This window comes from Marinobacter bohaiensis (assembly GCF_003258515.1).
Taxonomy (GTDB): Bacteria; Pseudomonadota; Gammaproteobacteria; order Pseudomonadales; family Oleiphilaceae; genus Marinobacter_A; species Marinobacter_A bohaiensis.
In genome coordinates, this window is the sequence record NZ_QGEH01000001.1 from 1,764,050 (window position 1) to 1,821,171 (window position 57,122).

Annotated in this window: 51 protein-coding genes and 4 tRNA genes (2 of these 55 running past the window's edge); 39 read left to right on the forward strand and 16 right to left on the reverse strand. The window is 62.4% G+C overall.

Features of this window, described 5'->3' with window-relative positions:
• The 5 genes from DKK67_RS07885 to dusA form a co-directional block, all read right to left on the reverse strand.
• A protein-coding gene (locus DKK67_RS07885; RefSeq protein WP_111495835.1) for a glycerophosphodiester phosphodiesterase crosses the window boundary here: on the reverse strand, nt 1-588 show its 5' portion. 204 nt of this gene lie to the left of the window's left edge; the window shows 588 of its 792 coding nt (coding positions 1-588); it begins with the start codon at nt 586-588; its stop codon lies beyond the left edge, outside the window.
• Nucleotides 589-664: 76 nt separating this feature from the next.
• The gene (locus DKK67_RS07890) at nt 665-1,771 is read right to left on the reverse strand and encodes a 3-deoxy-7-phosphoheptulonate synthase (RefSeq protein WP_111495836.1); all 1,107 of its coding nucleotides are present in this window, start codon (nt 1,769-1,771) and stop codon (nt 665-667) included.
• A gap of 50 nt (nt 1,772-1,821) precedes the next feature.
• Complete coding sequence (locus DKK67_RS07895; protein ID WP_111495837.1) at nt 1,822-2,277, reverse strand: tellurite resistance TerB family protein; 456 nt, start codon at nt 2,275-2,277, stop codon at nt 1,822-1,824.
• A gap of 3 nt (nt 2,278-2,280) precedes the next feature.
• Nucleotides 2,281-3,243, reverse strand: a complete 963-nt coding sequence (gene tal, locus DKK67_RS07900) for a transaldolase (protein ID WP_111495838.1) — start codon at nt 3,241-3,243, stop codon at nt 2,281-2,283.
• Nucleotides 3,244-3,397: 154 nt separating this feature from the next.
• Nucleotides 3,398-4,441, reverse strand: a complete 1,044-nt coding sequence (gene dusA, locus DKK67_RS07905) for a tRNA dihydrouridine(20/20a) synthase DusA (protein ID WP_111495839.1) — start codon at nt 4,439-4,441, stop codon at nt 3,398-3,400.
• Nucleotides 4,442-4,633: 192 nt separating this feature from the next.
• Between dusA and DKK67_RS07910 the strand changes: the two genes are divergently transcribed.
• Nucleotides 4,634-5,548, forward strand: coding sequence for an AEC family transporter (locus tag DKK67_RS07910; RefSeq protein WP_111495840.1), 915 nt, complete (start codon nt 4,634-4,636; stop codon nt 5,546-5,548).
• A gap of 16 nt (nt 5,549-5,564) precedes the next feature.
• Here the strand turns inward: DKK67_RS07910 and DKK67_RS07915 are convergent, their stop codons facing one another.
• Entirely contained in the window at nt 5,565-6,539 is a 975-nt protein-coding gene (locus tag DKK67_RS07915) for a zinc ABC transporter substrate-binding protein (RefSeq protein WP_111495841.1), read from the reverse strand.
• Between the two features lie 189 nt (nt 6,540-6,728).
• On the opposite strand from DKK67_RS07915, the gene gltX reads away from it, so the two are divergent.
• The 5 genes from gltX to DKK67_RS07940 all read left to right on the forward strand — a co-directional run bounded on the left by gltX (nt 6,729) and on the right by DKK67_RS07940 (nt 8,775).
• The gene (gene gltX / locus DKK67_RS07920) at nt 6,729-8,225 is read left to right on the forward strand and encodes a glutamate--tRNA ligase (protein WP_111495842.1); all 1,497 of its coding nucleotides are present in this window, start codon (nt 6,729-6,731) and stop codon (nt 8,223-8,225) included.
• A gap of 92 nt (nt 8,226-8,317) precedes the next feature.
• Nucleotides 8,318-8,393: transfer RNA gene (locus DKK67_RS07925), tRNA-Ala, on the forward strand.
• Nucleotides 8,394-8,400: 7 nt separating this feature from the next.
• Nucleotides 8,401-8,476, forward strand: a tRNA-Glu gene (locus tag DKK67_RS07930).
• Nucleotides 8,477-8,614: 138 nt separating this feature from the next.
• A tRNA-Ala gene (locus DKK67_RS07935) sits at nt 8,615-8,690 on the forward strand.
• A gap of 9 nt (nt 8,691-8,699) precedes the next feature.
• Nucleotides 8,700-8,775, forward strand: a tRNA-Glu gene (locus DKK67_RS07940).
• Between the two features lie 180 nt (nt 8,776-8,955).
• On the opposite strand, the gene DKK67_RS07945 is transcribed toward DKK67_RS07940, so the two are convergent.
• Complete coding sequence (locus tag DKK67_RS07945) at nt 8,956-9,807, reverse strand: 6-pyruvoyl trahydropterin synthase family protein (protein ID WP_111495843.1); 852 nt, start codon at nt 9,805-9,807, stop codon at nt 8,956-8,958.
• A gap of 103 nt (nt 9,808-9,910) precedes the next feature.
• On the opposite strand from DKK67_RS07945, the gene DKK67_RS07950 reads away from it, so the two are divergent.
• Nucleotides 9,911-10,528 (forward strand): nucleotidyltransferase family protein, encoded by a 618-nt coding sequence (locus DKK67_RS07950; RefSeq protein WP_111495844.1) that lies wholly within the window; start codon nt 9,911-9,913, stop codon nt 10,526-10,528.
• Here DKK67_RS07950 and DKK67_RS07955 read toward each other — a convergent pair.
• The gene (locus DKK67_RS07955; protein ID WP_111495845.1) at nt 10,488-11,543 is read right to left on the reverse strand and encodes a response regulator; all 1,056 of its coding nucleotides are present in this window, start codon (nt 11,541-11,543) and stop codon (nt 10,488-10,490) included. The two genes, DKK67_RS07950 and DKK67_RS07955, sit on opposite strands and share 41 nt — an antisense overlap.
• A 211-nt stretch (nt 11,544-11,754) precedes the next feature.
• A complete protein-coding gene (locus tag DKK67_RS07960) occupies nt 11,755-12,336 on the reverse strand; it encodes a hypothetical protein (protein WP_228160539.1) in 582 nt (193 codons plus the stop codon).
• Between the two features lie 284 nt (nt 12,337-12,620).
• Here DKK67_RS07960 and DKK67_RS07965 point away from each other — a divergent pair, with 284 nt between their 5' ends.
• Both DKK67_RS07965 and DKK67_RS07970 read left to right on the forward strand, forming a co-directional pair.
• Nucleotides 12,621-13,070: a methylglyoxal synthase gene (locus DKK67_RS07965; protein ID WP_111495846.1), complete on the forward strand. Its 450-nt coding sequence runs from the start codon at nt 12,621-12,623 to the stop codon at nt 13,068-13,070.
• Between the two features lie 47 nt (nt 13,071-13,117).
• Nucleotides 13,118-16,042: an insulinase family protein gene (locus DKK67_RS07970; RefSeq protein ID WP_111495847.1), complete on the forward strand. Its 2,925-nt coding sequence runs from the start codon at nt 13,118-13,120 to the stop codon at nt 16,040-16,042.
• Between the two features lie 47 nt (nt 16,043-16,089).
• On the opposite strand, the gene ppsR is transcribed toward DKK67_RS07970, so the two are convergent.
• A complete protein-coding gene (gene ppsR, locus DKK67_RS07975) occupies nt 16,090-16,905 on the reverse strand; it encodes a posphoenolpyruvate synthetase regulatory kinase/phosphorylase PpsR (RefSeq protein WP_111495848.1) in 816 nt (271 codons plus the stop codon).
• Between the two features lie 188 nt (nt 16,906-17,093).
• Between ppsR and ppsA the strand changes: the two genes are divergently transcribed.
• The gene (ppsA, locus tag DKK67_RS07980; protein ID WP_407657812.1) at nt 17,094-19,496 is read left to right on the forward strand and encodes a phosphoenolpyruvate synthase; all 2,403 of its coding nucleotides are present in this window, start codon (nt 17,094-17,096) and stop codon (nt 19,494-19,496) included.
• A 135-nt stretch (nt 19,497-19,631) separates the two neighbouring features.
• Nucleotides 19,632-20,117, forward strand: coding sequence for a ribonuclease E activity regulator RraA (rraA, locus tag DKK67_RS07985; protein WP_228160540.1), 486 nt, complete (start codon nt 19,632-19,634; stop codon nt 20,115-20,117).
• Between the two features lie 73 nt (nt 20,118-20,190).
• Here rraA and DKK67_RS07990 read toward each other — a convergent pair whose 3' ends face one another.
• From DKK67_RS07990 to DKK67_RS08000, 3 genes are all read right to left on the reverse strand, one after another.
• On the reverse strand, nt 20,191-20,499 hold the full coding sequence (locus DKK67_RS07990; protein ID WP_228160541.1) for a PilZ domain-containing protein: 309 nt from the start codon (nt 20,497-20,499) through the stop codon (nt 20,191-20,193).
• Nucleotides 20,500-20,705: 206 nt separating this feature from the next.
• Nucleotides 20,706-21,386 (reverse strand): TIGR04211 family SH3 domain-containing protein, encoded by a 681-nt coding sequence (locus DKK67_RS07995; RefSeq protein WP_228160542.1) that lies wholly within the window; start codon nt 21,384-21,386, stop codon nt 20,706-20,708.
• A 214-nt stretch (nt 21,387-21,600) separates the two neighbouring features.
• Nucleotides 21,601-21,900 (reverse strand): YciI family protein, encoded by a 300-nt coding sequence (locus DKK67_RS08000; RefSeq protein WP_111496814.1) that lies wholly within the window; start codon nt 21,898-21,900, stop codon nt 21,601-21,603.
• Between the two features lie 88 nt (nt 21,901-21,988).
• Between DKK67_RS08000 and DKK67_RS08005 the strand changes: the two genes are divergently transcribed.
• Complete coding sequence (locus DKK67_RS08005) at nt 21,989-22,873, forward strand: PHP domain-containing protein (protein WP_111495851.1); 885 nt, start codon at nt 21,989-21,991, stop codon at nt 22,871-22,873.
• Here DKK67_RS08005 and DKK67_RS08010 read toward each other — a convergent pair.
• Complete coding sequence (locus tag DKK67_RS08010; RefSeq protein WP_111495852.1) at nt 22,843-23,385, reverse strand: YecA/YgfB family protein; 543 nt, start codon at nt 23,383-23,385, stop codon at nt 22,843-22,845. The two genes, DKK67_RS08005 and DKK67_RS08010, sit on opposite strands and share 31 nt — an antisense overlap.
• Nucleotides 23,386-23,562: 177 nt before the next feature.
• Nucleotides 23,563-26,835: a ribonuclease E gene (gene rne, locus DKK67_RS08015; protein WP_111495853.1), complete on the reverse strand. Its 3,273-nt coding sequence runs from the start codon at nt 26,833-26,835 to the stop codon at nt 23,563-23,565.
• Between the two features lie 753 nt (nt 26,836-27,588).
• Here rne and rluC point away from each other — a divergent pair.
• The 3 genes from rluC (at nt 27,589) to DKK67_RS08030 (ending at nt 30,324) form a co-directional block, all read left to right on the forward strand.
• Nucleotides 27,589-28,539: a 23S rRNA pseudouridine(955/2504/2580) synthase RluC gene (rluC, locus tag DKK67_RS08020; RefSeq protein ID WP_228160543.1), complete on the forward strand. Its 951-nt coding sequence runs from the start codon at nt 27,589-27,591 to the stop codon at nt 28,537-28,539.
• Nucleotides 28,540-28,585: 46 nt separating this feature from the next.
• Entirely contained in the window at nt 28,586-29,245 is a 660-nt protein-coding gene (locus DKK67_RS08025) for an HAD family hydrolase (RefSeq protein WP_111495855.1), read from the forward strand.
• Between the two features lie 65 nt (nt 29,246-29,310).
• Complete coding sequence (locus tag DKK67_RS08030) at nt 29,311-30,324, forward strand: S49 family peptidase (RefSeq protein WP_111495856.1); 1,014 nt, start codon at nt 29,311-29,313, stop codon at nt 30,322-30,324.
• On the opposite strand, the gene DKK67_RS08035 is transcribed toward DKK67_RS08030, so the two are convergent.
• A complete protein-coding gene (locus DKK67_RS08035) occupies nt 30,300-30,917 on the reverse strand; it encodes a Maf family protein (protein ID WP_111495857.1) in 618 nt (205 codons plus the stop codon). The genes DKK67_RS08030 and DKK67_RS08035 overlap by 25 nt on opposite strands.
• Nucleotides 30,918-31,093: 176 nt before the next feature.
• On the opposite strand from DKK67_RS08035, the gene DKK67_RS08040 reads away from it, so the two are divergent.
• From DKK67_RS08040 to nuoH, 24 genes are all read left to right on the forward strand, one after another.
• A complete protein-coding gene (locus tag DKK67_RS08040; RefSeq protein WP_111495858.1) occupies nt 31,094-31,639 on the forward strand; it encodes a YceD family protein in 546 nt (181 codons plus the stop codon).
• A 100-nt stretch (nt 31,640-31,739) separates the two neighbouring features.
• Entirely contained in the window at nt 31,740-31,919 is a 180-nt protein-coding gene (gene rpmF / locus DKK67_RS08045; RefSeq protein WP_111495859.1) for a 50S ribosomal protein L32, read from the forward strand.
• A gap of 65 nt (nt 31,920-31,984) precedes the next feature.
• Nucleotides 31,985-32,986, forward strand: a complete 1,002-nt coding sequence (plsX, locus tag DKK67_RS08050; RefSeq protein WP_111495860.1) for a phosphate acyltransferase PlsX — start codon at nt 31,985-31,987, stop codon at nt 32,984-32,986.
• Nucleotides 32,987-33,064: 78 nt separating this feature from the next.
• The gene (gene fabD / locus DKK67_RS08055) at nt 33,065-34,000 is read left to right on the forward strand and encodes an ACP S-malonyltransferase (RefSeq protein WP_111495861.1); all 936 of its coding nucleotides are present in this window, start codon (nt 33,065-33,067) and stop codon (nt 33,998-34,000) included.
• Between the two features lie 21 nt (nt 34,001-34,021).
• The gene (gene fabG / locus DKK67_RS08060) at nt 34,022-34,759 is read left to right on the forward strand and encodes a 3-oxoacyl-ACP reductase FabG (protein ID WP_111495862.1); all 738 of its coding nucleotides are present in this window, start codon (nt 34,022-34,024) and stop codon (nt 34,757-34,759) included.
• Between the two features lie 123 nt (nt 34,760-34,882).
• Entirely contained in the window at nt 34,883-35,116 is a 234-nt protein-coding gene (gene acpP, locus DKK67_RS08065) for an acyl carrier protein (RefSeq protein WP_095609555.1), read from the forward strand.
• A gap of 313 nt (nt 35,117-35,429) precedes the next feature.
• Nucleotides 35,430-36,671, forward strand: a complete 1,242-nt coding sequence (fabF, locus tag DKK67_RS08070; RefSeq protein ID WP_111496815.1) for a beta-ketoacyl-ACP synthase II — start codon at nt 35,430-35,432, stop codon at nt 36,669-36,671.
• A gap of 7 nt (nt 36,672-36,678) precedes the next feature.
• Nucleotides 36,679-37,491, forward strand: coding sequence for an aminotransferase class IV (locus tag DKK67_RS08075; protein ID WP_111495863.1), 813 nt, complete (start codon nt 36,679-36,681; stop codon nt 37,489-37,491).
• A gap of 2 nt (nt 37,492-37,493) precedes the next feature.
• Complete coding sequence (gene mltG, locus DKK67_RS08080; protein WP_111495864.1) at nt 37,494-38,546, forward strand: endolytic transglycosylase MltG; 1,053 nt, start codon at nt 37,494-37,496, stop codon at nt 38,544-38,546.
• Complete coding sequence (gene tmk / locus DKK67_RS08085; RefSeq protein WP_111495865.1) at nt 38,543-39,178, forward strand: dTMP kinase; 636 nt, start codon at nt 38,543-38,545, stop codon at nt 39,176-39,178. Before mltG ends, tmk begins: the two co-directional genes overlap by 4 nt.
• Nucleotides 39,179-39,395: 217 nt before the next feature.
• Entirely contained in the window at nt 39,396-40,724 is a 1,329-nt protein-coding gene (locus DKK67_RS08090) for a phospholipase effector Tle1 domain-containing protein (protein ID WP_111495866.1), read from the forward strand.
• 76 nt (nt 40,725-40,800) lie between these two features.
• Nucleotides 40,801-41,562 carry a helix-turn-helix transcriptional regulator gene (locus DKK67_RS08095; protein WP_111496816.1) on the forward strand — a complete coding sequence of 254 codons (762 nt, stop codon included), beginning with the start codon at nt 40,801-40,803 and terminating at the stop codon, nt 41,560-41,562.
• A gap of 583 nt (nt 41,563-42,145) precedes the next feature.
• On the forward strand, nt 42,146-43,618 hold the full coding sequence (putP, locus tag DKK67_RS08100) for a sodium/proline symporter PutP (protein ID WP_407657834.1): 1,473 nt from the start codon (nt 42,146-42,148) through the stop codon (nt 43,616-43,618).
• 243 nt (nt 43,619-43,861) lie between these two features.
• Entirely contained in the window at nt 43,862-44,869 is a 1,008-nt protein-coding gene (locus DKK67_RS08105) for a TAXI family TRAP transporter solute-binding subunit (RefSeq protein WP_111495868.1), read from the forward strand.
• 75 nt (nt 44,870-44,944) lie between these two features.
• Nucleotides 44,945-47,116, forward strand: coding sequence for a TRAP transporter permease (locus DKK67_RS08110; RefSeq protein WP_111495869.1), 2,172 nt, complete (start codon nt 44,945-44,947; stop codon nt 47,114-47,116).
• Nucleotides 47,117-47,146: 30 nt separating this feature from the next.
• The gene (locus DKK67_RS08115) at nt 47,147-47,893 is read left to right on the forward strand and encodes a sulfite exporter TauE/SafE family protein (RefSeq protein ID WP_111495870.1); all 747 of its coding nucleotides are present in this window, start codon (nt 47,147-47,149) and stop codon (nt 47,891-47,893) included.
• 49 nt (nt 47,894-47,942) lie between these two features.
• Nucleotides 47,943-48,941: a zinc-dependent alcohol dehydrogenase family protein gene (locus DKK67_RS08120; RefSeq protein WP_228160544.1), complete on the forward strand. Its 999-nt coding sequence runs from the start codon at nt 47,943-47,945 to the stop codon at nt 48,939-48,941.
• A 149-nt stretch (nt 48,942-49,090) separates the two neighbouring features.
• The gene (locus tag DKK67_RS08125; RefSeq protein ID WP_111495871.1) at nt 49,091-49,489 is read left to right on the forward strand and encodes an NADH-quinone oxidoreductase subunit A; all 399 of its coding nucleotides are present in this window, start codon (nt 49,091-49,093) and stop codon (nt 49,487-49,489) included.
• A 57-nt stretch (nt 49,490-49,546) separates the two neighbouring features.
• Nucleotides 49,547-50,224: a NuoB/complex I 20 kDa subunit family protein gene (locus DKK67_RS08130; RefSeq protein WP_111495872.1), complete on the forward strand. Its 678-nt coding sequence runs from the start codon at nt 49,547-49,549 to the stop codon at nt 50,222-50,224.
• A gap of 44 nt (nt 50,225-50,268) precedes the next feature.
• Nucleotides 50,269-52,053 (forward strand): NADH-quinone oxidoreductase subunit C/D, encoded by a 1,785-nt coding sequence (gene nuoC, locus DKK67_RS08135; RefSeq protein ID WP_111495873.1) that lies wholly within the window; start codon nt 50,269-50,271, stop codon nt 52,051-52,053.
• An 8-nt stretch (nt 52,054-52,061) separates the two neighbouring features.
• Nucleotides 52,062-52,562, forward strand: coding sequence for an NADH-quinone oxidoreductase subunit NuoE (gene nuoE / locus DKK67_RS08140; protein ID WP_111495874.1), 501 nt, complete (start codon nt 52,062-52,064; stop codon nt 52,560-52,562).
• The gene (gene nuoF, locus DKK67_RS08145) at nt 52,559-53,929 is read left to right on the forward strand and encodes an NADH-quinone oxidoreductase subunit NuoF (RefSeq protein WP_111495875.1); all 1,371 of its coding nucleotides are present in this window, start codon (nt 52,559-52,561) and stop codon (nt 53,927-53,929) included. The genes nuoE and nuoF overlap by 4 nt, the downstream gene beginning before the upstream one ends.
• 3 nt (nt 53,930-53,932) lie before the next feature.
• Nucleotides 53,933-56,680 (forward strand): NADH-quinone oxidoreductase subunit NuoG, encoded by a 2,748-nt coding sequence (nuoG, locus tag DKK67_RS08150; protein ID WP_111495876.1) that lies wholly within the window; start codon nt 53,933-53,935, stop codon nt 56,678-56,680.
• On the forward strand, nt 56,677-57,122 hold the beginning of the coding sequence (gene nuoH, locus DKK67_RS08155) for an NADH-quinone oxidoreductase subunit NuoH (protein ID WP_111495877.1). The gene runs 535 nt beyond the window's last position; 446 of the gene's 981 nt are visible here — the first part of the coding sequence; the start codon lies at nt 56,677-56,679; its stop codon lies off the right edge, out of view. The genes nuoG and nuoH overlap by 4 nt, the downstream gene beginning before the upstream one ends.

Genomic DNA, 57,122 nt, shown 5'->3' on the forward strand with positions numbered 1-57,122 from the left:
GGCCGATTCCACCAGCGCTTTCGAGCAGAGGCGGGCGTTCAGGCACAGGTAATCGCAGTTAAGCCGCTTGGCGTTCTTGACCGGATTGGGAAAGCGCTTGTCGAACACCAGCCCGGTACGCAGCTTGCGATCGCGGCGCTTGGCTTCGCGCAGGAACCAGGTGTCCGACGAGGTGAGGGCGGCACGGTCATACCAGTGATTTTTCTGGATCAGCTCGGCCAGCCGGTTGCAGAGGATGTTCATCCGCTGTCGATCGTCGCTCTTTACCTCGAGCTGCAGGTGCATGAATTCGGGGCAGGCCGTCAGCACCTGATTCAGGCTGGGGATGCCGCAGTGGCTGGGCCAGGGCACGGTGTTGTGGCGGGTGTCCATCTTGGCCAGCGCTTCGGCCGTCATGTCGCCAACCCGGCCGGCAACCCCGGTGGTGCGGTCGGTGGTGGTGTCGTGGATGATGACCGGTTCGCCACTGGCGGAAAGCAGCACGTCCATCTCGAAGTGGCGGACACCATGGCTGTAGGCGTGCTTGAAACCGGGAACGGTGTTTTCCGGGGCCTCTCCCTTGGCGCCCCGATGGCCGTAAATAATCATGTGCGAAGATCCCCTGACACAAAAGACGCACAATATAATCGAGTGCGGGCCCTTGGGTATATGGCGTGGTGCAACCTCAGCCCGCGTAGAGGGCGCACCGTTTCTTCCAGAGTTCGTGGCAGAGCGTCATGTCCTCGATGAACCCGGGTAATTCGTCCATCAGCAGGGCCTGCGGGCCATCCACGAGGGCTTTTTCCGGCTTCGGGTGAAAATCCACCAGCACCATGTTGGCGCCGGCCACGACGCCCTGGGCAGCGGCGTGCATGACTTCCGGAATCCCGTCCGGCGCGGAGTCCCGGCTGCCCACCGAATGCGATGGGTCCACGCAGACCGGCATGCGCGTCAGCCGCTTGACCGTCGGTACGTGGGCGAAGTCCACCATGTTCCGGTGGGGCTGGCCGGCTTCGGTCTTCATGCCGCGCAGGCAGAAAATGACGTTGGCGTTACCTTCGCTGGCGAGGTACTCCGCCGCATTGAGCGATTCGTTCAGCGTGATGCCGAACCCCCGCTTGAGCAGTACCGGGTAGCGTTTTTGCCGGCCGATGGCTTTCAACAGCTCGAAGTTCTGCGTGTTGCGGGTGCCTACCTGAAGCATGACGCCGGTGGGCCGGCCCAGCTTTTCCAGGCAGGTATCAATCTCCTCGATGTGGCTTTCGTGGGTGATCTCCATCGCGATCACCCGGATGCCGTACTGGCCGGCCAGTTCGAATACGTAGGGCAGACAGGCCTGGCCGTGCCCCTGGAAGGAGTAGGGGTTGGTCCTTGGCTTGTAGGCGCCCATGCGGGTGCAGACCTGGCCGTTGGCCTGCAGGGCCTGCATCATCTGTTCCACGTGATCCGGATTGTCCACGGCGCAGAGGCCGGCGAAGATGTTGAGGTTGTCCTGATCGAAGTGAACGCCGTTGTAGGTGAAGCCGGTCTGACGCCGGTCATCCCGGTGCCGCCCGAGGATGCGGTAATCGTCGGATATACGGATGACCCGTTCGACCGCCGGCAGCGCCTCGATCTCGTCTTTATCCAGGGACTTGGTGTCGCCCAGCAGATAGACCTCGGTGAGCTTTTGGTGGGCGCCCTGGATTTCGTGGACGCGAACGCTGACGCCGGGCAGGTTTTCCAGAAATTCCAGGGTCTGGCGATAGTCCTCGCCATCCAGTGGCGTATCGGGGTGGAGAATGGCCAGCATGGCAGCTCCCTTCTTCCTTCCAGTCTTGTTTCCTTATGCTGACAGCCGGCTCAGGACGACATGGCCTGTTCAGCCCGGTGCCGGCATTCCATGTACTCGCGGTGGTTCAGGTGCAGTAGCTCGGCAATGCGCCGTATCAGCTGCTCCTCGTACTTGTCGATGCGCCCGTCGGCAAAGGCGACCCGCCAGATGTTCTCGAGGATTTCCGCCTTGCCCGCCTGGTCCAGGGTGTCGTTGAGCTTCTCGGTGAACTCGTAAAGCGAGGTGGCGTCTTCGGCGTGGGCCCTGGCATCAGCCAGGATCGTCGTGGCTTCCTCGCGGGTAATGGCCTGGGAACGAAGGGCGCAGTCGATGATCGTGATCATCTCCACGTCGTCCTCGGACTGGTCGACCCGCGCCAGTTGCACCATCAGGGCGGTGGCCGCAATGGCCAGTTGCTTGGGATCATTGGGCTCCGGGACGCCGCTGGCGTCGCCGGAGAACAGCTTCTTCAATACATCGATCATCAATCAGGCTGCCTGGGCTATCTGCCGGACCCGTTGTTCCAGTTCAACCTGGTCGGCAGCGAATTTGCGAATGCCTTCGGCCAGCTTTTCCGTGGCCATGGCGTCTTCGTTCATCAGCCAGCGGAAGTCGTTCTCGTCGAGGCTGACACGGTCGTCCACTTTATCCACGGATTGGGGCGACAGGATACGCGGCAATTCGCCCGGGTCATCTTGCAGGGACTCCAGCAGCGCCGGGCTGATGGTGAGCCGGTCGCACCCGGCCAGCTGCTCGATCTCGCCCGTGTTGCGGAAGCTTGCTCCCATCACCACCGTGTCGTAATTGTGGGCCTTGAAGTAATTATAGATCCGCGTGACCGACAGTACGCCCGGATCTTCGGGAGCCTCGAAGGCGCTCTTGCCGCTGGCCTTGAGATGCCAGTCAAGGATGCGACCGACGAAGGGCGAGATCAGGAAGGCGCCGGCTTCGGCGCAGGCGGCGGCCTGGGCGAACGAGAACAGCAGGGTCAGGTTGCAGTGGATGCCTTCTTTTTCCAGAACTTCGGCGGCCCGGATGCCTTCCCAGGTGGAGGCGATCTTGATCAGGACGCGCTCGGTGGGTACGCCGATGCTGTCGTAGAGTGCGACCAGCCGGCGTGCCTTGTCGATGGTCGCCTGGGTGTCGAAGGACAGTCGGGCGTCGACCTCCGTGGACACCACGCCCGGAATCAGGTCCAGGATCTTCTGGCCGGCCAGCACTGCCAGGTAATCGGTGGCTTGCCCCAACTGCTCGCGATCGCTGCCGCCCTGGCGCTGCGCGTAGTCGATGGCCATGTCGAGCATCGGGCGATAGGCCGGCAGGTCGGCGGCCTTGAGCAGCAGTGAGGGGTTGGTGGTGGCGTCCACCGGGCGCCACTGGGCGATGGCATCCAGGTCACCGGTATCGGCGACGACGGTGGTCATGGTCTTGAGTTGTTCGAGTTTACTCATGGCGGCAAATCGTCCTGATGCGTGGATGGCGCGGTCACAGCGGGCGCTGCGTCCTTCGCGTTGACCGGAGGCTGGCCAACAAATCTACAATAGCGATCTGCCTGGGCGGGAACAAGGGGACGGAAGCCGTGTTACGGCTCCGTCACGGTCGGGGTCAGGCCGGCTGCAGGATGTCTTCGCCCGTCTCTTCGGGGACCTTCGCCATCGCCCGCTCCAAAACCTCGATGCCGGAGCCGGGTTTATGGGCGTTCTCGCTGATGTGGCGGCGGAACTGCCGGCCACCTTTGCAGCCGTGAAACAGGTTCATCACGTGACGACTGATGTGCGTCAGGTAGACACCGCGATCGAGTTCGCTCTGGATGTACGGCAGCATCGCCCGCAGCACGTCGTGGCGATTGCTGTAGGGCGCAGCACGGCCGAACAGGACCGGATCCACCTGCGACAGCATCCAGGGGTTCTGGTAGGCCTCACGACCGATCATCACACCGTCGACGTTTTCCAGGTGTTCCTGACACTGGGGCAGCGTCTTGATGCCGCCGTTGATGATGATCTCCAGGTGCGGGTAGCGCTGTTTGAGTGCGTATACCCAGTCGTATTTCAGCGGCGGGATTTCCCGGTTTTCCTTGGGGCTGAGGCCATCAAGGATGGCGATGCGGGCGTGCACGATAAACGTACGGCAGCCGGCGCTGGCGACCACGTCAATGAAGTGGCACAGATCGTCGAACGATTCGCGGCCGTCGATGCCGATGCGATGTTTGACCGTCACCGGCAGGTGGGTGGCGGCCTGCATGGCGGATACGCCCTCGGCGACCGTTTCCGGATGGGCCATCAGGCAGGCGCCGATCATGTTGTTCTGGACCCGGTCGCTGGGGCAACCCACGTTCAGGTTGACTTCGTCGAAGCCGTGATCCCCCGCCAGGCGCGCGCAGGTGGCCAGTTCCGAGGCGTTGCTGCCACCCAGTTGCAGGGCCAGCGGGTATTCGGCTTCCTCATGGCGCAGGAAACGGACGGTGTCACCGTGGATCAGCGCGCCGGTGGTCACCATTTCCGTGTACAGCAGGGTGTCCCGCGACAGCAGGCGGGCGAAATAACGGTATGCGGAGGTGGTCCAATCCATCATCGGTGCCACGGAAAAGCGCCGGTTGAGGGCTGGCGCGGCGTTGCTGGACGGTGTCTTGGTGATTCCGGCTGACGGCATGGGCATCCTGATGTTGCTGGGTTCGTTCTCGGGCGCGCGATTATAACGCGTCGGGCACTGAATAAAAAATGAACCGTTTTGCTGGTAGCGATGCGGCGCAAGTTGTTGCAGCAACTGGTAAGCTTCTGATTTTGGGCGCGGCGTCCTTTTTCCGGCGCCCACTGCGTGTCGGCGGGAAAGGAGTAGGTAGCCGTGGAAGTGCTTATACAGGCCCTGGTACCGGTGTTTGGGTTGATCCTGCTGGGTCAGTTCCTGCGTCGGGTGCATTTTCCGGGCGACGGTTTCTGGCCGTTGGCGGAGCGCTTCACCTACTATGTGCTGTTCCCGCCCATGCTGCTCTACAAACTGGGCAACGCGCAGATACCGACCTCCGCCTATGGCGATATCGCCCTGGTGGTGATAGCCATGGCGGCGACCATCACGCTATTGATGGTCGTGCTGCAGCTCTGGCAGCGCTGGTCCGGCGCGGTTTTCAGCTCGGTGTACCAGGGCGCGATCCGTTTCAATTCGTTCGTGGGGCTGGCGGCGGCCGGGCTGATGCTGGGAGACGACGGGCTGTCCCTGTTTGCCGTCGGCGTGGCGATCAATGTGCCGTTGCTCAACCTGCTGTGTATCCTGATGTTTTCGGTGATGGTGGGGCAGGGGCCGGTGCGGCTGGTTCCGATGCTCAAGGCCATCGTCACCAACCCGCTGATCGTGGGCTCGGTGGCGGGCGCCATCTGGGGTTACCTGGGCATCGGCTTCCATCCCATCATTGCCCGGTTCCTGGAGCCGCTAAGTAGTATGGCGTTGCCGTTGGGGCTGCTCACGGTGGGGGCCGGGCTCCAGTTCAAGGCATTGCGTCATGCCTCCATGCCGTTCGTGCTGTCGTCGGCGCTGAAGCTGGTGCTGTTACCGGTTGTCACCGCGGGCCTGGCGGCCTGGCTGGGCATTGACGGCCTGATGTTGCAGGTCCTGATTCTGCTGGCGGCGCTGCCGACAGCGTCGTCGGCCTACATACTGGCACGCCAGCTCGGGGGCGACGCCCCCTTGATGGCCGGCATCATCAGCGGCCAGACTCTGCTGGCTATCCTGATCATGCCGGTGATGCTGGGGTTGCTGACGTAGGGATGCGGGCCTGAAACTACTCGCCCAGGCAGGAAAGTGCCGCGTCGGCCAGCGACTGCTGGAATTGCAGGTAACCGTCCCTCTCCAGCGGGATGTCCGAGCCCAGCGGATCCCAGGTGGTGATGGTCAGGTTGAGATCTTCGGTCAGTCCCTGCCACCAGTCACGGCTGAACTGGGGCTCGGTCATCAGGCAGGGGTGCGCGGCACCGCCCAGTTCTTCGCGGACTTTGGCCAGATGCCGGGCGCCCGGTGAGCGTTCCGGTGTCAGCGTGAGCGCCTGGCTGACGTGCAGACCATAGTGCTCGGCGAAGCGTCGGAAGGCGTCGTGGTAGGTGAAAATGTCCACGTCGTGGAGCGATGTCAGCCGGTTGCGGATGTCGCCCTCGGTCATCTCCAGCGCTGTCTCGAAGTCCGCCAGGCGCCCGGCCATGGCGTCGGCCTGGTCAGTGCGTACCTGCGCCAGGCGTGCCTCAATGGCGCGGGTCATGGTCAGCGCGATTTGCGGGTCCAGCCAGACGTGGGGGTCGACACCGTGATGGTGATGTTCGTGCTCCTCTTCGGCGGCGTGGTCGTGTCCGGCTTCGTCATGGTGCTCGTGTTCGGCTTCCTCGTGATGCTCGGCGTGCTCTTCGTGCGCGCCCTCGTGGGCCTTGATGTCGTCCGGCATCAGGGCGAGGGTGCGATCCTTCATCTCCGGGCTTTCCAGCAGGTGTTCCAGGAAGGTTTCCAGCTCCGGCCCCACCCACAGGATCAGGTCGGCGTCAGCCAGCGCCCGGCGGTCGGATGGGCGCAACTGATAGGTGTGGGGGCTGGCACCGGCCGGAATCAGGGTGTGGATCTCTGTGTCGGCGGGGGCGACCGCCTGGGTCAAAAGGGCCAACGGCTTGATTGAGGTGACGATTTTCAGGGGCTGCTCGGGTTGTGCCGCGGCGGCGGTTGCTGTCAACAGGAGCAGGGCGATGAGTTTTACAGCGTGTCTGGCGTAGGTCATGTCGAGTTCCAGTGCGGATTTTTGGCAATGTTATAATGTAACAGGTTGCGCGTAAAGTCCGAAACAAGCGACGAAGATGCGGTCTCGTGGGTTCATGCGTGCGAGCGTATAGGACGCTATAATGCGCGATCTGAATCCATTCCGCGGATGCCCGCTCAGGAGCGTCCGTTCTGCTCACAGGAATCATCAATGACTGTTCGTACCCGAATTGCACCGTCTCCCACCGGTGATCCCCACGTTGGCACGGCCTACGTGGCGCTGTTCAACATGTGCTTTGCCCGCCAGCACGGTGGTCAGTTCATTCTGCGCATTGAAGATACGGATCAGACCCGGAGCACGGCGGAATCCGAGCAGGATATCCTGTCAGCCCTGCGCTGGCTGGGACTGGAGTGGGACGAGGGGCCGGACGTGGGTGGCCCGCACGGTCCTTACCGCCAGTCCGAGCGCAAGGCCGATTACCGTGGTTACGCTGAGGAGCTGGTGGAAAAGGGCCACGCCTTCTACTGTTTCCGCACGCCCGAAGAGCTCGATCGGATTCGCGAAGAGCGCAAGGCCGCAGGCCAGAATCCGGGGATCAAGGGCGACCTGGAATTGCCGGCGGATGAAGTCCGGGCGCGTCTGGAAGCGGGCGAGCCGCATGTGATCCGCATGAAGGTGCCGGACGAGGGCGTCTGCGTCATCGATGACATGCTGCGCGGCCAGGTCGAGATCGATTGGGGGCAGGTGGATTGCCAGATCCTGCTCAAGTCCGACGGCATGCCGACCTATCATCTGGCGAATGTGGTGGATGACCACCTGATGGGCATCACCCACGTGATGCGCGGTGAGGAATGGATCAACTCCGCGCCCAAGCATCAGTTGCTCTACAGGTACTTTGGCTGGGACATGCCGGTGCTGTGCCACCTGCCGCTGCTGCGCAATCCGGACAAGAGCAAGCTATCCAAGCGCAAGAACCCCACCAGTATCAACTTCTACGAGCGTATGGGGTTCCTGCCCGAGGCGGTGATCAATTACCTGGGGCGTATGGGCTGGTCGATGCCGGATGAGCGCGAGAAGTTCTCGGTCCAGGACATGATCGACCACTTCGACATCCAGCGGGTGTCCCTGGGCGGCCCTGTGTTCGACGTGGAAAAGCTGCGCTGGCTCAACGGCCTCTGGCTGCGTGAGGATCTCGACGATGAGGCGTTCGTCGAGCGCCTGCAGCGCTGGTGGTTCAATCGTGAGGCGCTGGAGGCCCTTGTCCCTCACGTTCGCGGGCGTGCCGAGGTGTTCAGCGACGTGGCGCCCATGGCCAGTTTCATGTTCTCCGGCATGATGGATCTCAAGCCCGAGGACTTTGCGCACAAGAAGCTGGAAGAGGGGGAGGTGAAGCGGGTGCTGCAGTTTGCCCTGTGGCGCCTGGAGGCCCAGCGGCACTGGAGTAAGGACAATATCTTCGTCGACGTGAAAGGATTGGCCAAGGCCATGGACCTGAAGATGGGCGAGTTCATGTTCCCCATTTTCGTGGCCATTGCCGGAACGCCCAACTCCTGGTCGGTGATGGATTCCATGGCGCTGCTGGGCCCGGATATGACCCGGGCGCGACTGCGTCATGCACTGCAGGTGCTGGGTGGTTTCTCCAAGAAAGAAACCAAGCGGGTGGAGAAAGAATACGCGGCGTTGCCCGCTGAAGGGGGCGACGCGTAAGACGCTGTCCTGCGGCCTGTTACCCCCTGAAAAAAGTTCAGTTCAGGGGTTGACGGGCAGGGGGCGCATCTCTACTATACGCATCCGTTGTCGGGGCCATAGCTCAGCTGGGAGAGCGCAACACTGGCAGTGTTGAGGTCAGCGGTTCGATCCCGCTTGGCTCCACCAAGTTTTAGTCCCCTTCGTCTAGTGGCCTAGGACTCCGCCCTTTCACGGCGGCAACAGGGGTTCGAACCCCCTAGGGGACGCCAATTTGGAAAGCCGTTCACAAGATGGTTTTCCTACTTCGTAAGCCCTGCTCATGTAGGGAGTCGGAGGCGAAAAACCGCCCCACACCGGGCGGTTTTTTGTTTGTAAGCGAATAGATGTGCAGTGAAAATAGAAATTGAGGGGCCATAGCTCAGCTGGGAGAGCGCAACACTGGCAGTGTTGAGGTCAGCGGTTCGATCCCGCTTGGCTCCACCAATTTTTCTAGTCCCCTTCGTCTAGTGGCCTAGGACTCCGCCCTTTCACGGCGGCAACAGGGGTTCGAACCCCCTAGGGGACGCCAATACAGAAAGCCGTTCACAAGATGGCTTTCGCCCTCCGAAGCGGTCTATCAGGGCCGGGTCGGGATAAAAAAAACCGCCCAATTGGGCGGTTTTTTTATGTCTGGAATTTGTCTCTGAGCCCGTCTGGCGTGTTCGCAACGACGGGCGTTGCGACTGCCGTGAGGGCGGCGCCAGGTGCGTTAGCGGATGGCAATGGCGCCCTTGCCAACGCCTTCAAAGGCCTTCACCTGGATACGATCGTTCGGATGCGGCTGCTTGCAGGTATCGGCCAGGTGCGCCGCGATCAGTTCCACCGTGGAGTCCGTGTTCATCAGGTAAACGCGACGACGGGGCAGGGTCAGGGTGAATTCCCCCTGATTCGCCTCATAGGCAAAGGTGACATAGGCCGTGTCGTTTTCCACGAACTGCTCGACGATGTCTTCCTCGGTGCCCACATAGATGTCGCGCCACCGGTCGGCCCATTCGCGCTCCAGATCATTGTCGCGGGCATCGTTGCGCCGGATCTCGATGCGCGAACGGTGCCCGTGCGCGATTCGCTGGCAATTGCCCAGATGCTTTTTCAGGCCGTGGACGTAATGATAGTAGGGGCCGTCGATTTCTTCTTCCCGCAGGATGACTTCGATACCTGTAACGTTGCCCGGCAGCACGGCGCGCAGTTCGGCTTCAAGCAGCGCCGACACCGCCGACGGCACCACGCGTTCGCCCTCAAGCAGGAGAACGGCTTCGGCCGGGGACTGGTGGCGAATCAGGCCGCCATCTTCCAGCTGCCAGGCCAGGCTGACCCGATCACCCTCTTCGGTGACCTCCAGCGCAGGCTGATCCATGGGCGTGACCAACCGGTGGTCGACGCGTTCGTCGATCACCTGCTTGATGGTGCGCTTGACCGATCCGAAATCGAACACCATTCCCTGTTCGTCCAGCTCGCCGGCCAGGACGATATCGACAATCCAGCTTTCCCCCACCAATCCGCGACGGGTGTCCAGGTAAGCGAAATCGATGACGGTCAGGTTGTCGACAAAGAGGTGGTTCATGGATCAATCTAATTCCGGATAGGCGTGTGATTGGCGCAATTCTAACAAAATTTCGTCTTCCCCCGTGAGTATTTAGCTTCCGACATTGAGCGGGAATGTGTTCATGACCAACAAACTTGATGTGTCTGCGGCAGCGCTGGTACTGGCTGCCGGAGGTTCCCGGCGTATGGGGCGCCCCAAGGCCGCCTTATCGTGGTGTGGAAATTCCTTACTGGCGCTGGCGATTCGGCGCGCACGTGAGCTGTCCGACCGGGTGCACGTCGTGGTGGGCGGCCACTACCCGCTGATCCGCTTTCGCTGTGCCGCACAGCCGGATCGCTGGGTGGTCAACCCGGACTGGGCCGATGGGCAGGCAGGCTCGTTGCAGAGGGGGTTATCAAGCCTGCCGGTGGGCATCACGGGCGCCTACGTGCTGTTGGTGGATCAGCCGGCAATTCATCCGGAATTCTGGCCGTCATTGCGCCAGGCGGTTGACGAGGAGGAGGGGCGGCGACCGGTGGCTGCGGACCTGGGCGGTATGGCAGGCGCGCCGGCTTACCTGCCGCGCTCCATGTGGCCGGCGATTGCCCGGCTGCACGGGGATCAGGGGGCCGGTCGACTGCTTCGGCGGTTGGACGCCCGCCTGGTGGCGGCCCCGGGAGCGCAGCAGGACATCGACCGCTGGGCCGACTGGCAGCGCCTCAGAGCGCTCCGGAAAGCCACACCATGCCCGCCCCGATGAGCCCCAGGCTCACCGCCAGGCCACTTACGAAGGCTCGTAAGCTGAGGCCGCGATGTTGGTTGGCATAGGCTTCGACGGCGTTTCGGGCGATCTCCTCGGCGGTGTCACGGGAAATGGCGTGGGCCTGTTGGATGGCTTCCGACTGCAGCGTCTGCCAGAACTCGGTGTCGATGGTCTGCACGCTGGTCATGTGGTCCTTGAGCTCGGCCAGGGTTTCCGCCGTCAGTCCGGTTGATGCCGGCGGTGCCGATTGCCGGGAGAGGACCTCTTCCAGGTCGGCGCGAATATCGTTCCTGAGCCGCTGCAGGCGCTCTGCCAGCAGATCGGCCTGGACGCTCCGCTCACGCTCCAGTAGCCGGCCCAGATGGTCGTATTGCTCGTCGAACAGGCCGCTGAGCAGCTCGTGCAGGCGGTTATTGACGTGTGTCCGCACGGCCGAACGGGCGACTTCTTCGATGGCGGCTTCCGAGCTTGCCGGTTGTGGGCCGCTTTGCTGTTGGCTGGTCCCGGAGTATGCCGCTGTGCTTGCGGGTTCCGGCCCGGTCAGGTCGAGTGGCTCGTCATCGAGGGCCAGCATGGGGTCGAGTGTGTCTTCAGGGGCCGGCGGAGCGGGCAGGGTATCTTTTTCGATGTCAGCGGTGAGCTGGTCAAGCACCGAGTAGAGGTGGTCCTGCTGCAACGGCTTGCTGAGGATGTCGTAGATGCCAAAGCGTCGGGCCTGGTCCGAGAAGGTGTCGGCCTTCTTGGAGGTGCACATGATGATTGGGATGGTTGCCGTAGCGGGATTGCCCTTGATGGCCCGGGTGGCTTCGATCCCGTTCATGCCGGGCATCAGGTGATCCATGAAGATCACGTCGGGCCGGATTCCGTCCTTGCCGACGCTGTTGAGGGCATCCAGGGCTTCTTCGGCAGAGCCGGCCATGCCGACCGTCATTGAACCGTTTTCCAGCAGTTTGCTCAGCGCGAAACGGGCCACCTTGGAATCGTCCACCAGCAATGCGTTCTTCAGTGCCATGCTACAACCTCAAAGTCCTTGTGGGTCCGGGCCAGGTTTGTCAGGCGGGTGTGGACGCCCCGCATCAGGGGCGATCCACCCTGGAACGGGATGGCGTGTGGTTATCCCCGCCTTTCCCAGAATAGTAATCGGTTTTCAGAGGTTTGCCGTGATTTCGCACGTGGCAAGCGGAGCTTCGACGGTCCGCGCTATCGCGGGCCGATCCGGATCGCTATGGATTGTCCGGCTGCGGCTCGCCGTCGCCGATCCGGGATGCGGACTGGCGATCCTCCCACACGCGCATGTGAACGTCCGCTTCGTAATCGTAGGGGGAGCGGAATGGCGTCAGGATGAAATCGAAAATCAGGAAGAAAAAGCCGACGGAAAGCCAGGCGACGACCAATGTCTGGGTGGTATGGGCCTGCACTTCCGGATTGGCGGCAATAAACGCCTCCAGTTGCGGAAGCAGGTTGGTGACCAGGATGACGGGGTTGAAGCTGGCCATGACCAGAGGCACCCAGAAGGCGATGATCACCGGGAAGAAGCAGAACGACCACAGCAGCCGGCGCAGGCTGTAAACCAGCAGCGATCGGCGGAAGCGCTGGCGTAGTTCCGGTACTTTACGCAGTTGTTTCAGGTAGCGCTTGCGCTCCACCCAGTAGGGCGCCAGTTCGGCGCTACCCGGCTCCGGCTCGGAGCGCGGTGAATCGGGAGCTTCACGGGGAGCCAGCGGCGTTGCCGTGGCGGCCGGTGCGGGCTGCTCCGGCTCCGCTTGCTCGGGCGATGGGGATATCTGGGACAAAGGGGCACTCATGCGCGTGACGTTTTCCTGCAAGCAATCCTGACACGGTAACCGGCAACCCCTCGGGCCACCTGTTAAAAAGCGACTGACAATAGAGAGTAACTAATTCAGCCATTGACTTCACCCCGGTTCCTTTACGGTGGCGTCATGTTGGATAGTGCGTGTTACCCTACCGGTAAATGTGACGATAACCGCTGTGACCCCGGTTGAGGCTCGTGAGACAGAACTGCGTCGCCCCCGGACTCGTCGACCAGTGGCCCATTAACCAGCGATTAGGATGCAGGGTAGGTATCTCGATGACGGACGCAATTCATCGTGTGGCGCTGGTCGCCCATGACAACAAGAAAGCGGATCTGGTGGCCTGGGTGGCGCGTAATCGCGACACGCTTGAGAACTGTGCGCTGCTGACGACCGGCACCACGGGGCGCTTGCTGTCGGATCAGACCGGACTGCCGGTGGAGCGTCTGCAAAGTGGTCCGCTGGGAGGGGATCAGCAGATCGGTGCACGGATTGCCGAAGGACAGGTGGATCTCCTGATCTTTTTCTGGGATCCCCTTGAGCCGATGTCCCACGATCCCGATATCAAGGCGCTGTTGCGGGTCGCCACGCTCTGGAATATCCCCATCGCCTGTAACGAGAGCTCGGCGGACTTCATGGTGTCGTCTCCCTGCTTCAGCCAGTATCAGCGGAAGAAACCGGACTTTTCCGTCTACCAAAGTCGCCCTGTCGCCGGTTCCGAAGCGTGAAAGGCGCCCGGAGCCGACCAGAACGAATGACCATTCAGGATTCTGTTATGACCAAGAACGCCGACCAAGCCGTTCACCCTGCCTTCGAAAGGGTGAGAAAACACCGGATCGAGACCCTGCACATCGACGTGGAGGAATACCGTCACCGCAAGACCGGGGCAACGCACCTGCACCTGGCTTCCGACAACGACGAGAACGTGTTTTTCGTGGCCCTGCGGACGTTCCCCATGGACTCAACCGGTGTGGCGCACATTCTTGAGCACACCGCCCTGTGCGGCAGCGAGCGCTACCCGGTCCGCGATCCCTTCTTCATGATGATTCGCCGGTCGCTCAATACCTTCATGAACGCCTTTACCAGCAGCGACTGGACCGCGTATCCGTTCGCCACCAAGAACCGCAAGGATTTCGACAACCTGTTGTCCGTTTACCTGGATTCCGTCTTCTTCTCCAAACTGGACGAGATGGATTTCTCCCAGGAAGGGCACCGTCTGGAATTCGAGGATCCGGACGATCCGTCCACGCCGCTGGTTCACCGAGGTGTGGTCTACAACGAGATGAAAGGCGCCATGAGCGCGCCGACGTCCCAGCTCTGGCAGAAGCTGAGCAGTCACCTGTTCCAGACCACCACCTACCACTACAACAGCGGCGGTGAGCCGACCCACATTACCGACCTGCGTTACGACGACCTGCTGGCGTTCTACCGCCATCATTACCATCCGTCGAACGCAATCTTCGCCACTTTCGGGAATATTCCGGCCATCGAGCATCACGACCGCTTCGAGAACCTGGTGCTGTCCCGTTTCGAGCGTCAGGACGTGGAGTTGCCGGTACGCGACGAGAAGCGCATTTATGCCCCGCTGCGGGTGGAAGACGCCTACAGCATCAGCGAAGGCGAGGAAACCGACCACAAGACCCACATCGTTATGGGCTGGTTGCTGGGGCACAGTTTTGAACTGGAAGAAAACCTGGAAGCCCACCTGCTGGCCAACGTGCTGCTTGAGAACAGCGCATCGCCGCTGATGCGGGCCCTGGAAACCACCGATATCGGCCATGCGCCGTCGCCCATGCTGGGGCTGGAGGATTCCAACCGGGAGATGACCTTCGTGTGCGGCATTGAAGGCAGCGAGCCCGGCCGCGCCGGAGACCTCGAGAAACTGGTTGAAGAGACGCTGGAGAAAGTCGCCCGGGACGGCGTCAGCGAAGAACGCCTGGAAGCGATCCTGCACCAACTGGAACTGCACCAGCGCGAGATCGCCGGCGACCAGTTCCCCTACGGCCTGCAGCTGATCATGGCGTCGATCTCGCCGATGGTGCACGGCGGCGATCCGGTCGACCTGCTGGACCTGGAGCCGGTGCTGGCGAGCCTGCGCGAGAAGATCAAGGATCCGGACTTCGTGCCGCGACTGGTACGCCGGATGTTGCTGGACAACCCGCATCGCGTCACCCTGACCCTGCGTCCCGATGACCAGATGGAGAAGCGCGAGCAGGCCGCGGTGGCCGAGGCGTTGGCCAAGCGCAAGGCCGGGCTGGAAGAAGACGAGGTCCAGACCATCGTCAAGCGGGCGGCGGACCTGGAAGCGCGCCAGAATCGCAAAGACGACGATTCGATCCTGCCCAAGGTGGACCTCAGCGACGTACCGCTGCAGACACCGGAGCCGGAAGCGCGGATGACCGAGGATTTTCCCGCAACACTCTATGACCAGGGCACCAACGGCTTGGTCTACGAGCAGGTGGTCCTGCCCATGCCCGCGTTCAGCGATGAAGAGCTGTTGCTGCTGCCGCTCTATACCACCTGCCTGACCGAAGTCGGCTGCGGCGAACTGGACTATCTGCAGATGCAGGACCGGTTGTCGGCGGAAACCGGTGGCGTCAGCGCCTTTACTGTGGCCAAGGGCCGTATCGATGATGTGCAGGATCTGTCCGGCTATCTGGTGATCGGCGGCAAGGCGTTGGCGCGCAATCGCGAGAAGCTGACGCGCCTGCTGCGCGACATTTTCGAGAACGCCCGTTTCGACGAGCATGCCCGGATTCGCGAGACCGTCGCCCAGATTCGCGCCCGCCGCGAGCAGGCGGTAACCGGTAGCGGCCACGCCCTGGCGATGGGCGCTGCGGCCCAGGGACTCAGCCCCGGCGCGCGCCTGGCCTTCCGTCTGGGTGGCCTCGCGGCCATCAAGGGCATCAAGGCGCTGGACGATGCGCTGGATGACGGCGCCGAGCTGGAAGCCCTGTGCAACAAGCTGGCGAACATTCACCGGCGTATCCAGAGTCAGGCGCGCCAGTTCCTGGTGGTGGGTGAGCAGGAACAGCTAGAACCGACGCTGACAGCACTGCGGGAAGCCTGGCCCAAGGCTTCGACGATTGAAGCGGAGCGCTGGGAAGTGGCACCGGTCAACGAAACCGTGCGCCAGGCCTGGGTGACCTCCACTCAGGTGAACTTCTGCGCCAAGGCCTACAGCACCGTGCCGATCGATCACCCCGATGCCGCGGCACTGACCGTGTTGGGCGGATTCCTGCGCAACGGCTACCTGCACCGGGCTATCCGGGAACAGGGCGGGGCCTATGGCGGCGGTGCGGCCCAGGACAGCGTCAACGGCACCTTCCGTTTTTTCTCGTACCGGGACCCGCGCCTGACCGAAACCCTCGACGACTTCGACCAGGCCGTGGATTGGTTGCAGCAAACCGACCACGATCCGCAGGCGCTGGAAGAGGCGATCCTGGGGGTTGTCGGCCAGCTGGACAAGCCGCGCTCCCCGGCCGGTGAGGCCAAGCACGCTTTCCAGAACCGTCTGTTCGGGCGCACGCCGGAGCAGCAGAACCGTTTCCGCGAGCGCGTCTTGGCGGTCACTCTGGACGATCTGAAGCGCGTGGCAGGCGAGTGGCTGGTGCCGGAGAAGGCGAGTACCGCCGTGATCACCAGCGCCCAGCATCGCGATGCCCTGCGCGATGCCGGTCTGGAGATTTGCGAACTTTGATCTGAGCGCTCCGGAACGAGCGCCAGGGAGGTTTGAGCGGAGCCGGGTTACCGGTTCCGCTCAATGCCAGTGGTGACCATGATGCGGGTGGAAATTTCCTCGATCGAATAGGCGGTCGTGTTGAGGTAGGGCACCCGTTCCCGCCGGTACATCAGTTCAATTTCCTCGATTTCAAACCGACACTGCTTCTCCGAAGAATACCTGGAATTCGGGCGCCGCTCGTTGCGGATGGTTGCGAGCCGCTCCGGATCGATGGTTAATCCAAAGAGCTTTTCCCGATGGGGGCGCAGTACCGATGGCAGGCGCTGGTCATGGATGTCGTCTTCGGTGATCGGGTAATTGGCCGCCTTGATGCCATAGTGCAGGGCCAGATAAAGGCAGGTCGGCGTTTTGCCGCTGCGGGAGGCACCGATGAGGATCAGGTCGGCTTCGTCGTAATGTCGGGTGCGAGCGCCATCGTCGTTGTCGAGGGCAAAGTTCACCGCGTTGATGCGTCGCTCATAGTTGGTCTCGTTGGAAATCGAGTGCGAACGGCCCACCGAGTAGGACGACGAGGCATCCAGCTCCAGTTCCAGCGGCTGCAGGAAGGTGCCGAAAATATCCACCATGAAGCCGTTAGCTCTGGACACCTCCGCCCGGATGACGCTGTCAACGATGGTATCGAAGATCAGCGGTTTGGCATCATCCAGTTGCGCCATCCTGTCGATGCGCTTGACCACGGCGGCGGCCTTTTCCAGATCGTCGATGTAAGGCACGGTGATGCGTTCGAAATGGATTTTCTCGAACTGGGCCAGCAGGCTGTTGCCCAGGGCCTCAGCGGTGATGCCGGTGCCGTCGGAAATGAAGAATGCCGTCCGTTTCATGGTCTGTGGTGTGCTCCGTTACGGGCTGTCGATTCGGATTTCTCAGGATTAAGGATTCCTTAACCTGCCCAAAAGCCGCACCAGTGGCGGGCTGAAGGCTAGTAATGAGGGAGCTATACGTGAAGATCCCTAGGTAATCCACGAAGGTTACAGTATGATACCGCCCATATTCGATGGCTACCCGCCGAATGGGCTCAAGAATTGAAGGGAGATGCGCTTTGGAAGATTACATCATCTGGTTTGAAAACCTGGGTATGTCGGATGTAGACCGCGTTGGTGGCAAGAATGCGTCGCTGGGAGAAATGATCAGCAACCTGGCCAATGCAGGCGTGACCGTACCCGGTGGATTCGCGACCACAGCCCATGCGTACCGCGAATTCCTCGCCAAGGACGGTCTCAAGGACCGGATCGACGAAGCGCTGGAAGCACTCGATATCAACGACGTCAACGAACTGGCACGGGTTGGCGCCCAGATTCGTCAGTGGGTCACCGATACGCCTTTCCCGCCGGCGCTGGAAAAAGCGCTGGAAGAGGCTTACTCCCAGCTGCAGGGGAGCAATCCCAATATGGCCGTTGCGGTGCGCTCCTCGGCGACGGCTGAAGACCTGCCGGATGCCTCTTTTGCGGGCCAGCAGGAAACCTTCCTGAACATCGTCGGCTACGAGCACGTCAAGCACGCGGTTCGTGAAGTGTTCGCCTCCCTGTTCAACGACCGCGCCATTTCCTACCGCGTCCACCATGGTTTCGATCACAAGCTGGTCGCACTGTCCGCCGGTATCCAGAAAATGGTGCGCAGTGAGACGGCCGCCAGCGGCGTGATGTTCAGCCTGGATACCGAATCCGGTTTCCAGGATGTGGTGTTCGTCACTGCCTCCTACGGTCTGGGCGAGACCGTCGTCCAGGGCGCGGTCAACCCGGATGAGTTCTACGTTCACAAGCCGACGCTGGAGGCGGAGCGTCCCGCCGTGCTGCGCCGTAATCTCGGCAGCAAGGCCATCAAGATGGTTTATGGAAACAGCGCTGAGGCGGGCAAGTCGGTGGAGACCGTCAAGGTTGAAGACGCCGACCGCAACCGTTTCTGCATCACCGACGAAGAGGTCGAGAACCTGGCCCGTCAGGCGGTGATCATCGAGAAGCATTACGGCCGCCCGATGGACATCGAGTGGGCCAAGGACGGTGATGACGGCCGTATCTTCATCGTTCAGGCGCGTCCCGAAACCGTCAAGAGTCGCGCCCAGGCGAACGTCATGGAGCGTTATCTGCTGAAAGAGCAGGGCACGATTCTGGCGGAAGGCCGCAGTATCGGCCACCGTATCGGTAAAGGTCCGGTGCGGGTGGTGACCAGCATCCAGGAAATGGATCGCGTCCAGCCAGGCGACGTGCTGGTGACCGACATGACCGACCCGGACTGGGAGCCGGTGATGAAGCGTTCGTCCGCAATCGTCACTGACCGCGGTGGCCGCACCTGTCACGCCGCCATCATCGCCCGCGAACTGGGCATCCCGGCGGTTGTGGGCTGTGGTGATGCCACCGATGTCCTCAAGGAAGGCCAGGAGGTCACGGTCTCCTGCGCCGAAGGTGACACCGGTATGGTGTACGAGGGCAGCCTCGATTTCGAACTGCGCGAAAACACCGTCGAGTCCATGCCGGACATTCCGTTCAAGATCATGATGAACGTTGGCAATCCGGACCGGGCTTTCGACTTCCAGTCCCTGCCAAATGAAGGGGTGGGTCTGGCGCGCCTGGAGTTCATCATCAACCGCATGATTGGTGTACATCCGAAGGCGCTGCTGAACTTTGACGGCCTGCCGCGCGACATCAAGCAGACGGTCGAGAAGCGGATTGCCGGTTACACGTCGCCGGTGGATTTCTACGTCGACAAGTTGGTCGAAGGTATTTCCACGCTGGCGGCGGCGTTTGCCGACAAGAAAGTGATCGTGCGCCTGTCCGACTTCAAGTCGAACGAATACGCCAACCTGATCGGCGGCACCCTTTACGAGCCGGACGAGGAAAACCCGATGCTCGGGTTCCGCGGCGCGTCCCGCTACATTTCCGAGACCTTCCGCGACTGTTTCGAGCTGGAGTGCCGTGCCCTCAAGAAGGTGCGTGAGGAAATGGGCTTCGAGAACGTGGAGATCATGGTGCCGTTCGTGCGCACCCTGGGCGAAGCCCGTCAGGTGGTTGATCTGCTCGCCGCCAACGGCCTCAAGCGCGGCGACAAAGGCCTGCGCGTGATCATGATGTGCGAGCTGCCAGCCAACGCGCTGCTGGCGGACGAGTTCCTCGAATATTTCGACGGCTTCTCCATCGGCTCGAACGACCTGACCCAGCTGACCCTGGGGCTGGACCGGGACTCCGGCATCATTGCCCACCTGTTCGACGAGCGTAACGAGGCGGTCAAGAAACTGCTGTCCAATGCGATCCAGGCCTGTAAGCGGGCCGACAAGTACGTCGGTATCTGTGGTCAGGGACCCTCGGACCACCCGGACCTGGCCAAGTGGCTGATGGATCAGGGCATCGACAGCGTGTCCCTGAACCCGGACTCGGTGCTCGACACCTGGTTCTTCCTGGCCGACGAAGAGCTGGACTGAGCCTGAAAGGAAAGCCGGTGCCACGCACCGGCTTTCCTGTATCTGGCTCCTGGAAAAACAAAAACAGGCTGCCAAGCCTTTCAGACGCAACGCTTTCAGACATCCAGACGTTCCAGAAAGATGGAGGAGAACGACGTGACTATCGTAACGCCCGATCTGTGTGACGAATATCCGGACGTGACCGTAGTGGAGCCCGGCTTCAACAACTACGGTGGCATCAAGGCCTTCGGCGGCGAAATCGTGACGGTGAAGTGCTTCGAAGACAATTCCGTGGTGAAGGAACAGGTGGCGACGCCGGGAGAAGGGCGAGTGATGGTCGTCGACGGCGGTGGTTCCAGGCGGGCTGCCCTGCTGGGTGACATGCTGGCCGAGAAGGCGGCGAGTAATGGTTGGGCCGGCATCATCATCTACGGCTGCATTCGCGACGTGGACGTGATCGGTGAAACCCAGCTGGGCGTGCAGGCCCTGGCGACGATTCCGCGCAAGACGGAAAAGCGCGGCATTGGTGACCTCAACGTGCCGGTGACGTTCCACGGTACCACCTTCGTACCGGGACAATATGTCTATGCCGACAACAACGGCATCATCGTGTCCGAGAAGGCCCTGTCTTTACCGCAGTAACGTCGAGATCAGGCGCCTGTCTGACGCAGCGGCAGCGACCGGCGCCGCTGCGCCTTTCCTTGTCTTTTAATTCTTAGCGTTTGATTTCCTGGATGGCCGCGCCGACGAGGTAACCGTCGCCGGACTCATCCAGTTCACAGCGCAGCACTTCGACCGTGGCTTCCAGTGGCGGGAAGCGGTCGTTGCTCGACGGCAGTCGCGTCTGTAGCTGGGTGCCGACGGGCATGGCGTCCTGAACCGCGAGCTGCATGCCGGTTCCGCTGAGATCCTTGCAGATACCCTCCAGTTGACGCCCCTGCGAGTCACTGATCTCGACCGGCGTGTTGACCCGCATCCGGTGAAAGTCCCGTTTCTCCGAATAGTCACGCATCGTATTGGCCATGCTGTTACCTCTCGGCTTGTGTTTTTACTGTTATAAGTTGCCTAAGCCGGGACGTCAAAGAACGATCGGCAATAAGAAAGGCTTCAAGTCAAATATTTAGTGGGTTGCCGTATCTTTTTCCACAAGATATGGGGCGCTTGGTATCTAAGGAAGGGTAAGAGAGGAGAGGGGCGGCGCTGCGGACGCCACCCCACCGACATCGGGTATCAGGCCCAGTTGTCGGTTTTGCGGGTCGGCTTGAGCCAGGGCACGACAATGGCGATCAGTACGCCGGCGCCGACCAGCAGGGCGCCCAGCATCATGAAATCCGTTTCCTTTTTGGCCTCAAGGCGCTCGTTTTCGGCGGTCAACACCTCGACTTCCTTCTTGAGCTGTTGATTGCTTTCCTGCAGTTCGCGATTGCGGCGGTCCAGGGTGAGGGCGTTGGAAGAGACTTCCTTGATGCGATCCAGTTCGGCGCTGAGTTTGCCGGCGCGGGATTGCAATGATTCTTCCGAGGTCGCCAGCTCATTGCGCTCCGACTGCAGGGACTGCAGCTGGCTCCGGGCCTCCTTGAGATCCGATTCCGTCTGTTCCAGCTTCCTCTGGGCCGCTGCAAGGCGGTCGCGGGCGATGGGCTGGGGCGACAGATAGCGCGTCAGCACCCAGCCTTCCTGGCCATCCTGGGTGCGGACGTGACTGTATCCCGAGTCACCTTCCTCAATGACATTCAGGCGCGTGCCGGAGGGCAGGCTGTCGACAATGCGGAACTGGTTGCCTTCGCCGCTGCGCAGCATGATCAAGAGTTCGTCGTCGACGTAACGGGTCTGGGCAAGGGCGGTAACGGATACCAGCGTCAGTACGACGGCTGCGACGAGTTTCGTCAATGTGAATGGCTTATGAATCACAATGAATCATTCCTGCTTGTTTTCTGAATCCTGGGGCGTCCCGGGGCATTGGTAAGGCCTGGAGTGCGACCTTTATTATTCTGCCGGTGGGGCGGGCAAGGGTAAGTCCCACAACGCCGTGTAAGGCGACTTTTAAGAGGCCGTTCAAACCGGGAATTCTGTCATAGATCCCAACGCGATCAAGCGTCTGGTTATTACGATCTGTCAATGGATCCTACGGCAGCACCGGTTTGAAAGGCTTGACCATGACACTGGCGTAGACGCCGGCTTCAACATAAGGGTCGGCATCGGCCCAGGCTTGCGCCTGTTCCAGCGACTCGAACTCGGCGACCACGAGGCTGCCGGTAAACCCCGCATCGCCCGGTTCGGGAGAGTCAATGGCCGGGTAGGGACCGGCCAGCAGCAGGCGGCCTTCCTCCTTCAGGGCCTGCAGGCGCTCGATATGGGCGGGGCGGGCCTGTTTGCGCAGCGGGCCGCTGTTGTCGACATCCTGGCTGATAATGGCGTAGTACATGCTTTCATCCTCGTGGTTGGCGCTGTTGGCTGGCTCCGTTTGGAGCATGCGCGTATCCTGTGCCGTACATTAAACATTTCGGCCTCATATGACCATATCTGCAACACACTCCGGCCGTATCGATCTGCATTGCCACAGTACCGCGTCCGATGGCGTCCTGTCGCCGACCGAGTTGGTGGCACGGGCTGCGGAACGGGGGGTTACCCACCTGGCCTTGACCGACCACGATACCACCGCGGGCCTGCCGGAAGCGGCAAAGGCGGCCAACGACGCGGGCATTTGCCTGGTACCCGGCATTGAGCTGTCGTGCCAGTGGCGGTCACAAACGATTCATGTGGTGGGCCTGGGGTTCGACGACAATCACCCGCGCTGGCGCGAAGCCCTGGCTGGTCAGGCGGAAAACCGCTGGCGTCGAGCCCGGATGATTGCTGAGCGGCTGACCAGGCTGCGGGTCGACGATCTGCTCGACAAGGCGACTGCGCAGGCCGGTGGTGACGTACCCGGGCGCCCGCATTTTGCCCGGGTGCTGGTGGAGGAGGATGTCGTCCGGGACAGCGGACAGGCGTTCAAGCGCTATCTGGGCGCGGGTAAACCCGGCGACGTTAAAGCCTGCTGGCCGTCACTGGAGACGGTGGTTCAGTGGATCATCGATGCCGGCGGCGTTGCCGTGGTGGCGCATCCGCGCAAGTACAAGATGACGGCCACGCGTTTGCGGGCCCTGATGAGCGATTTTCGCGCCGCTGGCGGTCATGGAATGGAAGTGCTGACGTCGGGGCAGTCCAGCGGGGATCTGGGCTTTCTCGTGGAGCTGTGCCGGCGGGAGGGTTACCTGGCGTCGCAGGGCAGCGACTTTCATTTTCCCGGCGCGGCCTGGTGCGAACTGGGTCGATTGCCGGGTGTGCTGCCAGACGACCTTGAGCCAGTCTGGCAGCGCCTTCCGGATTACTTCTCCGGCGCGTGGAACAGCAGGTAAAGATCGGTCAGTGAGTCGGGGATGGCATCGGCCATTTCCTGGCTGAGCTTGTCGCTGTTGCGCACCTTTTCGAAGTCCTCGTCTTCGAACAGGCCGGACAGCGCCAGCATCGGTACCAGCAGATCCGCCGCTTCCTTTTCGTTAATACTCAGCCACTCGTCTTCGTGTTGCAGAAAGGTGTCGACGAACCCGGCGCACCAGTTTTCCAGCGCGTTCATGGGGTCTCCGTCCTCGGGCTCCGGCAGCTCCAGCGTCTCTCCCATATCCAGCGATGCCGCCATGGTGTCGCCCAGCTTGCCCACAGCCTGGCGGAAGGCATCCGGTACACCGGCGGCGGGCAGTTCGTCGAGTCCCGTGGCGATCAGGAACATGGCTTTCGCGTCCAGCTCGTTGGGGCCGACGACACTGGCGCTGACGACGCCGTGCAGGCCGAAGAAGTCCAGGGCGTCGTCGGCCCAGGGTTCGGCAAACAGGATGTCTTCGACCGCTTCGATTTCTTGGGGAGACAGCATGGGGGTTCACTCCTGATCGGACGCTACAGAGTATAGCGGCTTAATATGCGGCACACAGTATGTCGTCGCATCGTGGTAATCAAGTGACAATAAAAACGGGCCCCGAAGATTCGGGGCCCGTTCGAGAGCGGGCGGGGCCGGAGGCGTGTTGGCCTCCGGTGGCCTTCAGGGCGTCCTTCAGCTGTCGGACGAGCCCTTTTCCTCAGAGGTTGAGGTTTCGCGGGCCGGTGATTTGTCGGTAGCCGTACCCTGCTTGGCCGCCGCCTCGGCTGCCCGCTGACGCTTGCGGACTTCACGCGGATCGTTGTAGGCGCGACCGGAAGCCGTTACCGCCGGAGCGGCCTCTTTGTTTTCCGATCCCTTCGCCTGATCCTTGTCGGCATCCTGTCCAGTGGCTGCTTGCGTCGGCTTCTCCGGCTTGGGAGCCGGTTGGGCCGCTTCGGTCGCCGCTGGCTTGGCGCTGTCGCCGGTGTCGGCTTTATCGGGTGTATCGCCTGGTTTGGTGGCAACCGGTTTTTCCTCAGCCGCCTTCTCCGGTTTCGGCTCCCCGGCTACTTTCTCAGAACGATTGCCCGCGTCGGCATCGCCCTTGGCCGTTTCCGCGGCCTGCGGTGGCTTGGGCTCAGTTTTCGGGGCAGGGCGTTCCTGCGCCGGTTTTTCGGCCTTTGTCTCGGCCTTGTCCGCCACCTGATCGGCCGGCTTGGGTTCCGGTTTGGTTGGCGTTGCCTGTGGCTCGGAAGGCTGCTGGTTTGCCGGCTTGCCGGTTTCCTCGGCCGCGGGCTTGGCAGCGACTTCCGGTTTGTCGCCTGATGAGCCTTCCGGCTTGCCGTTTGCGGCGGCCTTCTCCGGTGCCGGCTTATTCGGCTGGCTGGCGGATGTTTCTGCCTGCTCCGGGGCCGGTTGTTTGTCGTCTGCCTTGTTGGCTGCCGCCGGCTCCTGAGCCTTGGCATCTTTGGTCTGGTTGCCCTCGGTCGCCACCGGCTCGCGGGGCTGATCCTTGGCCGGTTCCGGCTTGGGCTTCGCCTCGGCCTGCGGCTTATCGTCGGTTTTGGCCGCTTCTGCCGGAGCGGGCGCCGGTTTCTCAGCCGGTTTGCTGTCGCCCGGCTGTGGCTTGTTGGCCTTGCGCTCCTCGCTCTGACGCGTGGGCTGCTCTACCGGCGAGCCGTCGCGATTACGCGGGCGGCGTGGCCGGCGACGCTTGTTGTCATCGCTGCGAGGCTTGCTGTCGTCACCGCGCGGTTTGCTCTCTTCGCGGTTTGACTGGGCCTGCTTCTCACTCTGTTGGCTGCTGCGGCCCTGTTCCTTGCTCTGCGGGTCGGGCTTAGCCTGATCCGTCTTGTTCTGATCGGACTTGGCCTGATCCGGTTTGGGCTTGTTGTCCTTCTGGCCCCGCTTGTCGGACTGGCGGTTATCCTTGCGCTTGCGATCGCCGCCCTTGTTGCCGTCCTGGGACTTCTGCTGTTGCTGGCCCTTGTTCTGCCCCTGCTGGTCGGACTGATCCGGCTGGTCGCCGCTGCGACGGCCGCGACTGCGGCGCTTGCCGCCGCCTTCGTCCGGTGACTGCCGACGATTGTTTTCACCCTGACGGCGATTCTGGTTGCCGCTGCCGCTACGGTTGTCGTCACGGGCAACGCGGGACTTGCGACGATCCTGACGACCACCGCCGGTGTCGCGACGCTGGGACTGGTTGCGACGGTCCTGATGGTTCTTGTCGCTGCCGGATTCACTCTGTGCCGGCTCTTCGCTGAAGAATGCCGAGAGCTTGCGGGACAGGCGCTTGAACAGGCCCTCTTCCTGCTGCTCCTGGGGCTGCGGCTGTTCAGCGGCGCGAGGGGCCGGAGCGACCGGGCGAATGCCTTTGACGGCGGCCTCTTCACGGGGCGGCTGTTCGCGGGCGACGCGCGTCTCGACGGTTTCCTCTTCCTTGAAGTCCTGGGCCAGCTCGTAGCTTGAGCCGCGTTCGACGGCGCTGACTTCGTCCTCGCGGACACGCAGGATTTCAAAGTGCGGCGTGTCGATGTGGGGGTTCGGAACCACCAGCACCGTCACTTCCTGGCGGGCCTCGATGTCAGCGAGCTGCTTGCGCTTCTCGTTGAGCAGGAAGGTCGCCACGGACACCGGCACAATGGCGCGGACCTCGCCGGTCTTGTCCTTGGAGGACTCCTCGTAGATCAGGCGCATGATGCTCAGCGCCAGCGACTCGATCCCGCGGATGGTGCCCTGGCCGTCACAGCGCGGGCAGACTTCACTGCGAGTCTCGCCCAGGGAAGGACGCAGGCGTTGACGGGACATTTCCAGCAGGCCGAAGCGGGAGATCTTGCCCACCTGGACGCGGGCGCGGTCCAGTTCCAGCGCTTCGCGGACTTTCTGTTCGACTTCGCGCTGGTGTTTGGCCGGAGTCATGTCGATGAAATCGATCACGATCAGGCCACCGATATCACGCAGGCGCAGCTGGCGGGCGACTTCCTCGGCCGCTTCCAGGTTGGTTTGCAGCGCGGTTTCTTCGATGTCGTGACCTTTGGTGGCCCGCGACGAGTTGATGTCGATAGACACCAGGGCCTCGGTCGGGTCGATCACGATGGAGCCACCGGACGGCAGCTTCACTTCGCGCTGGAACGCGGTCTCGATCTGGCCTTCGATCTGGTATCGGCTGAACAGCGGGATTTCGTCCTTGTACAGCTTGATCTTGTTCTCGAAGGAGGGCATGACCGCCTGGACAAAGCTCAGGACATCTTCGTGCACCACTTCGGAGTCGATCAGTACTTCGCCAATGTCCTGGCGCAAGTAGTCGCGTACGGCGCGAATAATAACGTTGCTTTCCTGATGGATCAGGAACGGGGCCTGACGGCTGGCGGACGCGTCGGTAATGGCCTGCCAGATCTGGGTCAGGTAGTTGAGGTCCCACTGCAGCTCTTCGGAGCTGCGGCCGATGCCCGCGGTGCGCACGATCACACCCATGTTGCGGGGCACTTCAACGCCGTTCATGGCTTCCTTGAGCTGGGCGCGCTCCTCGCCCTCGATGCGGCGGGAAATGCCGCCGGCGCGAGCGTTGTTGGGCATCAGCACCAGGTAACGGCCGGCCAGGGAAATGAACGTGGTCAGGGCCGCGCCCTTGTTGCCGCGCTCTTCCTTGTCGACCTGAACAATGACTTCCTGGCCTTCTTTCAGGACGTCCTTGATGTTGATCTTGCCGTCAATGTCCTTGGGGGACTTGCTGAAGTATTCCTTGGAGATTTCCTTGAGAGGGAGGAAGCCGTGACGCTCGGCGCCAAAGTCGACGAAGGCGGCTTCAAGGCTGGGCTCGATACGGGTGATCTTGCCCTTGTAGATGTTGGATTTCTTCTGTTCCCGGTTGCTCGCTTCGATGTCGAGATCGAAGAGACGTTGTCCGTCTACCAAAGCAACACGCAACTCCTCGGGGTGAGTTGCATTGATCAGCATTCTTTTCATGAAGAACGAGTTTCCTGTCGGTTACGACGGAAACCGGCCGAATCGGCGCTCATCGGCGAGGCAGGATAGCGGTGGCTGAATGACAACAGCCGGACACAGTCAGACGTGGGCGGCAAGCCGCTCCAGGGGTCTGAGAACACTCACGGCTTGTTGCTCCTGCGTTTGCGGGGAAAAACCGTAACGATTCAGTGTCGGTTGAAACATACTATCCAGTTCAAGTTCACACCGGCTCCAAGGTCTCACGTCATATTCATAAGCTGGACGGCCCGGGCCGGCGTGATTCAAATGATTCTTCGCGATGTCACCCGCCGGTTTTCCGTGCGGATTGAACATGTCCACCTTCAAACCCCGGATCCCCATGGATCAACAGGCGTCGAGGCGGTGCCTTCTGCTCTCTGCGCGACGGCCTAGTCTGTCTCGGGCCGCCAGCATTCAAAGTCTTGACTCGTGTCGGTATACTTCCGGCTCGCTTGGATCGATTACCTTACTGTATGAGGTCGATTAGAGCATAAAAGCAGGCCGGAACATAACAGCAATGTTTCGGGCCGTCAATCCTGCACAGAACCTCCGGAATGCCACCTCACTATGCCCAGGCAGAAACCCGCAAGAAACCGTCCCGGCCGCTCGCGTCCCGTCAACCGCAAAGCCAGTCCGTCCGCCGGGACGGATAGGCGTGCCCGGCGCGAAGCGGCCAAGCCCGCCGCCCGGCCACAGTCCGCGTCGCCGAAGGCGGCCGAGCCCGTCAAGACCAGCGTGCGTTGGGTGTCCATCGATGAGGATGGTGCCGGGCAGCGGCTGGACAACTTCCTGCTGACCCAGCTTAAGGGGGTGCCCAAGAGCGTCGTCTATCGGATCGTGCGTAAGGGCGAAGTGCGCATCAACAAAAAGCGCGCCAAGCCGGACACGCGCCTGACGGCTGGCGACCAGGTGCGTATCCCGCCAGTGGTCAGCCAGGAGAAGCCGCCGGCGCCGGTGCCGGGTGCCCGCGTTCGCAAGCTGGTGGAGGCGGCGATCCTGTTCGAAAGCGACGATCTCCTGGTCGTCAACAAGCCCCAGGGGATGGCCGTGCACGGCGGCAGCGGCCTGAGTTTCGGTCTGATCGAGGCGCTCAGGGCGGCGCGGCCGGAGGCGCGCTTTCTCGAGCTGGTGCACCGGCTCGATCGCGATACCTCCGGTTTGATTATGGTGGCCAAGAAGCGATCGGCGTTGCGGCATCTGCAGGACGAGATCCGCGCCAAACGCGTCACCAAGCATTATCACGCGTTGGTGGCGGGGCATTGGCCCGCAGGGCGCACCGAGGTGGATGTCCCGCTGGAGCGATTCGAGTTGCGTTCGGGGGAGCGGATGGTGCGGGTGTCGGACGCCGGCAAAACGGCGCTGACCCGCTACCGTGTGCTGGAGTTGTTCGACGGCTACAGCCTGGTCCAGGCGTTTCCGGTCACCGGTCGCACCCACCAGATCCGTGTGCACTCGGCTTTTGCCGGTCATCCGATAGCGGGTGACGACAAGTATATGGATGATGTCAGTCTCAAGGCATTTCGAAGTCAGGGTGGTCAGCGGTTGATGCTCCATGCCTTTGCGCTCGAGCTGACGCTGCCGAACGGCGAAACGGCAAGGTTCGAGGCGGCCTACGAACTGGTCTTCGAGCAGCTGCTGGAGCGGTTGAAAGCCCGGCGAGCCGCCCAGGCGGCAGGTCCGGAGTAGCCAGGCGGCAGACCAGAATCAGATTGTGCAAAGAGAAGGAGTATTCGTGACCCCGAAAGTCGTTATTTTTGACTGGGACGGCACCCTCATCGATTCCGTCGATCATATCGCCGGCAGTCTGCATCAGGCGGCAACCGAGCTGGGATTCCCGGCCCGCGAGATGGATGCCTATCGCGATATCATTGGTCTGGGCATCGTGGAGGCGCTGCAGACGCTGTATCCCGGTATGAGTGAAGCGGAGGTGCAGGCGATGCGGGAGGGCTACGCCAGGCACTTCTTTACCAAGAAAACCGCGCCGCAGAATATTTTTCCCGGGATCGGTGAATTGTTGGTGGACCTGAAAACCGGCCGTGCCCAGTTGGCGGTGGCGACCGGGAAAAGTCGCCGCGGGATGACGCGGGCGCTTGCGTCGAGTGGGTTGGGGCCGCACTTCGCTATCACCCGTTGCGCCGACGAGACCCGCTCCAAGCCGGATCCGGCGATGTTGCATGAGATCCTGGCGCACTTTGATATCGCGCCCGATGAGGCCGTGATGATCGGGGATACGGTTTACGACATGGAGATGGCCCAGCGAATCGGGATGCCGGCCATTGGCGTGGAGTGGGGTGTTCATAAGCGCGACCGTCTCGAGCTCTATGCGCCGCAGGCGATTGTCGAGGATGTGCCGGGGTTGCGGCGGGCTCTCGAGCTCGACACATCGGCGTGAGGCGTCCCGGGTCCAGCGGGCGATTGATACGAACGGTCTAACGATAACGCAGTAAGGAAGCGAGCATGTCTGATTGGGATGGTGATAAACGGTCGGGATGGGATTCCGAGCAAAACACAGCGGATGCATCAAGCAAGAGCACGGACAAAGGTCGGGACTGGAAGCTGATCGAGAAGCTGGTCATGTCGCTGCAGTCGGAGCAGCGTAAGAGTCGGCGTTGGGGGATCTTCTTCAAGGCGCTCACCTTTATCTACCTTTTTGCGCTGCTGTTCATGTTGCGCGGGCCGGTGAGTGAGGGGCTGGATGCCTCCGCGGGGCCTCATACCGCTCTGGTAGAGATCAACGGCCCCATCGCCGCCGATGAAGAGGCCAGTGCCGACAATATCGTGGGAGCGCTGCGGGATGCGTTCGAGGCCCCGGATGCCCGGGCGGTGGTGTTGCGCATCAACAGTCCGGGGGGCAGTCCGGTGCAGGCGGGTTACGTCAACGACGAGATTGAGCGTCTCAAGGCGGAGCACCCGGACAAGAAGGTCTACGCGGTGATCTCCGATATCGGGGCGTCCGGCGCCTATTACATCGCCGTGGCCGCGGACGAGATCTATGCCGATAAAGCCAGTCTGGTGGGATCGATTGGCGTCGTGGCCGGCGGGTTCGGATTCACTGGGCTCATGGACAAGGTGGGGGTCGAGCGCCGGCTCTATACGGCCGGCGAGAACAAGGCTTTCCTGGATCCGTTTTCACCCGAGAAGCCGGGCGAAGTCGATTTCTGGCAAAACGTCCTGGAAACCACGCATCAGCAGTTCATCGAGCAAGTGCGCGAAGGGCGTGGCGATCGCCTGAAGGAAAGCGACGAGCTGTTCAGCGGCCTGGTGTGGACCGGTGAGCAGGCGCAGGATCTGGGGCTGGTCGACGGCCTTGGCAGTGCCAGCTACGTGGCCCGCGATATCGTGGGTGCCGAAGAACTGATCGATTACAGTCGCCGGCCGTCTCCCTTCAAGCAGTTGATCGAGGAGCTGGGTGTGTCGGTTGGCAGTGGTCTGGCCGACACGCTGGTTCAGTCCCGTCTGGAGTTGCGATAGGCCGCGGCAATCGGTTCGATGCCCTGTTCGGCCAGCAGGTCAATAAGCGCGATCAGTGGCAGGCCAATCAGGCTGTTGGGGTCGCGCCCCTCGAAACTGCGAAACAGGGCGATGCCCAGTCCCTCCATTCGAAAGCTGCCGGCGCAGTCGTAGGGCTGCTCCACGTTGAGGTACTGGTCGATCTGCTCCTCGCTCAGGTCGCGGAAGTGGACGCGGAACGGTTCCACCAGGCTCCAGGTGTTGCCGGAATCGGCATCGGTCAGCGCCAGCCCTGTCAGGAACAGGACCGACTGGCCGCTGCAGGCCGCCAGTTGTCGGCAGGCGGTCTCATGGCTGCCGGGTTTGGCCAGCAGCGTTCCGTCGGCCAGTTCCGCCACCTGGTCCGAACCGATAATCAGGTGTCCGGGATGGCGCTCGGCGAGGGCGGCCGCTTTTTCCTCGGCCAGTCGCAGGGCCAGCTCTTCCCCGCGCTCTCCCGGTTGCGGTGTTTCGTCGATATCCGGGGAGGCGCACGTGAACGGCAGCCGCAGGCGTTCCAGCAGTGCTTTTCGATAAGGCGAGGATGAGGCGAGCAACAGTGGTTTAGGGAGCATGGCGATCCGGGGCGTCAGAGTTGAAAGGTTAAAGCGAGACTCAGAATACCTGACTCGGGAAATGGCCGAAATCCTGATTCCTTGATTGTATCCGGTTGTGGAAAGGCTGGTAGTTGCCGAAATAACGGGCAGAAGCCTTTGACAGGGCGGGGGTTGGGCCCTAAAATTGCGCGCCTATGTCGAATGCCGAGCTGCCCCGGATCGTTGACCCGAACAAATTCGCTGAACAGAAAGCGAATCTGGAAGGGGTCATTGCGTTGCGTTGCCTCTCTCGTTTTGCAGGTTTGCTGCAGGAAGTGGAAGGCGATGTCCGAGTGCATTTGCAGTTTGGAATGGATGCGGAACGGCGCCGTGTTGTTGAAGGGCGTCTGGAAGCACCGGTTGTGCTGGAGTGCCAGCGCTGTATGTCGCCCATGCAGACCACGCTCAACTCCACGTTCAAGCTGGGATTGGTGATCAGTGACGAACAGGCGCGTCAGTTGCCGCGTGAACTTGAACCTTTCCTGATTGAAAGCTTTGAGGCGGATCTCTGGCAGTTGGTCGAAGACGAACTGTTGCTGGCAATGCCGCCCTATCCGTTGCATGAGCGGGATCAGTGCCCGGCAGCGGAAACGCTCGAGTCGCTTGAAGGTCAGGTTGACGAAAACCCGGCCGACGAACCGGAGCAGCGCGAGAATCCGTTCAGCGTTCTGGCGGAACTCAAGAAAAAAGACGATCACTGATTCGCAGTGCGTCGCGGAACAGGTCGGTCACCGGGCAGGTCCGGTGTCGGCGCATTGATTGTTTACGCATTGATAGTTTAATAGCTCAGGAGTTTATACCATGGCTGTACAACAGAACCGTAAGACCCGCTCCAAGCGCGGCATGCGTCGTTCTCACGATGCGCTGGGCACTGCGGCCCTGTCTGTGGATTCCACCACAGGTGAAGTGCATCGTCGTCACCACGTGTCTCCCGACGGTTTCTACCGTGGGAAGCAGGTGGTTGAAGCGCGCGACGAGTAATCGTCGGGCGTGACGGCGCCGGCGGCCCCTGATTCATTGATTGCATGTTGCATAGTGGGTAAACGGTGAATTCCATCACCATTGCCATCGATGCCATGAGCGGTGATCGCGGGCCGGCCGTTGCCGTATCCGCAGCGCTTGATGCGGTGCGCGAAAACGAAGCCTTGAGCGTCATTCTGGTTGGACAACAGAGTGAGCTTGAGGCTTTTCTGTCTGAGCCCCATCCCCGTATCCGGATTGTCGAGGCCGTTGACACGGTCCGGATGAACGAACGCCCCTCCCACGCCCTGCGTCACAAACAGCATTCTTCCATGGCCGTTGCCCTGCGACTGGTGCGCGATGGCGAAGCCCAGGGGTGCGTCAGTGCCGGTAATACGGGCGCTCTGATGGCGTTCGGTCGCTCCCTGCTGCGCATGTATCCGGGGATCGAGCGGCCAGCCATCGTCAAGCTGATTCCGTCCCTGCGTGGTCGCTGCCATGTACTGGACCTGGGCGCGAATGTCGATGCCAGCGCCGAGAACCTCTACCAGTACGCGCTCATGGGGTCACTCATGGCGGCGGCGGTTAACAACCTGCAGGAGCCGCGCGTGGCCCTGTTGAATGTGGGCGAGGAGGAGATCAAGGGGAACGAGCAGGTGCGCCTGGCGTCGCATATGCTGGCCCAGTGCGAGACGCTCAATTACATTGGTTACGTGGAGGGCAGCGACCTGTTCCGCGACGTCGCCGATGTGGTGGTGTGCGACGGTTTTGTCGGCAATATCGCCCTCAAGACCGGTGAGGGTGTGGCGAGCATGCTCATGGAGCTGCTGGATCAGACCTTTACCCGCACGCTCTACGGGCGCATCATCGGCTGGCTGGCGCGCCCCACTCTGACGCGCCTCCTGAAAACCATCGACCCTTCCCGCCACAACGGCGCCAGCCTGCTTGGGCTGCAGGGCGTGGTGATCAAGAGCCACGGCAATGCCAATGAGCGGGCCATGCTCGCGGCCATTCGCCAGGCGTTTCGCGAAGTGAAGCTGGAAGTGCCTCGTCGCATCAATGAGCAACTGGACGAATGGATGATCTGACACCCCGTGTTTTGTGTCTGCAAGGCTTGTACCATTGGCTAATCTTACAGAACACCAAACAGGGGTAGACTGAGCGCCATGAAATCAGCATTTCTTTTCCCGGGTCAGGGCTCACAATCGGTTGGTATGCTTGGCGATGCCGCTGAGGCTTGGCCGATCATTGCCGAGACCTTTGATGAAGCCTCCCAGGTCCTCGGATTTGACCTGTGGTCGATCTGCAAGAACGGTCCCGAGGAAGACCTCAATTCCACCGCGATTACCCAGCCTGCGCTGCTCACGGCAAGCATCGCGCTGTGGCGGCAGTGGTTCGTGGCCGGAGGTCCGCGCCCGGAGTTCTTAGCCGGTCACAGTCTGGGCGAATACAGTGCCCTGGTGGCTGCCGAAAGCCTGAATTTCTTCGACGCGGTCAAGCTGGTGCGTCTGCGCGGCGAACTGATGCAGAGTGCGGTGCCAGCCGGTGAGGGCCGCATGGCGGCGGTGCTGGGGCTGGAAGACGACGTTGTCATCGCCGCCTGCGAGGAAGCCGCTGAGGGCGAAGTGGTCGCGGCCGTCAACTTCAACGCACCGGGTCAGGTGGTCATTGCGGGTAACGCTTCGGCCGTGGATCGCGCCATCGACATCTGTAAAGGAAAGGGGGCCAAACGGGCCCTGCCGCTGCCGGTCAGCGTGCCATCCCACTGCTCCCTTATGAAGCCGGCGGCCGACGAGCTGGCTAAGACGCTGGATGAGGTGGATTTCAACGACGCTGTCATCCCGGTGGTGCAGAATGTCAATGCGGCGCCGGAACAGTCCAGCGATACGCTGAAGGAAAACCTGCTGCAGCAGCTGTACTCCCCGGTCCTGTGGACCGATTCAGTGCGCTATCTGAGTGAAGAGGGTGCGTCGGTGGCGATCGAGTGCGGTGCGGGCAAGGTGCTGGCCGGGCTGGCCAAGCGAATCGATCGCAATCTGTCCGTGTTTGGCATTGAAACGCCGGACACGCTGCAAAAAGCGCTGGATGGCGTAAACGGTTAAGTTTTCAGGAGAAACGACGTTATGTCGCTGCAAGGCAAGGTAGCCCTGGTTACCGGGGCCAGTCGAGGTATTGGCCGGGAAATTGCTAAACAACTCGCAGACGGCGGTGCTACCGTCGTCGGCACCGCGACCTCCGAGTCTGGCGCCGAGGCAATCAGCCAGGCGCTGGCGGAGAAGGGCGGTTACGGCATCGTGATGAACGTTGCCGACGCGGACAGCATCAGCGACGGGATCAAGGCCATCACGGAGAAATCCGGCGCGCCGGTGATCCTGGTCAATAACGCGGGGATTACCCGCGATAACCTGTTGATGCGGATGAAGGATGATGACTGGGATGCGGTCATCAACACCAACCTCAGCGCTATCTACCGCACCAGCAAGGCGGTATTGCGTGGTATGGCCAAGGCCCGCTGGGGTCGCATCATCAACATCAGTTCTGTCGTTGCCGGTATGGGTAACCCAGGGCAGGTCAATTACTGTGCGGCCAAAGCCGGTGTTGAGGGGATGACCCGCAGCCTGGCGAAAGAGATGGCCAACCGTGGTATCACGGTCAACAGTGTGGCGCCCGGATTCATCGATACCGATATGACGAAGAAACTGGACGACAGTCAGCGGGAGGCTATGATGAATGTCATTCCTGCGGGTCGTCTGGGCGAGCCGGAAGAGGTCGCTGCGGTGGTCGGGTTCCTGGCCTCCGAGCAGTCGGCGTACATCACCGGCGAATCCATTAACGTGAACGGCGGCATGTTCATGGGATAATGGGGCTTGTGGTAATTCGTTGAACGACAAGTCTTTAGCTTCAAACCCTGCTTGTTTGCGGGTGGGGATTACACTAAACTGCACGCAAAATTAGTGCTTGGTTGCGAATTAAGTGAGGAAAATATGAGTACAGTCGAAGAGCGCGTGAAGAAGATTGTCTGTGAACAGCTGGGCGTCAAGGAGTCTGAAGTTCAGAACACTTCTTCTTTCGTAGAGGATCTGGGCGCGGATTCACTGGACACTGTTGAGCTGGTAATGGCCCTCGAAGAAGAGTTCGAGACCGAGATTCCCGATGAGGAAGCCGAGAAGCTGACCAGCGTTCAGGACGCGATCGACTACATCGTCGCGCACACCTGATACTCAGCCAGTATTGAAAGCCAAGCAGAAGCCGTCCTTAGTCGGATTATTAAGGACGGCTTTTTTATTGGTGCGAATCCGCCGGGATTCGTGCCAATTGTTCGTTGTGCCTCCCCGGTGCAGCCGGGCTGTCACAAAAGCGTCACCCGTATTTGCGATAAACCCGCGGGTTGCGGCTCGATAACGCATTCTACCTTCCGCCGATTGGTGGCGGGGTGGGATGGCGGGATAATAACTACCCAAGGAAAGCGCTGAGCGGTAGCGGCAAGGGTCGCACCACGGCAGCATTCGTAAAGCAATAGGTGAATCAATGATTTCTGGACGACGTGTCGTAGTCACCGGTCTCGGTATGGTGTCCCCGCTGGGCAGCGATGTGGCTTCATCCTGGGCGGGTATCCGCGAAGGCAAGAGCGGCATCGGCCCCATCGAGCGATTCGATGCAACCGACTTCAACACCCGGATTGGCGGAGCGGTCAAGGATTTTGACCTGGAAACCTATCTGAGCCCGAAGGATGCCCGCAAGATGGATGCCTTCATCCACTACGGCATCGCAGCGGCCACCCAGGCGGTGCAGGACAGCGGGCTGGACGTCGAGAACGCGGCCGATCCGGATCGGGTCGGAATTGCGATTGGCTCCGGCATCGGAGGCCTGGAATACATTGAGAAGAACGTTCTGATTCTGGAAGACAAGGGGCCCCGCAAGGTGTCGCCTTTCTTCGTGCCGGCCTCGGTCATCAACATGGTGGCGGGCAATGTCGCTATCCGTTTTGGCTTCAAGGGCCCGAATATTGCCATCACCACAGCCTGTACCACCGGCACCCATAACATCGGCTACGCCGCGCGCACGATCCAGTACGGCGACGCGGACGTGATGCTGGCGGGCGGGTCGGAGATGGCGACCACGCCCACCGGTATTGCCGCCTTCGGCTCGGCGCGGGCCTTGTCCACGCGTAACGACGAGCCGGAAAAGGCCAGCCGGCCGTGGGACAAGGACCGCGATGGTTTCGTCCTCAGCGACGGCTCCGGGGTGCTGGTTCTTGAGGAGCTGGAACACGCCAAGCGTCGCGGTGCGACCATCTACGGCGAGGTGATCGGCTTCGGCATGAGCGATGACGCCCACCATATTACGGCGCCGTCGGGTGAGGGCGCCCAGCGCGCCATGAGCAACGCTATCCGGGATGCCGGAATTGACGTGTCCGAGATTGGCTACATCAACGCCCACGGAACCTCCACGTCGGTGGGCGATGTGGCGGAAGTGGATGCGGTCAAGGCCGTGTTCGGTGATCACGCCCGGAAGCTGGCGATGTCCAGCACCAAGTCCATGACCGGCCACCTACTGGGTGCGGCGGGGGCTGTGGAAGCGATTTTCTCGCTGCTGGCGCTGCGCGATGGCGTGTTACCGCCGACCATCAACCTGGATAACCCGGATGAGGGTTGTGACCTGGACTTCGTCGCGCACAAAGCCCGCGAAGCGAGCATCTCCGCCGCGCTGTCCAATTCCTTCGGTTTTGGAGGCACCAACGGCACGTTGATTTTCCGTCGCCACGACGGCTGATCACACCGTGCTTGAGTGTCTCTGGGCCGACGCCGACGGTGTGCCTCCCCTGGATCGGGGGTTGGCCTACGGCGACGGACTGTTTGAGACCATCCGGATCAACGGTCACGTCGCCTCGCTTGGCGAACGCCACCTGCGTCGCATGCAGCGCGATGCGGCCCGGCTCGGTATTTCGGTGTCCCATGCCGAACTGGCCGATGCCCTGGAGCGCGCCGTCGAGCGATACGCCGGGCCCGCACCCTGGGTCCTCAAGCTGTTGCTGACCCGGGGCGTTGGCGGCCGCGGCTATCGCCCGCCGGAGCCGGCGCACCCTTGCCTTATCATCTCTCACAGCCCCGTGCCAGCGGTGCCTGAGGCGCCGGTGGCCGTCGACATCTGGTCGCATCCCTTGGTTATCGATCCCTTGCTGGCGGGTATCAAGCACCTCAACCGCCTGCCGCAGGTGATGGCCAGCCGCGCCATGCCGGACTGGGCTTGGGAAACGCTCATGACCGACGTGGATGGCGCCCTTGTCGAAGGCTCCCGGACCAACCTGATCGCGCTGGTTGGAACGGTTTGCATCACGCCCCCTGCCGGAGAGCTGGCAGTAGCCGGTGTCGCCCGGGAGGCTTTGCTGGAGGCGTTGCCGGACCTGGGCTTGTCGTTGGAGGAGCGGGCGGTCACGGACGCCGATATGACCCGCCCGGAGTTTGCCGGCCTCTTGCTGACCAACAGTGTCGTCGGTGGCGTCGCAATCGAACGGATCAGCGAGCAGCGGTTGCCTATCACGGAGCGCCTTGCCACAATCCGATCCTTTCTGGCGGATGCAGTTGGATCCTGATCTTGTTGAAACGTGTCTTTCTCTCTGGCCTGTTGTTGCTGGTACTGGTTATCGGCGCTGCGGGCATCTGGCTCTGGCAGGGTTTCAAGACCCTGGAAAAACCGGTGACCCTGGCCCAGCCGGTGCTGTTTGAAGTTGCTCCCGGCAGCAGCTTCAGTGGCGTGGCGCGCCAGCTTGAGCAGCGAGGGCTGCTCGACGATTCCCTGTGGTTGCGTCTCTGGGGGCGCTTGCATCGGGATCGGAATCTGGTCCAGGCGGGAACCTACGAGTTCACCGGTGGCGATACCGCGCTGACCATGGTCGACAAAATGGTGAGTGGCGACACCAAGACCTGGCAGGTGCAGTTCATCGAGGGCTGGCGCTTCCGCGACCTTCGCAAAGCGCTGGCGGCGCACGGCCATCTGACCCGCGAGCTGACCGGCCTTTCGGATGAAGACGTGATGGCCAGGCTGGGGCATCCGGACCAGCATCCCGAGGGGCGTTTCTTTCCGGATACCTATGTGTTCACCGGGCATGAGTCCGATCTGGATATCCTGCGGCGCGCCTACGATCGGATGCAGTCCATTCTCGATGAAGAATGGGCCGGTCGCGCCGACGATCTGCCGTACGAGTCTGCCTATGAGGCGCTGATCATGGCCTCCATCGTCGAGAAGGAAACCGGCGTGCCCCGGGAACGCGGCCAGATTGCCGGTGTTTTCGTGCGCCGGCTGGAGAAGGGCATGCGCCTGCAGACCGACCCCACGGTGATCTACGGTATGGGGGATGACTACGACGGCAACATCACCCGCCGGAACCTGCGTACCACGACGCCCTACAACACCTACCGGATTGCCGGCCTGCCGCCCACGCCCATCGCCCTGCCGGGCCGGGAGGCGATTCATGCCGCCCTGCACCCGGAAGAGGGTGATACCCTGTATTTTGTGGCCCGGGGCGATGGCTCGCACGTGTTCTCGCGAACCTTCCGGGAACACCAGAATGCGGTCCGTCAGTACCAACTCCAGCGGCGTGATGACTATCGCTCATCGCCGCCATCCAGCGAGGCGGAGCAGGAATGAGTCGCGGTCGTTTCATTACCTTTGAAGGTACCGAAGGGGTTGGCAAGTCGACTCAGCTCCGCTTTGCCGAGGAGTGGCTGAAGCAGCGTCAGGTAGACGTTGTGGTCACCCGCGAACCTGGCGGTACGCCGCTGGCGGAAACCATCCGCGAGGTCCTGCTGGCGCCGCGCGATGAGCGTATGGATGACCTGACCGAACTGCTGCTGGTGTTCGCCGCTCGTGCGCAGCATCTGAACCAGTTGATCCGTCCTCACCTCGCCGCCGGGCGCTGGGTGCTGTGCGACCGCTTTACGGACGCGACATACGCGTATCAGGGCGGCGGTCGCGGGCTGTCGATACAGGCCATCGAGCAGCTCGAGAACCTGGTCCAGGGCGCGATGCGGCCGGATCACGTGGTCCTGCTGGATGCTCCGGTGGAAGTGGGGATGGCGCGGGCCCGCAAGCGGGGCGAGCTGGATCGCTTCGAACAGGAAACGGTGGACTTTTTCGAGCGCATTCGCCGGACCTACCTGGCGCGGGCAGAACAATGGCCGGCGCGCTATCACGTTCTCGATGCGGCCCAGACCGTCGAGTGCGTCAGCGCGTCGCTCGGCGCTGCCCTGACGCGTATCCTGGGCGACTCCGCTGACTGAACGGCCTTCACCGCCTGCCATCGTCGCTTTCAATGCCCACGACCTGAATGTCTGCTACGCTTTCAGCGTGTGAGCAAATAATAATCAGCCGTCTTTCGCGCCAGCCCAGTGCGCGTCTCATCGGATGGTGAACGATACGGAGCCAGCCGTCCCTTTCGTCCCTGTATGCAGTCGATGACTCCGGCCCTCGAGCCGCGAAGCATGGAGGGAAAGGATCATGTCCAAAGCGATAGTCGTTTGCTGCGATGGCACCTGGAATCAGGTGGGTGGCAAGCCCGCGCAGCCCGCATCGTCCAATGTGCTCAAGTGTGTGCGTGGCCTCAAGGCCCACTCCGGCCGGCGTGACCAGGTGGTCTACTACGACGATGGCCTGGGGAATGGCGGCCGTCTCGATCGATGGCTGGCCGGCCTTTTCGGCAACGGTATGACCGCCAGTCTGCTGCAGGCCTACCGCTTTATCGCCAATAACTGGGCCCCCAGCGACGATATTTACCTGCTCGGGTTCAGCCGCGGTGCCCATTGCGTGCGTCGACTGGCGGACTTTATTCATGTGATGGGACTGATCGGCAAGTCGGAGTTGCATCATCTGCCGGACGCCTACCGCTGGTACCGCGCGGAGTCCGGGGCCGAACGGAGCCGGCTACCGCGGGCCGCGCTGGTGGAGGAGTTGAGGCAGTCGAGCCGTCGAATCCCGGTCCGCTTCCTGGGAGTGTTCGACACCGTTGGTGCGAACGGGCTGCCGGTGCCCGGTTTGAGGCGATGGTCAAAAGACCGGATCGGGTTCCACGATACCCATCTGTCAGATTCCGTATCCTATGCCGTTCAGGCCATGGCGATTGACGAATGTCGCACGCCGTTCCGGCCGGACCTCTGGACCCACTCCAGCGCGGAAACGTCGCATCAGGCGGCAACCCTGTCGCATCATACGCTCCAGGTCTGGCTACCGGGTATGCACGGTGATGTCGGTGGCGTCGTCACGGAGTGCGGTCTGTCGGAGCTGGCGTTGCAGTTCATGATCGGCCAGGCCAACCAGCATGGGCTGGAATGGCAGCTGGGAGGCATTTTTTCCACCGATCCGGACGATCGCATCGCGGCGCCAATAGGCGACAGTGTCAGTGCGCTTTACCGGCTGATGGGGGATTATCATCGGCCGATCGGTGCGGTCCAGCGTGAATCGCAGGGCCTGGCGCCGGCGATCACCGAGAAGCTCCATGTGGCCGCCGTGGAGCGTCTGGAGATGGGGGTGCCGATTCACAACCGGCATAACCTGGAGCGGGCTCTGGCGGCGGAGACCCCGATCTACCATGAACGACGCCACCTGCGCCTGACGGTACCGGAATCCCTGTCGGTGGCCGATATGCCGGATGTGGGGGAAGTCTGCACGCTGGTCGACATGTCGGAGTCCGGAGCACGCTTGTACTACAGTGGCAACGGCTCGGTAGCGGCCGGCGGCGAAGTGCGGCTGCGCCATCCGCGCATCGGCGATCGTACCGCCCGGGTACGTTGGTGCAGCGGCAGCGAGGCGGGTGTCGAGTTCGCGGCGTGAGCGCGTGGCGCAGGTGATTCGCGTTTGCAGATGTGTTTAAATGGGCGACAATCTTTCCGACGGTCCGGCCCCGGTTATGTTGAGCGCGCGAGTTCTGAAGCTCCCAGAAAATGCCTGTCAGCACGAGCACGAGCACCATCAGGTGGTGATTGGCCTGCAAGGGGCATCCGGCCTGGCGGGGCAGGGTTGGGGCGTCGATCTGGACAGCCGGCGTGCCTGCCTGGTGCCGACAGAAACCACCCATGATTATTACGGCAACGATGACAATCACGTCCTCGTGATCGATCTCGACCCTCACGTGCCAGCCCTTTCCAATCCCCGTCATGCGGATTACGACCGTCTGGCGCCGCTGTTTGACCGCCCCTTCCACCTGGACATGGATAACCGGCTACAGAGCCTGATCCACCTGTGCGCGTCGGAACTCAACCTGGCACCCGACAACCGTTCCATGCATGAGCATTTTGCGTCCGGCATCATCCACTGCCTGTCGCAGCGCCTGGGTAACGGTAACCAGCCGCGTCGCAAACGGCAGACCCTGGATACGTCAGCCATCCGCCGTTTCGTGCGCCAGAACCTGCACCGCAAGATCACTATCCGGGACCTGGCCGGTGAAGCGTGCCTGAGCGTGAGCCGTTTCCACGAGACCTTCCGTGAGATGACTGGCATGAGCCCGCATCAATACATCATTCACGCTAGGCTCGAACGTGCTACCGAGCTGCTTGGGGAGCCGCGACTTTCACTGGCTGAGATCAGCCTGAGAACCGGGTTCTCCAGCCAGGGCGCGCTGACCAACGCCATGAAAAAGTATCGGGGCATTACCCCGTCGGCGTTGCGTTGAGATGACAAACATCATCCAAACAGGGTTGAACGTACTTTTTTGCAAAAAAATCGTAGTTTCCTGCAAGCCGTACGGGCTTTCCCTGACTACATTAGCGGACTAGGTTCGGACCTTTTCAAACCGCGTCTTTCCGGTTGTCGGTCGTTTGCCCCGGGTGAGGGGCATCACTGCGGAAGGGCCGTTCCACCAGCCTGCCATTGACGCCATGATCCCTCAGTGGCGCCGGCAGGGCATCGATTGTCGAAAGGCAGTGTTCTGGTTCCGGTCATTTGTGCTGAACCGGCCATGAAATCCCGCAGACGGTTGGTCCGGGACCGCTACGGGAAACAGGCGCAGTCTGACTTGCGCTTTGTCACGCAAAACCCGGACATAAAACACGACATCAGTCGGAAGGAATGCGTTATTGCTCTCTGGACGCAAAAACAGTCTAGAGTACAAGGGTGTAGGCCGACTTCTTCAAGCCGGGGGCTGGAAGAGGGCTGAAAGTGCCAATAACGCATCGCACCACGCTGTATCCGGGCGGGTGTGAAAGGACCATAAAAAGAAGTTCTTTTTACTAGCGGACGGGGAGAATCACCAGATGGTGGGAAGTAACGTCGGGGTCACTGTGACCTTTATTATCTACATCCTGTTGATGCTGGCCATTGGCTACATCGCATGGAAACGCACATCCAACCTGTCGGATTACGTCCTGGGTGGCCGGAGTCTCGGCCCCATGCCGTCGGCTCTGAGTGCCGGCGCGTCCGACATGAGTGGTTGGTTGCTGCTGGGCCTGCCGGGCTACGCGTACGCAGCCGGTTACGAGGCAATCTGGATTGCGGTTGGTCTGCTGGTTGGCACCTGGCTCAACTGGCTGATCGTGGCGCGTCGTCTGAGAACCTACTCGCTGGCTGCGGGTGACTCTCTGACACTGCCGTCCTACTTCGAGAATCGTTTCGAAGACAAGAGCCGTATCCTGCGGATCATCTCCGCGTTCTTCATCCTGCTGTTCTTCCTGTTCTACACCAGTTCCGGTCTGGTTGCAGGCGGCAAGCTGTTTGAAACGGTTTTCGGCATCGATTACACCAATGCCGTGATCATCGGCACGGTGGCTGTCGTGTCCTACACCTTCTTCGGTGGCTTCCTGGCGGTTGTCTGGACCGACGTTATCCAGGGTCTGTTGATGTTCGCCGCTCTGCTGCTGGTACCCATCATGGCCATTAACGCCGATGGCGGCTGGTCTGCCACCCAGGCAGCAATGGAAGCCAAGAACCCGGAATTTCTGAGCGCCTTTACCAGCGCTGACGGCAGCGCCATGACCGTGATGGGTATCCTGTCCCTGCTGGGCTGGGGGCTGGGTTACTTCGGTCAGCCGCACATCCTGGCGCGCTTCAAGGCGATCCGCAGCGAGAATGACATCCCGACGGCCCGTCGCATTGCCGTGGTCTGGAGTGGTCTGGGCCTGCTGGGTGCCCTGCTGGTTGGCTTCTCTGCCATCGGCTATTTCGAGACGCCGCTGGAAGACGGCGAGCGTGCCTTCATGCTGCTGGTCGATGCGCTGTTCCACCCGGTCATCGCTGGCGTCCTGCTGGCCGCTATCCTGGCCGCGATCATGAGCACCGCCGACTCCCAGCTGCTGGTGTCCTCTTCCGCACTGGCCGAGGACTTCTACAAGGCGCTGTTCCGCCGTGAAGCGTCTCAGAGCGAGCTGGTCTGGGTGGGTCGTTTCGCCGTTGTCGGTATTGCTGTGGTGGCCTGCGCACTGGCGTTCAACCCGGACAGCAAGGTACTGGAGCTGGTGTCATACGCATGGGCCGGTTTCGGCGCGGCCTTCGGCCCGGCACTGATCCTGTCGCTGTTCTGGAAGCGTATGACCCGTCTGGGCGCGCTGGCCGGCATCATTGTTGGCGGTGTGACCGTTGTGGTCTGGGGCAACCTGTCCGGCGGCATCCTGGATCTGTACGAAATCATTCCAGGCTTCATCCTCGCCACCATCGCCATTGTCGTGGTGTCTCTGGCCACGCCGGAACCGTCCCAGGAAATCCAGGACGGCTTCGACAAGGTCATGGGCAAATGACTCTGGCCTGACCGGGTGAATGCTCCCGGTATGAAATGAGAAGGGGCGCCCGGCGGGCGCCCCTTTTTTTGTGTCCGCTGTTCTTTTTGCGTTTCCCTTTCTCTTCGCTTTATGCCCTTAAAAAGTGCGGGATATGACCGACTTATGTCGTAGCTCCTCCCATGGCACTTGTTTGCGTGCGCGTCTATTCTCAGTGAACGCATGCAGATCTCATTGATAAGTCCAATAAAAGGAGAGCACGACATGGTTAAGCGCCAGTTCCTGAAATCGATCATCGGAATGGCTGCCGCTGTGAGTCTTGGCGTCACCGGTTCGGTTCAGGCGGAAGGGAATTATGTCATGGGCACGGCGACTACCGGCGGTACCTATTATCCGGTGGGTGTGGCCCTGTCGACCCTGATCAAGGTGAAGCTGGAACCCAAGACCGGAATTTCCGTGTCCGCCATCAGCTCTGCCGGCTCCGCGGAAAACCTCAAGCTGATGGACGAGGACCAGGCCCAGTTCGGCATCCTGCAAGGGCTATACGGGGCCTGGGCCTGGAAGGGCACGGGGCCAGTGCCGAAGGCCTACAAGAACCTGCGCTCGGTATCGATGCTGTGGCAGAACGTGGAACACTTTGTGATCCGCAAGGAGCTGGCCAAGACCGGCACCATTGAGGACATGACCAACCTCTACGGCAACAGCTTTTCCATCGGTGCCCGCAATTCCGGGACCGAGGGCTCCGGGCGCTTTATTCTTGGCGCGCTGGGCGTGGATGTCGGCAAGATGGACCTGGCCTACCTGGGTTACGGACCCAGCGCCGACGCCCTGCAGAACGGCAACATCGACGGTATGAACATCCCGGCGGGGGTGCCGGCCTCGGCGGTCACTCGCGCCTACGCCAACCTGGGTGAGGAAATCACCACACTGGATGTGACCGAGGAGCAGCTGGCCCGCGTCAACAGCGAGTTTGAGCTGTGGACGCCGTACGAGATTCCTCCGGAAACCTATCCCAACCAGACCCAAACGATTAACACCATTGCCCAGCCCAACATTCTGGCGGTGCGGGCGGATGTATCGGAGGATGACGTCTACCAGATCACCAAGACCATCTACGCCAACCTGCCGTTCCTGAACAACATCCATCCGGCGACCAAAGCCATGGCCCTGGAAAAGGCGATCGCCGGTCTGCCCATGCCGTTGCATCCGGGGGCCGCGCGATTCTACAAGGAGCAGGGCATCGAGATCCCGGACCGTCTGATCGCGCAGTAACGGAGCGGCCCCGGGGCCGCATCATTCCTTGGACGGGGCCCGCTGAAGCCGGCCCCGTCGTGGTTGGGGGTCAGAGTGACATCGAACGACGAACGGCCGGGTGAACCGGCCAACGCATCATCCTCCCTGGACAAGATCCGCGACGAAAGCACACACGAGGCCAGTGATCGGCTGGAGCATCCCATACTGGGGCGGGTGATCTTTGTCCTGGCGATCGTCATTGCCATTTCGCACCTGTACTTCAACACGGTCTCCACTCTGTCGGAGCTGTGGATCTCCGCCTTGCACTTCGGTCTGTTCGGGCTACTGTGCACGCTCACTTTGCCGATGATCCACGCCAGCTCCGCAGGTGGGCGGCGACTGGTGTTTGCGCTCGACGTTGTGCTCGGGCTGGCGGCACTGGGTTGTGCCCTGTACCTGATTGGCTTCGAGGATGCGCTCTACGCCCGTGGTGTGACTTTTTCCACCTGGGACTGGATCGTGTCGATCACGGCGGTGGCCCTGATCCTGGAATTCGCCCGCCGCACGACCGGCTGGTTCATTCCCTGCCTGTGCATCGTCGCGCTGACCTACGTGGGCTGGTGGGGCCAGTACGTCGAAGGGCTGTTCAATTTTCCCGGTCTGAGCTGGGAGACCGTGCTGTTCCGCTCCTACATGGGCGGGCAGGGCATGCTGGGTTCGATCGCCCGGATTTCATGGACTTACGTCTTCATGTTCATCCTGTTCGGGGCCTTTCTCGTCAAATCCGGTGCCGGGGATTTTATTGTCGAACTGGCACGCTGCGCCGCCGGGCGCTTCGTGGGCGGGCCCGGCTTTGTGGCGGTGTTTTCTTCGGGGCTGATGGGTTCGGTCTCCGGCTCCAGCGTGGCCAATACCGTGTCCACCGGTGTGATCACCATTCCCCTGATGCGCAAAGCCGGGTTCCCGGCGCGCTTTGCTGCTGGTGTCGAAGCGGCCGCGTCGACCGGCGGGCAGCTGATGCCGCCGGTGATGGGGGCAGGGGCGTTTATCATGGCGTCTTACACCCAGGTGTCCTACCTCACCATTATTGCCGTTGCAGCGCTTCCGGCGCTGCTGTATTTCCTGTCCGTTGCCATGTTCGTGCGCATTGAAGCCAAACGCAGCCACGCGGTGAAGCTTGAGGACGAAGAAGAGAACATGCCGACCCTGAAAGAGGTCATGAAGGATGGCTGGCACTACCTGCTGCCGCTGGTGGTTCTGGTTGCCGCGCTGGTGTACGGGTTCACGCCTACCTACGCGGCGGGTATTGCGATCCTTTCGGTGATCGCCGCGTCCTGGCTGTCGTCCAGGCCGATGAAGATCCCGGATATCCTGGAGGCCATGGCCCAGGGCTCGCGTAATATCGTGACCACGGCCATCCTGCTGATCACGGTCGGCCTGATCGTCAATGTGGTATCGACCACCGGGATTGGCAATACCTTTTCGCTGATGATCACCGACTGGGCCGGCGGCAGCCTGCTGGTGACGATCGTCCTGGTGGCGTTGGCCTCGCTGATCCTGGGGATGGGGCTGCCGGTGACCGCGGCCTACATCGTATTGGCGACCCTTTCGGCGCCGGCCATCTACGGGCTGATCGCCCAGAGCCAGTTGTTGGATCTGATGGTGGCGGGCAACCTGCCGGAACAGGCCAAGGCGGTATTCATGATCGCCGCCCCCGACCAGTTCAACCTGCTCAACGCGCCCATGGACCCGGCCACGGCCCGGCAGATGCTGGCAGCGGTGCCGGACACCTTCAGTTCGCAATTGCTGGAGCAGGCGCTGTCGCCCCACGCCATCAGCATGGCGCTGGTGTCGGCCCACATGATCATCTTCTGGCTGTCCCAGGACTCCAACGTGACGCCACCGGTGTGCCTGACCGCGTTTGCCGCGGCCGCCATTGCCGGCACCCCGCAGATGCGCACCGGCTTCACCGCCTGGAAGATCGCCAAGGGGCTGTACATTGTGCCGTTGCTGTTCGCCTATTCGCCGCTGATATCCGGTGATCTTGTTGAGATGCTTCAGGTTTTCCTGTTCGGTCTGTTCGGGATCTATGCCATTATTGCCGGTCTGGAAGGGTACCTGGAGCACCGTCTGGGGTGGCTGCTACGGCTGCTGATGTTCCCGGTGGGCGCGCTGATGCTGTGGCCCCACGGAATGCTGTGGGTCGACGTTGCCGGCCTGGTGATTTTCCTCGGCCTGCTGGTCTGTAGCAGTCGCCGGGGCAGGAGGGTGCCCGCAACCGTATGACGTAGAACGCCATCAGGGAGGGGCCGGCGGATGAGTGCAGTGGAACTGGTTGGACTGGTCCTGATCGGTGGCGTCGCGGGATTCATCAACGTCCTGTCGGCGGGCGGTTCGATGCTGACCCTGCCGATGCTGATGTTCCTGGGGTTGCCGCCGCAAGTGGCCAATGGCACCAACCGCGTGGCCATTACCCTCCAGAGCATCTCGGCCGTGGGGAGCTTCCGCCGCCAGGGGCAGGGCAACTGGTCGATCAGCCTGCGTCTGGCGATCCCCGCGATTCTGGGCTCGCTGCTCGGGGCCTGGCTGGCGACCGGCGTGTCCGATGCGGTGTTCGAAGCGGTTCTGGTGGTGGCGATGGTGGGCGCGTCGGTGTTCATGCTGTTGCCCCAGCCACGCCTGGATACCCGGCCGCTGACCGCGGACCGGCTGTCGCCGCTGATCTACCTCGCGCTGTTCGTGATCGGTGTCTACGGCGGTTTCATCCAGGTCGGTGTGGGCGCACTGTTCATCGTTGTGCTTTACCGGATGCTGCGCATCGACCTGCGTCAGGTCAACGTCCTGAAAGTGGCCATCGTGCTGCTGTACATGATCCCGGCGCTGCTGGTCTTCGCCTTCAACGGCCAGGTTCGCTGGGGTGTCGGCCTGTTGCTGGGACTGGGCAACATCACCGGCGCCATGATCGCGGTCAAGGTCAACATGGGGCCGCGCGGCGCCCAGTGGATCAAATGGTTGACCCTGGCCATGGTGGCGGCGATCCTCGTTCGTCTGATCGTGTACTGAGCTGTCTGACAGGCCTGTTTTCAAAGAATCATTCTGCAAGAGGAGCCCGATGATGAAAGCCGTGGTGATTGAGGAATTCGGCGGCCCCGAGGTGTTTGTCGAGCGCGACGTGGACACCCCCGAGCCGGGCCCCGGCCAGGTGCGTATCCGCGTGGTGGCGTCCAGCCTGAATCCTATCGAGACCAAGATACGCTCCGGTTTCGTCAAGTCCGGCCCGGCCATGCCGGCCATTCTCAACGGCGACGTCGCTGGGGTTGTCGATAAGGTTGGCGCTGGCGTGAGCGGCCTGGTCGAAGGCGACGAGGTGTTCGGCTGCGCCGGCGGCGTGAAGGGCTGGCAGGGCGCCCTGGCGGACTACATGATTGCCGATGCCCGTGTGCTGGCCAAACGCACGCCGGACATGACGCTGCCGCTGGAAGAGTGTGCCGCATTGCCGCTGGTTTTCCTGACGGCCTGGTCGGCGCTGGCGGATCGTTCCGGGCTTCAGTCCGGCGAGCACGCGCTGATCCATGCCGGCACTGGCGGCGTGGGGCACGTGGGGATCCAGATCGCCAAATACCTCGGCGCGCGAGTCAGCACCACGGTGTCGACGCCCGAGAAGGCGGAGCTGGCCCGTTCGCTGGGGGCGGATGACATCATCCGTTACCGCGAGGAGTCGGTCACGGACTATGTCGAACGGCTGACGGGCGGCAAGGGCTTTGACCTGGTGTTCGACACGGTCGGCGGGGACAATCTCGACAGATCCATTGAAGCCACCGGTATCGCCAGGCGCCTGTGCTCGATCAACACCCGCTCCACCCACGATCTGTCGCAACTGCACGCCAAGAGCCTGAGCCTGCACGTGGTGTTCCGCTCGATTCCGCTGCTGCACGGCATCGGCATGGATGACCAGCCGCGCATGGTGGGTCACATGGAGCAGATGCTGCGTGACAACGCCGTACGGCCGCTGCTGGACAGCCAGAGGTTTGCGTTCCGTGACGTCGGCGCCGCCCATCGTCGCCTGGAGGCCGGCGAAGCCACCGGCAAAATCCTGCTGTTGCGGGATTGACAATCCGCCCCCTGCGGCCCGGTCATCCGGGTCGCTCCTTCCCCAAGTCCTTGACTCCCTGTAATTCGCACGTCTCCGGACTGGCTGCTAGTCTGAAAATCAGAAGAGCTGGCCATTCAGGCCACTACCAGCCTTGACCGGTGTAAACGATGACGCAGACATCGACGGCGCTGATCGCCGAATACTGGGGCATTGGCGTTTTTATTCTTGCCGTACTGGGCCTGTGCGCCTTTATGATCGTGGCGTCCGCCTTCCTCGGAGGCCGGAGCCGCGGTCGCAGTAAGGACCTTCCTTTCGAATCCGGCATCATCGGCGCCGGATCCGCGCGCCAGCGCTTTTCCGTCAAGTTTTACCTGGTGGCCATGCTGTTTGTCATTTTCGACATCGAGGCAGTGTTCCTGTTTGCCTGGGCGGTGTCCATCCGGGAAGTGGGGTGGACTGGCTTCTGGGGCGCCGCGATATTCATCGTGATCCTGCTGGCCGGGCTGCTCTACGACAGCCGGGTCGGGGCGCTGGAGTGGGCGCCCAGGCGCCGCCAGCCCAAGTGACCGGCGGACGGCGGGCCACGGGATCAAATCCTGTGCGAATCGGAGCGGGGGACTGAAATGGGCTATACCCTGACCAGTGCGGAAGACGCCACCGCGGATTCTGATCGTTATCCATTGGGGCAGCGTCGCCGGGTGCCAGACCCGGTCAAGCAGCAACTGGAGCGCAACGTCTTCACCGGCAAGCTGGAAGACGTTCTGAATTCGGTCGTCAACTGGGGGCGCAAGAATTCCCTGTGGCCCTACAACTTCGGCCTGTCCTGCTGCTACGTTGAAATGACCACCGCCTTCACGTCCCCGCACGACATAGCCCGTTTCGGATCCGAAGTGATCCGCGCCTCGCCGCGCCAGGCGGATTTCATGGTCATTGCCGGCACCTGCTTCATCAAGATGGCGCCGGTGATCCAGCAGCTCTACGACCAGATGCTCGAGCCAAAGTGGGTGATTTCCATGGGCTCCTGCGCGAATTCCGGGGGCATGTACGACATCTACTCGGTGGTGCAGGGCGTCGACAAGTTCCTGCCGGTGGATGTCTACGTGCCGGGTTGCCCGCCGCGGCCGGAAGCGTTTCTGCAGGGGCTGCAACTGCTGCAGGACGCCATCGGCCAGGAACGGCGGCCGCTGTCCTGGGTGGTCGGAGACCAGGGCGTTTACCGGGCGGAGATGCCGTCCCAGCGCGAGCGCCATCGGGATCGCCGCATCCAGGCCACGGAGCTGCGCAGCCCCGACCATCTCTAGTCGACGAAGCAACGCGATCGATCTTTCCTTCGGGAGGCGTATCGATGAGTGTAGTGACGCCCGTCCACGGGCCAACGCAGGCGAATGACACCGACGACCCGGTGCTGGAGGCGCTCGGCCAGCATCTGGGGCCGGCGTCTCTGCGTGGCCAGTGCACGCTGACCGGCATGCCGGTGGTCTGGGTGTCCCGCGATCGCATTGTCGAGGCCCTGCGTTTCCTCAAGGCCATGCCCGACGGCTTCACCATGCTCTACGACCTGTCCGCCGTGGACGAGCGCCTGCGCGGTCAGCGGCACGGGTTGCCGGCGTCTGATTTCACCGTGTTCTATCACCTGCTGTCGGTGCACCGGAACCGGGACGTCATGTTGAAAGTGGCGTTGTCCGAGGATGACCTGTCGATCCCCACCTGCACGCCGGTGTTCCAGAACGCGAACTGGTACGAGCGGGAGATCTGGGACCTGTTCGGTATCGACGTGGCGGGTCATCCGCGTCTGGTCCGGATCCTGATGCCGCCCACCTGGCAGGGTCACCCCCTGCGCAAGGACTATCCCGCCCGGGCCACCGAGTTCGATCCCTACACCCTGACCGTGGCGGGCCAGGACGCCGAACAGGAAGCGTTGCAGTTCCAGCCGGAGGACTGGGGCATGCAGCGCGAGCGTGCCGGCAGCGAGTTCATGTTCCTCAATCTGGGGCCCAATCACCCGTCGGCACACGGCGCGTTCCGGGTGGTGTTGCAGCTCGACGGCGAAGAGGTGGTCGACTGCGTGCCGGACATCGGCTATCACCACCGGGGCGCCGAAAAGATGGCCGAGCGTCAGTCCTGGCACAGTTTTATTCCCTACACCGACCGCATCGACTATACCGGCGGCGTGATGAACAACCTGCCGTACGTGTTGGCGGTGGAGAAGCTCGCGGGCATTGCGGTGCCGGACCGGGTCAAGGTGATCCGGGTGATGATGGCCGAGATGTTCCGCATCACCAGCCACCTGTTGTTCCTGGGGACCTACCTGCAGGATCTGGGGGCGATGACGCCGGTGTTCTTCACCTTCAGCGACCGCCAGCGGGCGTACAAGGTTATTGAAGGCATCACCGGTTTTCGCATGCATCCGGCCTGGTATCGCATCGGCGGGGTGTCCCAGGACCTGCCCAAAGGCTGGGCGTCGCTGGTGCAGGAATTCCTCGACTGGATGCCCACCCGCCTGCGGGAGTACGAACGCGCCATGATGGAGAACGCCATCGTCCGCGAACGCACCCGGGACATCGCCGCTTTCAGTACCGCCGAAGCGTTGGAGTGGGGCGTGACCGGGCCCAACCTGCGCGCCACAGGCTGCAACTTCGACCTGCGCAAGCAGCGGCCCTATTCCGGCTACGACCAGTTCGATTTCGAAGTGCCGTTGGGCACCCGCGGCGATGTATTCGATCGTGGGCAGCTGCGCATCGAGGAAATGCGCCAGAGCCTGCGCATCATCCAGCAGTGCGTCGACGACATGCCCGCCGGGGATTACAAGGCCGACCACCCGCTGACCACGCCGCCGCCCCGGGACCGCATGTTGCAGCACATAGAGACGCTGATTACCCATTTCCTGCAGGTGTCCTGGGGGCCGGTGCTCAAGGCCAACGAATCCTGCCAGATGATTGAGGCCACCAAGGGCATCAACAGCTACTACCTGACCAGCGACGGCAGTACGACCAGCTACCGCACGCGTATCCGGACCCCGAGCTTCCCCCACCTGCAGCAGATTCCGGCGGTGATGCGCGGTGGCTTTGTGCCCGATCTCATTGCCCATCTTGGCAGCATTGATTTTGTCATGGCGGACGTGGACCGATGAGGGAGGCGATGGAACCGACAACGACAATCGCCCGCGACGGTTTCGCGATTGAGCCGACGGACCGGGACGCGATCCTGCGTGAGCGGGCGCACTACGAACAGCCCCAGGCCGCCTGCATCGAAGCGTTGAAGATCATCCAGCGCCGGCATGGCTGGGTGCCGGATAACGCCATACCGGCCATCGCGGATCTGCTGGGCATCGCCCCGGCGGCGGTGGAAGGCGTGGCCACCTTCTACAGCCTGATCTTTCGCCAGCCGGTGGGGCGCCACGTAATCCTGCTTTGCGACAGCAGCTCCTGCTTCCTGACGGATTACGAGGGCCTGCGCGATGCCTTCATTGAGCGGCTGGGCATCGGTTTCGGTCAAACCACCGGCGATGGCCGCTTCACCCTGCTGCCGGTGTGCTGCCTGGGTGCCTGCGACCGTGGTCCGGCGCTGATGATCGACGACGACACCTTCGGCCCCGTGGGGCCGGGCGATCTCGACCAACTGCTGGAGGGCTACCCATGACCGACGCCCTGCAACGTCTGCGCTACCGCTGCCAGCTGCATCAGAGCGCCGGCGAGCGGCGCGAGGACACCCACCCGCTGACCTGGCGCCTGCACGATGACGGCACACCGCTGGACCTGGCGGATTATCGCGCGCGGGACGGCTACGCGGCGGTCGAGACCGTCCTCCGACAGCAGTCGCCGGACGACGTGATCGACACCATGAAAGCGGCCAACGTGCGCGGTCGCGGCGGTGCGGGTTTCTCCGCCGGCGTCAAATGGAGCCTGACCCTCCGGGGCGATGGCGTGCCGCGCGGCTACATCGTCTGCAATGCCGACGAAATGGAGCCCGGTACCTTCAAGGATCGCCTTTTGATGGAGCAGATTCCGCACCTGCTCATTGAGGGCATGATCCTCGCGGCCTACGCCAATCATGCGCGTTACGGCTACATCTTCCTGCGCGGGGAGTACAACGAGGCGGCCAAGTCGATCAACCGTGCCCTGGCCGAAGCCCGGGACGCCGGCTGGCTGGGGGCGGATGTTGCCGGCAGCGGTTTCGATTTCGACATTGCCCTGCACACCGGTGCCGGGCGCTACATCTGCGGCGAAGAGACGGCGTTGATCAACTCGCTGGAAGGGCACCGGGCCAATCCCCGCGCCAAGCCGCCGTTTCCGGGCCAGTCCGGCGCCTGGGGCAAGCCAACCGTGGTCAACAACGTGGAAACCCTGTGCAACGTACCGGCCGTGATGCGCCATGGGGCGGACTGGTACCAGGGGCTGTCCGGCCATCTCAGTGACGACGGCGGCACCAAGCTTTACGGCGTGTCCGGCCGGGTCAACCGGCCCGGGCTGTGGGAATTGCCCATAGGCACACCGGGTACCGAGGTCATGGAGCGCGCTGGCGGCGTCGTGGATGGCCAGCACCTCAAGGCCTGGCTGCCGGGCGGTGGCAGTACCGGCTTCCTGCTACCGGAGCACCTGGAGCTGGGGCTGGATTTCGACACCATCGGTCAGGCGGGCAGCCGCATGGGAACCGGGCTGCTGACGGTGGTGACTGACCAGCAGAGCATCGTATCGCTGATGCGTAACCTGGAGCAGTTCTTTGCCCGCGAATCCTGCGGCTGGTGCACGCCGTGCCGTGACGGCCTGCCCTGGACGGTCAGGCTGTTGCAGGCCCTTGAGCGTGGCGAAGGTGAGCGCGGCGACCTGGAGATGCTCGACAAACTGGCCGATGACCTGGGCCCGGGCAAGACCTTCTGCGCCCACGCGCCGGGCGCGGCGATGCCCCTGGCGAGTGCGCTCCAGTATTTCCGCCATGAGTTCGAGCAGGGCGTTCGTTACGAGCCCGGCCCGGCCCATGCTGATCCCATTCCGGTGGGGGAGGCCTAGGCCATGGCGACGATTCATGTGGACGGTCAGGCGTTTCAGGTCGATGGGGCCGACAACCTGCTCCATGCCTGCCTGTCGCTGGGGCTGGATATCCCGTACTTCTGCTGGCACCCGTCCATGGGCAGCGTCGGCGCGTGTCGTCAATGTGCCGTCAAGCAATTCAAGGATCAGGACGACGATCGCGGCATGCTGGTCATGGCCTGTATGACGCCAGCATCCGACCAGACCCGCATTGCCATCGACGACGAGGAGGCGCGGGAGTTCCGCGCCAGCGTCATCGAGTGGCTGATGACCAACCATCCCCACGATTGCCCGGTGTGCGAGGAGGGCGGTCATTGCCACCTGCAGGACATGACGGTCATGACCGGCCACGACCGCCGGCGCTACCGGTTCCGCAAACGCACCCATCGCAATCAGTACCTCGGGCCTTTCATTGCCCACGAGATGAATCGCTGCATCGCCTGCTACCGGTGCGTGCGCTTCTACCGCGACTACGCCGGCGGCACGGACCTGGGGGCTTTTGGCGCCAACAACAACGTCTACTTCGGGCGCTACGCCGAGGGCACGCTGGAGAGCCCGTTCTCCGGCAACCTGACCGAAGTCTGTCCCACCGGCGTGTTCACCGATCAGACCCACAGCGAGCAGTACACGCGTAAATGGGACCTGCAGTTCGCCCCCAGCATTTGCCACCAGTGCGCGGTGGGCTGCAACACCAGCCCGGGGGAGCGCTATGGTGACATTCGCCGCATCGAGAATCGCTATCACGGCGACCTGAACCGTTTCTTCCTGTGTGACCGTGGGCGTTTTGGTTATGGCTACGTCAATCGCGACGACCGCCCCGCCCAGCCACAGTGGCGGGCGCAGCCGGGCGAAGCGCCGGTCGCGTTGGAGGTAGACGCGGCGCTGGACCGGGCGGCGGACGCCCTGCGCGATGCCTATCGGGTGATCGGCGTGGGGTCGCCCCGGGCCAGCCTGGAGAGCAACCACATGCTGCGGGAACTGGTCGGGGCTGAAAGTTTCTCCACCGGTATCGCCGCGGATGAACTGGCGTGCCTGAACCGGATGCAGCAGGTGCAACGGACGTGCGGTCTGGAAACACCGAGCCTGCGAGACGTGGAGCAATGCGATGCGGTGCTGGTCCTGGGCGAGGACTTGATCGAGAGCGCGGCGCGGCTGGGGCTTTCGGTTCGCCAGTCGGTGCTGGGACGACGCGAGGCGCTGGCGCAGGACCGTGGGATTCCCGCCTGGAACGCCGAAGCGGTGATGACCTTAGCGCAGGACGCCCGCCATCCGCTGTTCCTGGCTTATCCCGTGGAAGGCGTCCTGGACAGTCTGGCTACGGCCAGTTTCCGGCGGTTGCCGGACAGCATTGCTCAACTGGGGCAGGCAATTGCGCACCGCATCGACCCGGCGTCGCCGGCGGTGCCCGACCTGGACAGCGTGACCGGGAGTCAGGCGCAGCGGGTCGCCGATGCCTTGCTGGCGGCCGAGCGCCCGCTTGTGATCAGCGGGGGATCGCTGGGCTCGACCGCCATCATCGATGCCGCTGGCAACATCGCCCGGGCCCTGTCCCGGCGTGCCCGCCGGGGCGGGTTGCTGCTGGTGCGACGAGAGGTGAACAGCACCGGCCTGGCGCTGCTCGGTGGCCAGTCGCTGGACTGGGCGCTGGCGGAGTTGGCCGAGGATCGCGCCGATGCGCTTGTGGTGCTGGAAAACGACCTTTACCAGCGTCTGCCACAGCAACGGGTGAATGCCGCGTTATCCCATGCCCGTGCGCTGGTGGTTCTGGACCACCAGCGCACACCAACCCTGGAACGGGCGAGCCTGGCGCTTCCGGCGGCCAGTTTCGTTGAGGCGGACGGGACCGTGGTCAACCTGGAAGGCCGGGCCCAGCGCTTCTTCCAGGTGTACGATCCGGCCTATATCCGGCCGCAAACCCGGATCCGTGAAAGCTGGCGCTGGCTGCACGCGCTGGGGCAGGGGCTGCGGCGGGAGCCGCCGGGCGATGTCACCCTGGATCAGGTGATCGACGATTGCGTCCGCCGCCATCCGGCCCTGGCGGGAATCCGCGAGGCCGCGCCGGGTGCTGACTTCCGCATTCGGGGGGTGAAGCTGGCCCGGGAACCTCATCGCTATTCCGGCCGCACCGCCATGCGCGCGCACCTGAGCGTGTCTGAACCGCGCGCGCCGCAGGATCCGGATTCGCCGTTCGCTTTTTCCATGGAAGGCTATAACGGATTCGACCGGCCGCGGCAGGAAGTCGCCTTTGCCTGGGCACCGGGCTGGAACTCGCCCCAGGCCTGGAACAAGTTCACCGATGAAGTGGGCGGCCACCTGCGCGCCGGGGATCCCGGCATCCCCCTGATCCCGCTTAAGCCGGGGCGCTACGATTACGCCGAGCTGTTGCCCGACGACGATACGGCGGCCGTTACGGGGCAATGGCGCGTGCTGCCGCTGCCGCGGCTGTTCGGTGGCGAGGAAACCTCGTCCCGCGCCGGCCCGATCCAGCAGCGCACCGCCCCGGCCCGGGTGACCCTGCCGGCCGGCGACGCCGATGCCCTGGGGGTGCATGACGGCGAACACGTGCGCCTGGCCAACGAACAGGGCCAATGGGTGCTTTCCGCGCGGTTGGACCCGGATTGTCCTGCCGGCTGGGTGCTGGTGCCTGCGGGAGTCGACAGCGCGCTGGTGTCAGGTTGCACGGTGACACTGGAACCGGTGCCTCGTTCCGGCGGGGAGGCGATGGTATGAGTTGGCTCAGCCCCACCCTGGTAGCCAGTGCGATCGCGGTGTTCCAGGCCATCGCGATCCTGCTCGCTGTGGTGTTGCTGGGCGCGGTGATGACGGTGGTGGAACGCCGTCTGCTGGGGCTCTGGCAGGATCGTTACGGCCCCAACCGGGTGGGCCCGTTTGGCTCTCTCCAACTGGTGGCGGACATGATCAAGATCTTCTTCAAGGAGGACTGGATTCCGCCGTTCGCCGATCGCTCCCTGTTCCTGCTGGCGCCGGCCATTGCCATGGCGTCCCTGCTGCTGTCGTTTCTGGTGATTCCCATCACACCCGGCTGGGGCGTGGCGGACCTCAATATCGGCCTGCTGTTCTTTTTCGCCATGGCGGGCATTAACGTCTACGCGGTGCTGTTTGGCGGCTGGGCCAGTGGCAACAAGTACGCGCTGCTGGGGGCCATGCGCGC

Coding starts and splice junctions, on each gene's coding strand:
- DKK67_RS07890 (WP_111495836.1), bottom strand. CDS start 1,771: ATGCTGGCCATTCTCCACCCCGATACGCCACTGGATGGCGAGGACTAT.
- DKK67_RS07895 (WP_111495837.1), bottom strand. CDS start 2,277: ATGATCGATGTATTGAAGAAGCTGTTCTCCGGCGACGCCAGCGGCGTC.
- tal (WP_111495838.1), bottom strand. CDS start 3,243: ATGAGTAAACTCGAACAACTCAAGACCATGACCACCGTCGTCGCCGAT.
- dusA (WP_111495839.1), bottom strand. CDS start 4,441: ATGCCGTCAGCCGGAATCACCAAGACACCGTCCAGCAACGCCGCGCCA.
- DKK67_RS07915 (WP_111495841.1), bottom strand. CDS start 6,539: ATGACCTACGCCAGACACGCTGTAAAACTCATCGCCCTGCTCCTGTTG.
- gltX (WP_111495842.1), top strand. CDS start 6,729: ATGACTGTTCGTACCCGAATTGCACCGTCTCCCACCGGTGATCCCCAC.
- DKK67_RS07945 (WP_111495843.1), bottom strand. CDS start 9,807: ATGAACCACCTCTTTGTCGACAACCTGACCGTCATCGATTTCGCTTAC.
- DKK67_RS07950 (WP_111495844.1), top strand. CDS start 9,911: ATGACCAACAAACTTGATGTGTCTGCGGCAGCGCTGGTACTGGCTGCC.
- DKK67_RS07955 (WP_111495845.1), bottom strand. CDS start 11,543: ATGGCACTGAAGAACGCATTGCTGGTGGACGATTCCAAGGTGGCCCGT.
- DKK67_RS07960 (WP_228160539.1), bottom strand. CDS start 12,336: ATGAGTGCCCCTTTGTCCCAGATATCCCCATCGCCCGAGCAAGCGGAG.
- DKK67_RS07965 (WP_111495846.1), top strand. CDS start 12,621: ATGACGGACGCAATTCATCGTGTGGCGCTGGTCGCCCATGACAACAAG.
- DKK67_RS07970 (WP_111495847.1), top strand. CDS start 13,118: ATGACCAAGAACGCCGACCAAGCCGTTCACCCTGCCTTCGAAAGGGTG.
- ppsR (WP_111495848.1), bottom strand. CDS start 16,905: ATGAAACGGACGGCATTCTTCATTTCCGACGGCACCGGCATCACCGCT.
- ppsA (WP_407657812.1), top strand. CDS start 17,094: ATGGGCTCAAGAATTGAAGGGAGATGCGCTTTGGAAGATTACATCATC.
- DKK67_RS07990 (WP_228160541.1), bottom strand. CDS start 20,499: ATGGCCAATACGATGCGTGACTATTCGGAGAAACGGGACTTTCACCGG.
- DKK67_RS08000 (WP_111496814.1), bottom strand. CDS start 21,900: ATGTACTACGCCATTATCAGCCAGGATGTCGACAACAGCGGCCCGCTG.
- DKK67_RS08005 (WP_111495851.1), top strand. CDS start 21,989: ATGACCATATCTGCAACACACTCCGGCCGTATCGATCTGCATTGCCAC.
- DKK67_RS08010 (WP_111495852.1), bottom strand. CDS start 23,385: ATGCTGTCTCCCCAAGAAATCGAAGCGGTCGAAGACATCCTGTTTGCC.
- rne (WP_111495853.1), bottom strand. CDS start 26,835: ATGAAAAGAATGCTGATCAATGCAACTCACCCCGAGGAGTTGCGTGTT.
- DKK67_RS08030 (WP_111495856.1), top strand. CDS start 29,311: ATGTCTGATTGGGATGGTGATAAACGGTCGGGATGGGATTCCGAGCAA.
- DKK67_RS08035 (WP_111495857.1), bottom strand. CDS start 30,917: ATGCTCCCTAAACCACTGTTGCTCGCCTCATCCTCGCCTTATCGAAAA.
- DKK67_RS08040 (WP_111495858.1), top strand. CDS start 31,094: ATGTCGAATGCCGAGCTGCCCCGGATCGTTGACCCGAACAAATTCGCT.
- rpmF (WP_111495859.1), top strand. CDS start 31,740: ATGGCTGTACAACAGAACCGTAAGACCCGCTCCAAGCGCGGCATGCGT.
- fabD (WP_111495861.1), top strand. CDS start 33,065: ATGAAATCAGCATTTCTTTTCCCGGGTCAGGGCTCACAATCGGTTGGT.
- fabG (WP_111495862.1), top strand. CDS start 34,022: ATGTCGCTGCAAGGCAAGGTAGCCCTGGTTACCGGGGCCAGTCGAGGT.
- acpP (WP_095609555.1), top strand. CDS start 34,883: ATGAGTACAGTCGAAGAGCGCGTGAAGAAGATTGTCTGTGAACAGCTG.
- tmk (WP_111495865.1), top strand. CDS start 38,543: ATGAGTCGCGGTCGTTTCATTACCTTTGAAGGTACCGAAGGGGTTGGC.
- DKK67_RS08090 (WP_111495866.1), top strand. CDS start 39,396: ATGTCCAAAGCGATAGTCGTTTGCTGCGATGGCACCTGGAATCAGGTG.
- DKK67_RS08095 (WP_111496816.1), top strand. CDS start 40,801: ATGTTGAGCGCGCGAGTTCTGAAGCTCCCAGAAAATGCCTGTCAGCAC.
- DKK67_RS08105 (WP_111495868.1), top strand. CDS start 43,862: ATGGTTAAGCGCCAGTTCCTGAAATCGATCATCGGAATGGCTGCCGCT.
- DKK67_RS08115 (WP_111495870.1), top strand. CDS start 47,147: ATGAGTGCAGTGGAACTGGTTGGACTGGTCCTGATCGGTGGCGTCGCG.
- DKK67_RS08120 (WP_228160544.1), top strand. CDS start 47,943: ATGATGAAAGCCGTGGTGATTGAGGAATTCGGCGGCCCCGAGGTGTTT.
- DKK67_RS08125 (WP_111495871.1), top strand. CDS start 49,091: ATGACGCAGACATCGACGGCGCTGATCGCCGAATACTGGGGCATTGGC.
- DKK67_RS08130 (WP_111495872.1), top strand. CDS start 49,547: ATGGGCTATACCCTGACCAGTGCGGAAGACGCCACCGCGGATTCTGAT.
- nuoC (WP_111495873.1), top strand. CDS start 50,269: ATGAGTGTAGTGACGCCCGTCCACGGGCCAACGCAGGCGAATGACACC.
- nuoE (WP_111495874.1), top strand. CDS start 52,062: ATGGAACCGACAACGACAATCGCCCGCGACGGTTTCGCGATTGAGCCG.
- nuoF (WP_111495875.1), top strand. CDS start 52,559: ATGACCGACGCCCTGCAACGTCTGCGCTACCGCTGCCAGCTGCATCAG.
- nuoG (WP_111495876.1), top strand. CDS start 53,933: ATGGCGACGATTCATGTGGACGGTCAGGCGTTTCAGGTCGATGGGGCC.